This window comes from Pseudomonas sp. 8 R 14 (assembly GCF_900005955.1).
In the GTDB taxonomy this organism is placed as follows: domain Bacteria; phylum Pseudomonadota; class Gammaproteobacteria; order Pseudomonadales; family Pseudomonadaceae; genus Aquipseudomonas; species Aquipseudomonas marginalis.
The window spans coordinates 1-56,022 of the sequence record NZ_CVTH01000061.1; the positions used below are offsets into that span (position 1 = coordinate 1).

Here is a 56,022-nt window from a genome sequence, read left to right on the forward strand (position 1 = left end):
GCGGCCTGGGCCTTGCCGAAGGCGTGGACGTGGGCGGGGTCTTGGGCCAGCCAGGCTTCGAACTCGGCCCGCTGCCCGGGCGCTGGGCACTGCAAGACGATCAGCCAGTCGAGGGCCTGGTCCATAGCCGTGTCTTGCAACACCTCATGAGCCAGCTCATGGGGGCGCAGTTTATTCGGGTCCGTCACGGTGTTCCTCGGGTCTTCGCCACGTTTTATTCATCTTTCCTACAGCTTGGGTCGACAATTTCGTCGGCTGAAGCTTAAGGCCGATCCAGTCTTTCGGCCACACCTACACAAATGGCCATGATCAATTTCAGTTCCTTTTGCACGGTGCTCAAGGACACGTCCAACTGATCGGCGATCTCCTGGTAGCTGCAACCGTGCAGGCGGCTGAGGATGAAAATCTGCTGCTGGCGCGCGCTCAACTGGCCGAGGCTGATGCTCAGGTGCTCAAGCAATTGCTCGGCCTGGGTGGCGTCTTCGGGGGTGCTGATGGGGGCGGCGACGCTTTGCAGGATGTCCAGTGGCACATCTTCCTGCAGGGTGCGCGCCTGAACCCTGCGCGAACGCAGATGATCCAGCGCCAGGTTGCGCGCGGTCTGGTAGACGAAGGGTTCGAGGTGATCGATCGGCCGCTCGCTGAGGGCCCGGGTGACGCGCAGGTAGGTTTCCTGCAACAGGTCCTCGGCGGTGCTGTGGTTATTCACCATCCGCTGCAAGGTGCGTAGCAGAATCACCCGTTGGGTGAGAAAGACTTGGTTGAAGCGAGATTGGCTCACAGTGATACCAGACCGATTTGCAGTTAATGATAATGCTTATCATCAACTCAAATGGCAAGTGGCTATTTCTGTGAGCCTACATGGGGCCAGTGTGGGAGGGGGCTTGCTCCCGATGCAGTGTGTCAGTCGATGCATTCATCACTGATACCCCGTCATCGGGAGCAAGCCCCCTCCCACAAAAGCCATTCCACAAAGGGCGTTATTCGGCGTTACACAAAGCCAGGCAGTTATCCAGCATGCGGTTCGAGAAGCCCCACTCGTTGTCATACCAGGCCAGCACTTTCAGCAACTTGCCGCTGACCTTGGTGTGGTTGGCATCGAAGATCGACGACAGCGGGTTATGGTTGAAGTCACTGGAGACCAGCGGCAGGGTGTTATAGCCGAGGATCTTCGAGTGTTGGCTGGCTTCCTTGAGCAGTGCGTTGACTTCGTCGGCAGTGGCGTCTTTCTTCAACTGCACGGTGAGGTCCACCAGCGACACGTTGATCACCGGTACACGCACGGCCATGCCGGTCAGCTTGCCTGCCAGCTCCGGCAGCACCAGGCCCACCGCTTCGGCGGCGCCGGTCTTGCTTGGGATCATGTTCTGGGTGGCCGAACGCGCGCGGTACGGGTCGGTGTGGTAGACGTCGGTCAGGTTCTGGTCGTTGGTATAGGCATGAATCGTGGTCATCAAGCCGCTTTCGATACCCAATTCGCGGTGCAGCACCTGGGCGACCGGCGCCAGGCAGTTGGTGGTGCACGACGCGTTGGAGATGATCTGGTGGGATTGACGCAGGATGTCGTGGTTCACGCCGTAGACCACGGTCGCGTCCGCGCCTTTGGCCGGGGCGGAGATGATCACCTTGCGTGCACCAGCGGTAATATGGGCGGCAGCCTTGTCACGGTCGGTGAACAGACCGGTGCATTCGAACACCACGTCGACCTTGTGCGCCGCCCACGGCAGGTCGGCCGGGTTGCGAATGGCACTGACGGCAATCCGGTCACCATTGACGGTCAGGCTTTCCTGATCGTGGGCGACCTCTGCATCGAAAGTGCCGTGCACGGTGTCGTATTTGAGCAGGTGGGCATTGATCGAGCTGTCGCCCAAATCATTGATGGCGACGATCTGCAAATCCTGGCGATAGCCTTGGGTATACAGTGCGCGCAGGACATTACGGCCGATACGGCCAAAACCATTGATTGCGATACGAAGAGTCATTGGAAAGTGCCTGTCGTCGATTTGTTGTAAGAATTACAAGATTATTCGCATAAAAATAGAAAACAAGCCTTTTTAGTGGCAATATTTTGTTCAATCTACAACGAGTGACCTGAATCAACTGGTCCGATGATCCAAACGACTCTCTGCCATCCCATGAGCTGCGGGCGTTTGATCAGCATAGACACTCAGGTCGCCACATCCGTTAGCCTGGAGTTCTACACATGCATCCCCGCGTCCTTGAGGTCACCGAACGGCTTATCGCCCGCAGCCGCGCCACTCGTGAGGCTTACCTTGCGCTCATTCGCGGCGCAGCCAGCGACGGTCCGATGCGCGGCAAGCTGCAATGCGCCAACTTCGCCCATGGCGTGGCCGGTTGCGGCACCGAAGATAAAAACAGCCTGCGCATGATGAACGCCGCCAACGTGGCAATTGTTTCGTCATATAACGACATGCTCTCGGCGCACCAGCCGTACGAACATTTCCCGGAACAAATAAAGAAAGCCCTACGCGAAGTCGGCTCGGTCGGCCAGTTCGCCGGCGGCACCCCGGCCATGTGCGACGGCGTGACCCAGGGCGAGCCCGGCATGGAACTGAGCCTGCTCAGCCGTGAAGTCATCGCCATGTCCACGGCGGTAGCGCTGTCCCACAACATGTTCGACGCGGCGCTGATGCTGGGCATCTGCGACAAGATCGTGCCCGGCCTGATGATGGGCGCGCTGCGCTACGGCCATCTGCCGATGATTTTCGTACCGGGCGGGCCGATGCCGTCGGGCATCTCCAACAAGCAGAAGGCCGATGTGCGCCAGCGCTACGCCGAAGGCAAGGCCACTCGCGAAGAGCTGCTGGAATCGGAGATGAAGTCCTACCACAGCCCCGGCACCTGCACCTTCTACGGCACCGCCAACACCAATCAACTGCTGATGGAAGTGATGGGCCTGCATTTGCCGGGTGCCTCGTTCGTCAACCCGTACACGCCGCTGCGTGACGCCCTGACCCGCGAAGCCGCGCACCAGGTCACGCGCTTGACCAAGGCCAACGGCAACTTCACGCCGATCGGCGAGATCGTCGATGAGAAATCCATCGTCAACGCCATCGTTGCGCTCAACGCGACGGGCGGTTCCACCAACCACACCCTGCACATGCCGGCCATCGCCATGTCGGCGGGCATCATCCTCACCTGGGACGACATGGCCGACCTCTCCGAGGTGGTGCCGACCCTGTCCCACGTGTATCCAAACGGCAAGGCCGACATCAACCACTTCCAGGCAGCGGGCGGCATGTCGTTCCTGATCCGCGAGCTGCTTGAAGCCGGCCTGCTTCACGACGACGTCAACACCGTGGCCGGCAAGGGCCTGAGCCGTTATGTCCAGGAACCATTCCTGGTCGACGGCGAGCTGGTCTGGCGCGATGGTCCGATCGAAAGCCTCGACGAAACCATCCTGCGCCCGGTGGCGCGCGCGTTCTCGCCGGAAGGTGGCCTGCGTGTGATGGAAGGCAATCTCGGCCGCGGAGTCATGAAAGTCTCTGCCGTAGCGCCTGAGCATCAGATCGTCGAAGCGCCGGCGGTGGTGTTCCAGGACCAGCAGGACCTGGCTGATGCGTTCAAGGCCGGCCAGCTGGAAAAGGATTTTGTCGCCGTGATGCGCTTCCAGGGCCCGCGCTCCAACGGCATGCCGGAACTGCACAAGATGACGCCGTTCCTCGGCGTGCTGCAGGACCGTGGTTTCAAGGTCGCACTGGTGACAGACGGGCGTATGTCCGGCGCGTCGGGTAAGATCCCCGCCGCGATTCACGTCAACCCCGAAGCCCAGAGCGGCGGGCCACTGGCACGGGTCAAAGATGGCGATATCATTCGCGTGGATGGCGTGAAGGGCACCTTGGAGCTTAAGGTGGACGCCGAAGAATTTGCAGCGCGCACGCCTGCCACGGGCCTGTTGGGCAATAACGTGGGGGCCGGTCGCGAGCTGTTTGCATTTATGCGCTTGGCCGCAAGCTCCGCAGAGCAGGGCGCCAGCGCCTTTACCTGTGCCTTGGAGACGCTTAAGTGAAGCTAGCGCTGGTCGGTGACATCGGGGGTACCAACGCCCGTTTTGCGTTGTGGCGAGATCAGGCACTGCATTCGATCCGGGTGCATGCCACGGCTGATCACCAAAGCCCTGAGGACGCGATCAAGGTCTACCTCAAGGAAGAAGGCCTGCAAATCGGCGACATCGGTGCGGTGTGCCTGTCGGTCGCCGGGCCGGTGAGCGGGGATGAATTTAAATTCACCAACAATCACTGGCGCTTGAGCAAGACTGCGTTTTGCCAGGCCTTGCAGGTGGATGAGCTGCTGCTGGTCAATGACTTCTCGGCCATGGCCCTGGGCATGACGCGTCTTAAACCCGACGAATTCCGCGTGGTCTGCCCTGGCACGCCGGAACCGTTGCGTCCGGCGGTGGTGATCGGTCCGGGCACCGGCCTGGGTGTCGGTACCCTGCTGGACCTCGGTGCAGGTCGTTACGCGGCGTTACCGGGGGAGGGCGGCCACGTCGACCTGCCCCTGAGCAGCCCGCGGGAAACCCAGCTGTGGCAGCATATCTACACCGAGATCGGCCACGTCAGCGCCGAAACCGCCTTGAGCGGTGGCGGTCTGCCGCGGCTGTACCGGGCGATTTGTGCGGTCGATGGCCACACACCGGTGCTCGACACCCCTGAAGCCATCACGGCGGCGGGCCTGGCGGGCGATCCGGTGGCCATGGAAGTGTTGGATCAATTCAGCATCTGGCTGGGCCGGGTAGCCGGCAACAATGTGCTGACCACTGGTGGGCGCGGTGGTGTGTATATCGTGGGTGGGGTGATTCCGCGGTTTGCCGACTTCTTCATCAACAGCGGTTTTGCCAGGAGCTTCAGTGACAAAGGCTGCATGAGCGACTACTTCAAGGGCATCCCGGTGTGGCTGGTGACTGCGCCGTATTCCGGGTTGACCGGGGCTGGCGTCGCATTGGAACAGGCGTTTGCCTGACCCGCACCACCTATAACAACAAGGAGGACCCCGTGAGCGTAATCAGTAAATCGATTCTCCTCGTCGACGACGACCAGGAAATCCGCGAATTGCTGCAGACCTACCTCAGTCGCGCCGGTTTCCAGGTGCGTGGCGTGCCGGATGGCGCGGGGTTCCGCCAGGCGATGAACGAGGCGCCATGCGACTTGGTCATCCTCGATGTGATGCTGCCGGACGAAGACGGTTTCAGCCTCTGCCGCTGGATTCGCCAGCACCCGCGCCAGGCGCAGGTGCCGATCATCATGCTCACCGCCAGTTCCGACGAAGCCGACCGCGTGATCGGCCTGGAACTGGGGGCCGACGACTATATCGGCAAGCCGTTCAGCCCCCGCGAGTTGCAGGCGCGGATCAAGGCCTTGCTGCGCCGCTGCCAGTTCGGCCAGGAGCGCAGCGGCAATGGCGATGTGCTGGTGTTCGACGAATGGCGCCTGGACATGATCAGTCATCGGCTGTTCCACGTGGATGGCGAAGAGGTGATCCTCTCCGGTGCCGACTTTGCCCTGCTCAAGCTGTTTCTCGATCACCCGCAGCAGATTCTCGACCGCGACACCATCGGCAACGCCACCCGTGGCCGCGACCTGATGCCGCTGGACCGGATCGTCGACATGGCTGTCAGCCGCCTGCGTCAACGCCTGCGCGACACCGAAAAACCCCCGAGGCTGATCCGCACCGTGCGCGGCAGCGGTTATCAACTGGCAGCCAGCGTGGTTGCCGGCAATGCCCACTGAGCCGCTGAGCGAACGCCGCCGGCGCTTCCCGGTACCGCGCTCCCTGCTGGGGCGCATGTTGCTGCTGACCTTGCTCGCGGTGCTGTTCGCCCAGGCGCTGTCCAGCGTGATCTGGGTCTCGCAGTTGCGCGCCACCCAGCTCGAAGGCCTGGTCACCAGCGCCCGTAGCCTCGCGCACTCGATGACCGCCAGCGTGAGTTATTTCCGTTCGTTGCCGGTGGCCTATCGGCCGTTGGTCCTTGACCAGTTGCGCAGCATGGGTGGTACCCGTTTTGTCGTGACCCTCAATGATCGGCCACTCGACATGCAAGTGTTGCCGCAAACCCCGCGCAAGCAGGCGGTGCTGGTGGCCGTGGATGAAGTCCTGCGCCAGACCCTGGGCGCCGACGTGCCTATCTCGGTGGAGTTCGTCAGCGCCGAAGACCTGCGCATCTTCAACGCCGGGTTGAAACTGGATGAGTTGCCGCGCTCCTGGGCCCATTACGCGCTGACCCTGGAACCCGTCAACCCGCCGGTATTGGTCACCCAGATCGAACTCGCCCCCGGCGAATGGCTGTACATCGCTTCGCTGTTGCCCGAGCCCTACACCAGCCTGGAAGAACAGGGCCTGCCGTCCCAGCAGGTGTGGTTTATCGTGCTGACCAGCGGCTTTTTGCTGCTGTTCATCGGCCTGCTGGTGCACTGGCAAAGCCGGCCGCTCAAGCGCCTGGCGCGGGCGGCGCGTGACATGTCCCTGGGCGCCGATGTGGAACCGGTAGCCGAAGGCGGCGGCAGTGAAGTGGTGGAAGTGGGTCGCGCGTTCAATGCGATGCGCGAACGCATCAGCCGTTACCTCACGGAGCGCAGCCAATTGTTCAGCGCGATTTCCCACGACCTGCGCACACCGATTACCCGCCTGCGCCTGCGCGTGGAATTGCTCGAAGACGAGAACCTGCAAACCAAGTTCGGCCGTGACCTGGATGAGTTGGAGTTGCTGGTCAAGGGCGCGCTGCAATGTGTAAAAGACACCGATATCCACGAGAACATCCAGCCGGTCGACCTCAACCATGTGCTCGAATGCCTGGTGGAGCCTTATGTGGCGCCCAACGGCAACGGCCGGGTCACCCTGGACGGCGCAGCAGTGGCGGCGTACCCGGGCAAGCCGCTGGCGCTCAAGCGCTGCATCGGCAACCTGATCGACAATGCCTTGAAGTACGGGCAGAACGCCCATTTGCGTATTGAGGACGATGGCGCGGAGTTCATCCTGCACGTCGACGACGAAGGTCCAGGCGTGCCGGAACAGCGTTTGGAACAGGTCTTCGAACCGCATTTTCGCCTGGCCGGCCAGCAGCAGGGTTACGGTTTGGGCTTGGGTATTGCGCGCAATATTGCCCATAGCCATGGCGGTGAAGTGAGTTTGCAGAATTTGCGTGAGGGGGGCTTGCGGGTCACCCTGCAACTGCCCCGGACCCTGGACTGACTTCTCCGTAGCTGCCGAGCGCAAGCGAGGCTGCGTCAGGCGCGCTGCCGGTTCAAGCCCGAGTCGCGACCGACGCAGCCTCGCCGGGGCTCGACAGCTGCTACGGGGTTTTGCGCGGTGCGGGATAAGACGGTATCGACGGAAAGGGGGTCAGACGCTTTGGCGCAGTCGTGCCAAATCCCTCAGCGGCGGTGCCCCAAACAACCGGCTGTACTCCCGGCTGAACTGCGACGGGCTTTCATACCCCACCCGATACCCCGCCGCCGACGCTTCCAGCCCTTCGGCAATCATCAGTCGACGTGCTTCCTGCAAACGCAGCTGCTTCTGGTACTGCAGCGGGCTCATGGCCGTAATCGCCTTGAAACGGTGATGCAGGGTCGAGACGCTGAGGTTCACTTCCTTGGCCAGGTCATCGATGCGCAGCGGTTGTTCGTAGTTGCCATTGAGCCACTTGATCGCCTGGCTGACGCGATGGCTCTGGCTGTTGGCCACGGCAATTTCATACAGGCGATAACCCTGGGGACCTCGCAGCAGGCGGTAGAGGATTTCACGGTTGATCAGCGGCGCCAGCATGGCAATGTCTTTGGGCGTATCCAGCAGGCGCGCCAGGCGCAGCACGGCGTCGAGCAACTGGGGGTCGATGCGGTCCACATACATCCCGCGCGATGTCGGGCGCGTGGGCACGCCCATGGGGCCGGCCTCGGCGATCAAGGCGGTGAGCTGCGCCGGGTCGATATTGATGCGCACTGACAGGTTCGGATCTTCCGGCGTGGCATCGATGATTCGCCCGGCCACCGGCATCGCCACCGAGAACACCAGGTAATTGAGCGGGTCGTAGGCAAAGATTTCGTCGGCCAGGCGCACTTCCTTGCTGCCGTTGGCGAGGATGCACAACGCCGGCTCCACCAGTACCGGCATGAAGTCACGCGGCGTGTTGTGGCGGTTCAGGAACAGTGACGTAATCGCCGTGCCATAGGAGCCGTCTTCCCAGGTATGACGATGCACGATGCTCGCCAGCTCGGCGCGCTGTTTTTCCGTCTCGGCGTCGAGGGGCATGGACTGATGTTCGGGCGACGGCATAAGGCGTCCTCTGCATGCTTTTTTGATGGGCTCAGCTTAGCGGCGGCTTTTCAAACAGTGTTAGGTCGATTCTGCACAATCCTTGCCTGATCCTGCGACGTGTCGTGAATCAGGCAAGTTCTCGGGCTGTCATGTCCCTGAAACAAGGCGTTTGCCTGTGGAATCGAACCGGCGGTCCCTACGTCCTCTCTACGCTTCTCGCAGGATTGTGCAATAAGCCAGCAGGAATTGACTAACCGCGCCCGCACCCGCGCCGTTATCTTTGATCCTGTGGCAACACACCCTCACAGTGCTTGCCGAGCATCACTTCTCAACGGGAGAGTCGAACATGTCCACCCCCATTCCCGCGAGCCATATGGCCTTTATCCGCGCCCGCACCGGGTGCAGCACCGAACTGGGTGCACGCTTGAGCAGTTTGATCGAACCGGGCCGTCAGGCTCAGGGTTGCCTGCAATTTTCGTTGCAGCATTCCCAGGTCGATCCCGATGTCTGGTTGATCTCGGGTTTCTGGAGCAGCGAGCAGGCGATGAGCGCCTACTTCAACTCGCCGGCCCTGATGATCTTCACCGAGCTGTTGAACGACATGGTCGTGCGCAGCATGGACTTCCAGACCTTCACCGATGCCTCTGCCGCCAATGCCTACGGCGAGTACCTGCAACTGGCCGGTTAATGGTTAGAATGGCCCACTTTTCCATTGGCCAGGACCTGCAACATGGCACGTAAACAATTTGCCCACCACGAAGCCGTTTCCGCCGTAGTACCGGGTGAAGGGGGCTACAGCGCCGCCGTCGCCGTCAAGGCACTTGATGGCATGGGCGCCCCGCAGTTTCACAAGATCCTGGATGGACAGACGTTCAAGACCGCCTCCGATGCCGATGATGCAGCCACCGTGCAGCTTGAACGGTTGATCGGTGTGGATGAAGAGGGTCAACTGACCTGGGCGAGCGCCGCCAGCTGAACAACGCCGACCCTCTAATGTGGGAGGGGGCTTGCTCCCGATGAGCATAGGTATCTACACAACTTTTCAGACCCTGACAAATCTCCCTGTGGTGAGCGGGCTTGTCCCGCGTTGGGCTGCGTAGCAGCCCCAAAGCCAGCCTCTACAGAGTGTCTGATACACCGCATTCTTCTTTACTGGGGCTGCTACGCAGCCCAACGCGGGACAAGCCCGCTCACCACAGTGCCCTATCTGCCGGGCGTTCAGCGTTGAGCCAAAGTTGTGTCGATACCCATGGCCATCGGGGTGTAGCCCCCTCCCACTTTTTTGGTGTATTTCAGTCAGGGTTTGCTGGCGCCTGGGCGATACATCTTGAACAACGCCTCCGGGCCCAACTGGAAGTAATCCGCCGGGCCGCCGCCGCGCAGGATCGGTTCGGCGGCGGCAGTGTCGTACACCCCATCCTTGAGCAGCCACTTGGCAATGTGCACCGCGACCACCTCGCCCAGCACCAGCCAGCTGGGCACCAACTGCTGGTCGGCGCGCTGCAGCTGGATGATCTGCGTCACCTTGCACTCGAACGACACCGGGCTCTCGCCCACTCGCGGCACGCCGACGATTTTCGACGCCACCGGTGTCAGGCCGGACAACTCGAACTCATTCACCTCCGGCGAGACGGCCGCGCAGCTCTGGTTCATCTGCTCGGCCAGCGGGCGGGTGGCCAGGTTCCACACAAACTCGCCGGTCTGTTCGATGTTGTTCAGGCTGTCTTTGCGCCCGACGCTGGAAAACCCAATGATCGGCGGAATGTAGTTGAACGCATTGAAGAAACTGTAGGGCGCCAGGTTCAGGCGGCCGTTGCTGTCGTGAGATGAAATCCAGCCAATCGGCCGTGGCCCGACAATGGCATTGAACGGGTCATGTGGCAGGCCATGGCCGTTGGCCGGTTCGTAGAAGTGGATAGCGTCAGACATGGCCGGGTTCCTGCTGCGGGGTTCTGGGAGGCAGCCATAGTGCAATCCATGGCGACGAATTTCCATCGGCCCTATGGAATTTTCATTCAGCGGCCACCTATTTTTCACAGCGGCCCGTTCAGTCTGCGCCCAAGGTCGATACCCCCTATAAGACTGAGCCTCGGAGCCTTCTACCGCATGAATAAACTTCCTCAGATCACCCTGGCGTTCTGGGTCATGAAAATCTGCGCAACCACCCTGGGCGAAACCGCCGGGGACTTGTTGTCGATGACCCTGAACGTCGGTTACGCCATCAGCTCGATGATCCTCATCAGCGTGTTCCTGGTCACTCTGGTGACACAACTCTGGTCGAAAACCTACAACCCGGTGCTGTACTGGATCGTGATCCTGTCCACCAGCACCGCCGGCACCACCATGTCGGACTTCATGGACCGCACCCTGGGCCTGGGCTACGCCACCGGGTCGATGATCCTGATCGTGATCCTGATGATCATCTTTGCGATGTGGCATCTCAGTGGTGACTCGCTGAACGTGAACAAGGTGCAGACTTTCCGAGGCGAGCTGTTCTACTGGATGGCGATCCTGTTCTCCAACACCCTGGGCACTGCGTTGGGCGACTTCCTGGCGGACGATTCGGGGCTCGGCTTTGCCGGTGGCGCCTTGTTGATTGGTTCGACCATCGCCGCGGTGCTGGCGCTCAAGTACTTCACCCAAATCTCGTCGGTGCTGTTGTTCTGGGTGGCGTTTGTACTGACCCGGCCGTTTGGTGCAACCCTGGGCGACTTCCTGACCAAGCCTCATGAAAAGGGCGGGTTGGATTTCGGCACCATTGGATCATCGGCGGTATTGGCGGCGGTGCTGGTGGTGATGATTGCCGGGGCGTCGTATGCACAGCGGCGGCATGGCCGGAGCCCGGTAGCAGAGGTGTCCTGATTCAACAGGTGGGAGCGGGCTTGCCCTAATGCCAGTCAGTTAAGCGTACATCGCCTCCTGTAGGAGCGAGCTTGCTCGCGAAAAACGTCAACGATAACGCGTGCTTCCTGAATGAACGCGGCGCCTGTGAGTTTTTCGCGAGCAAGCTCGCTCCTACAAAAAGCCTTAACTGACTGGCATTAGGGCAAGCCCGCTCCCACATTTGTTACTGCATCCAACCGTTAGTCCGTGGTGATGCGCGAATGCTTGCGTGTGTCCTTCATGGTCACATAGACCACCAGCGACACCGCAATACACGCGGTCACATACCAGTAGTAGCCGGTTTCCATCCCGATGCTCTTGAACCACAGCGCGATGTATTCAGCGGTACCGCCGAAGATCGACACGGTCAGTGCATAGGGCAGGCCTACGCCCAGGGCGCGGATTTCGGTTGGGAACAGTTCAGCCTTGACCACGGCGTTGATCGAGGTGTAGCCGCTGACGATGATCAGCGCGGCCATGATCAGGAAGAACGCGCCCCACCAGGTCTGGATAGTATGCAGGGTGGTGAGGATCGGTACGGTGAACAGGGTGCCGAGGATGCCGAAGGCGATCAGGATCGGCCGACGCCCGACTTTGTCCGACAGCCCACCGACGATCGGTTGCAGGCACATGAACAGGAACAGCGTTGCCGCCGAGATCGTGGTGGAATCGGAAATGCTCATGCCGACGGTGTTCACCAGGTACTTCTGCATGTAGGTGGTGTAGGTGTAGAAGGCCAGGGTGCCGCCCATGGTCAGGCCGACCACGGTCATCAGTTCCTTGGGGTGGCGCATCAAGGTGCGCATGGCGCTTTCCTTGGCTTTTTCCTTCTTGGTGAACGACTCGGTTTCTTCCATGCCGCGACGCAGGTACAGCGCGACCACTGCGCACAGGGCGCCGATGGCGAACGGGATACGCCAGCCCCAGTCGTACAGTTGCTCGGTGGTGAGCACTTGTTGCAACACGATCAGTACTGCTAGGGCGATAAGCTGGCCGGAGATCAGGGTCACGTACTGGAAGCTGGAGAAGAAACCGCGACGTTCCTTGGTGGCCATTTCACTCAGGTAGGTGGCCGAGGTGCCGTATTCGCCACCGACCGACAAGCCTTGCAGCAGGCGGGCGAACACCAGCAGGATCGGTGCGCCGACGCCGATGGTTTCGTAACCGGGGCTCAGGGCGATGATCAACGAGCCGAAGCACATCAGCAGGACCGACGCCATCAGTGCTGCTTTGCGACCCGCACGGTCGGCGTACAGGCCCATCAGCCAGCCACCGATCGGACGCATCAGGAAGCCCACGGCGAAGATCGCGGCGGTGTTGAGCAATTGGGCGGTGGTATCGCCTTTCGGGAAGAAGGCTTTGGCGAAGTACAGCGAGAACGCGGCGTAGACGTACCAGTCGTACCACTCGACCATGTTGCCGACCGATCCGCTGAAGATCGATTTGATGCGGCTGGTGGTGGTGCGTTCTTTGGCCGGCGCGGCCGCCGACCCCAGGGGCAAGGTGTTGGAGTTATCCATTGAAGGATCCTTCATCTAGTTGTTTTTATGGAGCGGCGCGAGCGCAGCCTGGCTGGGGCTATAGCAGGAGCTGTGCCAGGTAGATGAAGGCCCGGTCTAGAAGGGGCTCGGGTTTATTTTGAGCGGAAAGTCGCTGATGCTTTTTAGGGGGATGAGCGGAAATTCGCTCATTCATCTTTCAGGAACATGTCCCTGGCCAACCCATGGCGCTGCATCTTTTCGTTGAAGGTGCGCCGTGGCAGCTGCAACTCCGCCAGCACCGCCTTGATATCACCTTTATGCCGGGTCAATGCGGCCTTCAGGCAATGGGCCTCGAACGCCTCCTGCTGCGCGGCCAGCGATTGCCCGGCTTCGATGCCTTCCGGTTCCGGTTCGCCAAGGCCCAGCACCTGGCGTTCGGCGACGTTGGCCAGTTCGCGCACATTGCCCGGCCAGTCATGGCTGAGCAGGCGCCCCAGTTGCGCGCCGCTCAGCGGTTCCACGCTGCGACCCAGGCGCTCGGCGGCGCTTTGGGCAAAGTGATCGAACAGCAGCGGGATGTCTTCGCGGCGCTCGCGCAGAGGCGGCAGGCGCAGTTGTGCAACGTTCAGCCGATAGGCCAGGTCTTCGCGAAAGCGCCCGGCGCGGGCTTCTTCCAGCAGGTCCGGCTTGGTGGCGGCAATGATGCGTAAATCCACATGAATGCTTTGATTGGAGCCCAGACGTTCCAGCTTCTGATCCTGCAATACCCGTAACAGCTTCACTTGCTGGGCCAGGGGCATGCTTTCGATTTCATCGAGGAACAGCGTACCGCCATGGGCGTACTCCAGTTTGCCGATGCGCTTGCCCTGGGCACCGGTGAAGGCGCCGCTTTCGTGGCCGAACAGTTCGGCCTCGAACAGTTGCTCGGGAATCGCCGCGCAATTGAGCGCCACAAACGGTTTTTTCGCGCGTGGGCCGAAGTCATGCAGGCAGCGGGCGACCAGCTCCTTGCCGCTGCCGGTCTCGCCACGGATCAGCACGTTGACCGGCAAGGTCGCCAGGTCGAGTACCTGCCGGCGCAGGTTCTGCAAGCCCCGGGACACGCCGAGCAGGCTCGACTCCAACTGTGCCCGATGATCGGCCTGTTGGTGCAGGCGGCGGTTTTCCAGGATCAGCCCGCGCTTGTCCAACGCGCGGCGCAGGCTGTTGAGCAAGGCATCGGGGCTGAAGGGTTTTTCCAGGAAGTCGTAGGCGCCGTCGCGCATGGCTTCGACGGCCATCGGTACATCGCCATGCCCGGTCAGCAGGATGACGGGCAGGTCGGCGTCACGGCGTTGCACTTCGGCCAGCAGCTCCAGGCCGCTGAGCCCGGGCATGCGCACGTCGCTCAGGATCACCCCGGGAAAGTCCTTGGGCAGTTGCGCCAGGCAGGCTTCGGCGCGGCTGAACAACTGCACCTCGAACCCCGACAAGCTCAGCCATTGCTCGACGGCCGTACGAATGCTGGCTTCGTCATCGACCACAATCACCGCGTTCAACATAAGTCGGGTGTCTCCAGCGCGATAGGCAAGGTCAGGGTAAATACCGCGCCGTCGCCACGGTTACTGGCGCTCAGGCGTCCGCCCAATTCGTGCACGATAGCGTAGGAAACCGCCAGGCCCAAGCCGAGCCCGTCGCCCACCGGCTTGGTGGTGAAGAACGGGTCGAACACGCTGTTGAGGTGCTCTTCGGCAATCCCGCCGCCGCTGTCGCTGACCGTGAGTTGCCACAGTTGCTGATCGGCGTGCAGGCGGATTTTCAGGCGCTTGCGGGGTTTGTCGGCCATGGCGTCGAGGGCGTTGCGCAGCAGGTTGATCAGCACCTGTTCGAGGCGGATCGCATCGCCGCGTACCCAGGCGGGGCGGGTCAGGTCGAGCACGGTGCCGATGGCTTCATCACGCAGGCGCGCGTCGAGCAGGTGCAGGGACTGGTCGACCACGGTGGCCAGGTCGAGGCGTTCGCGCAGGCCGCTGGGGCTTTTGCGCGCAAAGGTCTTGAGATGGCCTGTGAGGGCGGCCATGCGTGTGAGCATATCGTCCAGCGGGGTCAGGGCCTTGTAGGCGTCGTCCACCCGACCGTGGTCCAGCAGCAACCGCAGGGTCGCCAACTGCATGCGCTGGGCGGTCAGCGGCTGATTGATCTCATGGGCGAGGGCGGCGGACATCTGCCCCAGCGCCGCTAACTTCGCCGATTGCACCAGGCCATCCTGGGCAGTGCGCAGGGCCTGGGTGCGCTCTTCCACAAGCTGTTCGAGTTCTTCGCGGCTGCGCTGGCGCAAACGGGCCAGGCGCCAGCGTTGGCTGAGGAACAGCACCAGGAACACCAGCGCCAGCCAGGAGCCGGCGGCGGCAAGGCCGGCGTTGCGCTGGTCCTCAAAGGCGAACTGGGGTTTGCGCAACAGGTGCAGGGTCCAGCCCTCGGCTTTCAGCGGCAGGGACTCCCAGATGTAATTGGCGTTGCCTTCGGGGCCGTTGACGCGCATCAGGTGGCTGTTTTCGTCGAAGCGTTGCAACGTCTGGGTGTCCAGCGGCTGCAGTTGTTTCTTGTCGTATTGGCGGGTGGCCTTGAGTTCGACCAGGTCGCTGGCCGACAACGGGTGCAGGTTGCGATAACGCCAGCCCGGTTGGTTGGCGATAAACACGATGCCGCGCGCGTCGCTGACCAGCAACAGGTCATCACCCTGGGCCCATTCGCGCTCCAGCTCAGGGAATTCCAGTTTCACCACCATGGCGCCAAGGAACTGCTCGTGTTCATCCAGCACGGCGCTGGAGAGGAAATACCCCGGGATCCCGGTGGTCACGCCGACTGCGTAAAAGCGCCCGGTGCCCTGGCTCTTGGTCTGGCTGAAATACGGCCGAAACCCGTAGTTGTGCCCGACATAACTGCTCGGCAAGTTCCAGTTGCTGGCGGCCACGGCCAGGCCTGTGCGGTCCATCAGTTCCAGGGTGGAGGACTGCGCCGCACCGTTGATGCGTTCGAGCTTGCGGTTGAGCAGGTCCTGGGTGCCGGCGTCCAACGGGCCTTTGAGCGCGTTGATCATCTCCGAGTCCAGCGCCAGCACAGCGGGCAGGGCGCGGTAGCGTTCGATCAGGGTGTGCAGGGAATTGGCGTACAGCGCCAGTTGCTGGTTGGCGCGTGCCGCATCGTCCACCAACGCCTGGCGTTCGGCATGGCGTGTGGCCAAGGCAGCGGCCAGCAACGCACCGGCGATGATCAGCAGGGAATAGCAGGTCAGGCGCAGGGGACGAGGGATCACGATCATACGGTGATGGGCAGGCACGGTAAGGGGAGTGCACCATAGCATGAGCGGCTTGGGTCTTGTGGTGAGGGGCTGTCGTGGCTGAAGGGGAGAGTGGGTTTATTGTGGTGAGCGGGGCAAGCCCGCTCACCACAATAAACCCGCTTGCCATAGGTGAATCAGCAGGCAATAAAAAAGCGACCGGGCCATGGGCCGCAGTCGCCTTTATCCTTGCGGGAAAGTGCTTACTGCACTTCTACCGCCAGGCTTTCACTGATCTTTTTCTGCCAGATGGCCGGACCGGTGATGTGGACGGATTCGCCCTTGCTGTCCACCGCAACGGTGACCGGCATGTCTTTCACGTCGAACTCGTAGATCGCTTCCATACCCAGTTCGGCGAAGGCCACCACACGCGACTTCTTGATGGCCTGCGCCACCAGATAAGCAGCGCCGCCCACGGCCATCAGGTACACGGCCTTGTGGTCCTTGATCGCTTCGATCGCGGTAGGGCCACGCTCGGATTTGCCGATCATGCCCAGCAGGCCGGTTTGCTCGAGGATCTGACGGGTGAACTTGTCCATCCGCGTCGCGGTGGTCGGGCCAGCCGGGCCAACCACTTCTTCGCGCACCGGATCAACCGGGCCGACGTAGTAGATAAAGCGACCCTTGAGGTCCACCGGCAGGTTTTCGCCCTTGTTCAGCATCTCGACCATGCGCTTGTGCGCGGCGTCGCGACCGGTGAGCATCTTGCCGTTGAGCAGCACGGTTTCGCCCGGCTTCCAGCTCTGCACTTCTTCCGGGGTCAGGGTGTCGAGGTTGACGCGACGGGCCGATGGACCGGCTTCCCAGACGATTTCCGGGTAGGCGTCCAGCGGTGGCGCTTCCAGCGACGCCGGGCCCGAACCGTCGAGCACGAAGTGCGCGTGACGGGTGGCGGCGCAGTTGGGGATCATGCACACCGGCAGCGAAGCGGCGTGGGTCGGGTAGTCCATGATCTTCACGTCGAGCACGGTGGTCAGGCCACCCAGGCCCTGGGCGCCGATGCCCAGTTGGTTGACCTTCTCGAACAGCTCCAGGCGCATCTCTTCGATACGGTTCTGCGGGCCGCGCTTTTTCAGCTCGTGGATGTCGATGGATTCCATCAACACTTCCTTGGCCATCACCGCGGCTTTTTCGGCGGTGCCGCCGATGCCGATGCCGAGCATGCCCGGTGGGCACCAGCCGGCGCCCATGGTCGGAACGGTCTTGAGCACCCAGTCGACGATCGAGTCGGACGGGTTGAGCATGGCCATTTTCGACTTGTTCTCGGAACCGCCGCCCTTGGCCGCCACATCCACTTCCACGGTGTTACCCGGGACGATGGAGTAGTGGATCACGGCCGGGGTGTTGTCCTTGGTGTTCTTGCGTGCGCCGGCCGGGTCGGCCAGGATCGATGCGCGCAGGACGTTTTCCGGCAGGTTGTAGGCGCGACGCACGCCTTCGTTGATCATGTCGTCCAGGCCCATGGTGGCGCCATCCCAACGTACGTCCATGCCCACGCGCACGAACACGGTGACGATACCGGTGTCCTGGCAGATCGGGCGATGGCCGGTGGCGCACATGCGCGAGTTGATCAGGATCTGCGCGATGGAGTCACGGGCTGCCGGCGATTCTTCGCGCAGGTAGGCCTCGTGCATCGCCTGGATGAAATCAACGGGGTGGTAGTAGGAAATGAATTGCAGGGCGTCGGCAACGCTCTGAATCAGGTCGTCTTGCTTGATCACGGTCATGAGTCGCGCTCCTCTATAAGGGAACATTCAATAAAGGTGGGCTCAGTGGGGTGCATCGGTCGGCTGAGTCCACCTTTCCAAGGCACGCCAAGTGGTGCAGGCGCGACGCTAAAAAGGCGCGGCAGTATAACCCGGCACGGTGGCCGATACACCCGACTATGGTCAAACTGTCGCAGGCATGATTCCCTGTGCGCACCCCTTGTGATTGAGTCCTTCCATGCCTGAACTGTACGTCGGCGAACGCCATTGGTCGGTAGCCACCGGCAGCAACCTGCTGGATGCCTTGAACCAGGCGGGTGTGGCTGTGCCCTACAGTTGCCGTGCCGGCAGTTGCCATGCGTGCCTGGTGCGGTGCCAGGGCGAGGTCGAGGACCGTCAGCCCGCTGCCTTGAGCCCGGCACAACGCCAGGAGGGCTGGCGCCTGGCGTGCCAGTGCCAGGTGATCGGCGATCTGCAGGTCGAGGCGTTCGACCCGCTGCGGGACGGCCTGCCGGCCCAGGTGGTGGGGGCCGATTGGTTGAATGCCTCGGTGCTGCGCCTGCGGCTGCAACCGGAGCGTGGACTGCGGTATCGCGCCGGGCAGCACCTGGTGTTGTGGGCCGGGCAGGTGGCACGGCCTTATTCCCTGGCCAGCCTGCCTCAGGAGGATGCATTCCTGGAGTTTCATATCGATTGCCGCCAGCCCGGCGCATTCAGCGATGCCGCGCGAGCCTTGTCGGTGGGTGATCGCCTGCGCCTGGGAGAATTGCGTGGCGGCGCGCTGCAATACGATCCCGACTGGCAATCCCGGCCGCTGTGGCTGCTGGCTTCCGGTACCGGCCTGGGGCCGCTGTGGGGTGTGCTGCGCGAGGCGTTGCGCCAGGATCACCAGGGCGCCATCCGTATGATTCACCTGGCCCATGATGCCGACGGTCATTACCTGGCCGGACCCCTGGCCGAACTGGCTGCGCATCATCCGAACCTGACGTTGGAGCTGTGGACTGCGGCCGAGTCGGCCCAGGCATTGGCGCAACTGCGGCTTGTTTCCCGGCAAACCCTGGCCTTACTCTGCGGGCATCCTGTCAGCGTCGAGGCCTTCTCCAAGCGCCTGTTCCTGGCGGGACTGCCGCGCAATCAACTGCTGGCCGATGTGTTCCTGCCCCGTGGTTGAGTGCTGAATTCCACTGCCGTGAGACTCGCCATGACCGACGCCATCCTGCTGCAACGCGAGCGCGGGCTGCTGACTCTGCAGCTCAATCGCCCGGACAAGAAAAACGCCCTGACCCGAGCCATGTACAGCCAATTGGCCGAGGCGTTGGAGCAGGCCGATGCGGACCCGCAGGTCAATGCCGTGCTGATCCAGGGCAGCAGCGAGTGTTTTACGGCCGGTAACGATATAGGCGATTTTCTCGAGCAACCGCCCGGTGACCTCGACAGCCCACCGTTTCACTTTATGAAAAGCCTGCTCAACTGCCGCAAGCCGGTGATCGCAGCCGTAGCGGGTGCGGCGGTGGGGATCGGCACGACCCTGCTGCTGCATTGCGACCTGGTGTACATCAGCCGCGATGCCCGGTTGCGCATGCCGTTCGTCAATTTGGGGTTGTGTCCGGAGTTTGGGTCGAGCCTGATCCTCCCGCGTTTACTGGGGCACGCGAAGGCGGCTGAACTGCTGTTGCTGGGTGAGGGCTTCAGCGGCGAACAAGCGGCCGCGTGGGGGATTGCCACCGAAGCGTTGGGTAGTGGCGAAGCGGCATTGGCCAAGGCGCGGGAAATGGCCGAGCGCTTTGAAACCCTGGCGCCGGGAGCGGTGCAGGTCTGCAAGCAGTTGATGAAGAGCGTGGACCGTGAGCAGTTGCGGCAAGTGATCGAGGAAGAGGGGGCGTTGTTTGTGCAGCGCTTGAAGTCGCCGGAAGCGATTGCGGCGTTGTCGGGGTTTATGGACAGGCGCTAACCCCATGTGGGTGCGACGATTCGACATGCTCCCTGCCACACGGAAAGCAAAAAGCCCCGCCATTCACATGGCAGGGCTTTTGTTTTTCAGCCTGTCACTCAGACCATTGGGTCGCCAACGTGCAGGATCTTCATGCCGTTGGTGCCGCCGATGGTGTGGTAGCTGTCGCCTTTGGTCAGGATGACCCAGTCGCCTTTCTCCACTACGCCGCGCTTGATCAACTCGTCGATGGCCGCCTGGCTGACTTCATGGGGCGGCAACGACGCCGGGTCGAACGGCACGGTGTATACGCCACGGAACATGGCCGCACGGGCCTGGGTTTCGCGGTGCGGGGAGAACGCGTAGATCGGTACCGAAGAACGGATACGCGACATGATCAACGGCGTATAGCCACTTTCGGTCAGGGCAATGATCGCTTTCACGCCCGGGAAGTGGTTGGCGGTGTACATGGCGGCCAGGGCAATGCTCTGGTCGCAGCTTTCGAACACTTTGCCGATGCGGTGGCTGGAGGTCTTGCTGGTCGGGTGCTTTTCGGCACCGACGCAGATACGCGCCATGGCCTGCACGGCTTCCAGTGGGTACGGGCCGGCGGCACTTTCGGCCGAGAGCATCACGGCGTCGGTGTAGTCGAGCACGGCGTTGGCCACGTCGGACACTTCGGCGCGGGTCGGCATCGGGTTCTGGATCATCGACTCCATCATCTGGGTCGCGACGATCACCGCTTTGTTGTGGCGGCGTGCGTGCAGGATGATCTTCTTCTGGATACCGATCAGTTCGGCGTCACCGATTTCCACACCCAGGTCGCCACGGGCAACCATCACCGCGTCGGACGCCTTGATCAGGCCGTCGAGGGTTTCATCATCGGCCACGGCTTCGGCGCGCTCGATCTTCGCCACCAGCCAGGCGGTACCGCCGGCTTCGTCGCGCAGTTTACGGGCGTATTCCATGTCGGCAGCGTCGCGCGGGAAGGATACGGCGAGGTAGTCCACTTCCATTTCAGCGGCGAGCTTGATGTCGGCCTTGTCTTTTTCAGTCAGGGCTGGGGCGGTCAAGCCACCGCCGCGACGGTTGATGCCTTTGTGATCGGACAGCGGACCGCCGATGATCACGGTGCAATTCAGTTCGGTCGGGGTCGCGGTGTCGACGCGCATCACCACGCGACCGTCGTCCAGCAGCAGCTCGTCACCGACGCCGCAATCCTTGACCAGGTCCGGGTAGTCGATACCCACGACGTCCTGGGTGCCTTCGGTCAGCGGGTGGCTGGTGGAGAAGGTGAATTTGTCACCGATCTTCAGCTCGATACGCTTGTTGGCGAATTTGGCGATACGGATTTTCGGGCCTTGCAGGTCACCCAGCAGTGCGACGAAGCGGCCATGTTTGGCGGCCAGGTCACGCACCAGCTTGGCGCGAGCCTTGTGCTCGTCCGGGGTGCCGTGGGAGAAGTTCAGACGGGCAACGTCCAAACCAGCCAGAATCAGCTGTTCGAGGACTTCCGGCGAGTTGCTTGCCGGGCCAAGGGTGGCGACGATTTTGGTACGACGGACGGACATGCACAGACTCCTGAGTTCAAGCGCTGAGGAAGGCTACTATGCTCTTTGGTTGTAGTCATTGTTCGTTTGCACTACTTATCGACGATTCGCTTGTTTTCGCGCCGGTTGAATAGATGAACATCCTTGAAGATTTTTGACGAGGGGTCGATACACTGCACAAGACAGGAGAACCTTCATGCGAATTTTGCTCATTGCTGCCCTTGCCGTCAGTGTTGTCGGCTGCACCCGTTGGTCGATGGACCACCATTTGAACAATGCCTACCGTGCATACAAGGTCGGGGATTGCGAGCGCGTCACCTTGGAGCTATCCCAGGTCGACCGCGAGAGCCGTACACGGCGTTATGTACAGCCGGAAGTTTCGATGTTGCGCGGGCAATGCCTGGAACGCCAGAAACTGTTCGTCGACGCCGTGCAAACCTATCAATTCATCATTAACCAGTACCCGTCGAGCGAGTACGCCTACCGTGCCCGCGCGAGGCTGGATACCTTGCAGCAACTGGGCCATTACCCCGGTGCGAGCGTGGCACAGCCGCGGCCCGCCTCTTTGTAATGGCATTCGTCATTTAATAACTGGCCCGTTGCCAGTCTTGGGCTATTCTTTCAACGTTCGTTTGTACAAGTTTCTATTCGAACGGATGCAGGGCCCGGATTCGGCAGCTGTCGAGTGACAAAATGTTGTCCGTTGTCACACCGAGATCCAGGGAGAGCGAGCAATTGCGCTCGTTCCGAATCACTGGCACGGCCAGAGTCATGGCCACTGGATGGCGATCTCACCATGTTTACCGACCGACGGATCGAGCGGCATCAACTACCGTATTTCCTGCAAGTGTTTAACCGTGTCACCGACAAACCCATAGGTTTTTTGGGTAACGTCTCTGACGACGGGCTGATGTTGGTCAGCCAGTTACCCATGATGGTCGATGTGGACTTCGAGTTGCGCTTGAAGATACCCGGGGCTGACGACACGTTCCATGTCATTGACATCACCGCGACCTGCCTGTGGAGCCATGAAGATATCAACCCGCAGCACTATGATTCCGGGTTCAGCGTGCTTGAAGCCCCCGAGGAATATGGGCAACTGATCAACGTGCTGTTGCAGTACTTCAGTTTTGATTCCTTGGAGGCTTCGGCCTAGAAGCGGCGCGCTGTCGACGCGGCCGGGGTGCTGCTGTCCCTGCCGCAGTCGTGCGCTTTTTTAGAATACTCCGGCTTTCTTCCAACCCAGGTAGCGTGTCACCAGGGCCGCGCCCATTTCTGATGGCAACGTATCCAACGCCGACAGGCCGTGGGCGTTCATGCGGTCATGCAATTCATCCCGAGTATTGAGGTAGTCGACAGTGCCGCTGTAGGCCAGGGCTTCGGGCAAGGTTTGTACGGGGGATTGGCGCAGTCGATCGAGTACTTCCTCACGCATACTCGCCACCAGCACCCGATGTTGACGACTGATGCGCTTGACGGCGGAGAGCAGGGCTTCGTCGTCCTCATCCCGCAGGTTGCTGACAATAATGACCAATGCCCGACGTTTCTGCCGGGCCAGCAGTTGGCTGGCCGCTGCCTGGTAGTCGGCGGTTCGGCGGCTGGTGTCCAGGTCATAGACCGTATTGAGCAACAGATTCAATTGGCTGCTGCCCTTGACCGGTGCCAGGTAGCGTGGCTGGTCAGTGGCAAAGGTGCACAACCCCACCGCATCGCCCTGGCGCAGGGCCACATAACTGAGCAGCAGGCAGGCATTGAGGGCGTGGTCGAAATGGGACAGCTCGTCATCCTGGCTGCGCATGCGTCGGCCGCAATCGAGCATGAACACGATCTGCTGGTCGCGCTCGTCCTGATACTCCCGGGCGATGGGGGTACGTTGCCGAGCGGTCGCTTTCCAATCGATTTGTCGCAGGCTGTCGCCCTCACGAAACTCGCGCAGCTGATGAAACTCCAGTCCCAATCCTCGTCGTTGCCGTTGACGTACCCCCAGTTGGCTCAGCCAGTTATCCACACCCAGCAGTTGTGCCCCGTACAGGCGGGCGAAGTCCGGATAGACGCGGGTGGCATCCTTGGTTTCGATAAAGCGCCGTGCAGACCAGAGCCCCAAGGGACTGGGCAGGTGGATTTCGCAGCGACTGAACGCGAAATGCCCACGCCGCAAGGGGCGCAGACGATAACCCAGCTCACTGCGTTCACCAGGGTGCAGTTCGATGGACTGGGGCAGGTTTTCCACGCCCAGCCCGTCGGGGACGTGATCGAACACCTGCACTGTCAGCGCCTGTGGGTAGTCATGTTCCAGGGACAGGCGGACTTCGCCCCAGCGCCCCAGCGCCAGGCTGCCGGGCATCTGCCGGTGCACGCGTGGTGAGGGTCGGCGGCGCAGTCGCAGTGCGTCGAGCATGGCCAGCAGCAACAGCGCCAGGAGCAAGCCCCATGTTATTGAGTGCAAGGTCTCGGGTACCTTGAACTGCAAGGCGGCCGCAGCGCCCAGCAGGATACTCAAGCCCAGCAGTACGCTGAGCCAGGCTAATAACAGACGGGTCGGTTTCATGGACGGGTCATTGCCGGGGGGCCGGAATCTGGTCCAGCAGCTGCTTGAGCACCTGGTCGACCTCCAGCCCGTCTATATCCAGTTCTGGCGCAAGGCGTACCCGATGACGCAGTACCGCCAGGGCACAGCCCTTGATGTCATCCGGTGTGACGAACTCGCCTGCGCGTAACAAGGCCCGTGCGCGGGCGCCGCGTACCAGGGCGATGGAGGCTCGCGGGCCGGCGCCTATGGCCAGTCCCGGCCAACTGCGGGTTGCTCGCGCCAGGCGCACGGCATAGTCGAGCACGTGTTCATCCAGGGGCAGTTCACTGGCGATCCGTTGCAGCTGCAGCACGTCCTCGGCCTCCAGCACGGTGCGCAACGGTTGCACGTCCAGCATGTCGGCCCGTGATGAGCGTGTCACTTCGCGCACCATATCCAGTTCCTGCTGCGCATCGGGGTAGTCCATGCGTACCTTGAGCATGAAACGGTCCAGTTCGGCTTCCGGCAGGGGGTAGGTGCCTTCCTGTTCGATGGGATTTTGCGTGGCAAGTACCATGAACGGCTGGCCAATGGGCAGCGCCTCGCCTTCGAGGGTGACTTGCCGTTCCTGCATGGCTTCGAGCAGGGCTGCCTGGGTCTTGGCCGGAGCGCGGTTGATTTCGTCGGCCAGCAACAAGTGGGTGAATACGGGCCCCTTGCGCAGCTTGAACTGTTCGGTGTGCAGGTCGTACACCGCGTGGCCGGTGACATCGCTCGGCATCAGGTCCGGGGTGAACTGGATCCGCGCGAATTCGCCGTCAAAGCAACGGGCCAGGGCACGTACCAGCAAGGTCTTGCCCAGCCCGGGGACACCCTCGAGCAATACGTGGCCGCCGGCGATCAGCGCGGTGAGTACATCATCGATTACCTGATCCTGCCCGATCACCGCCTTGCGCAGTTCAATGCGCAGGGCCTGGGCCTGCTGGCTGGCGCGTTGCAGAGAGTCGCCGGGCAGGGTGTTAGCGCTGGGAAATTCGCTCATAGGGCATTCCTGAGGGTTTGCAGGCACGCCACCTGCCGGCTGAAATCGGCACTGGAAAGCCGTTTCGTCGGGAGTGGGCCGAGGGCCTGGCTGATGACGTGGGAGGGTTGGCGCGTCAGGTGGGCAAGTACTCGCCCCTGTTCCGTATTGTCGAGATGTTCAAAGCCAGGATGACGCCGCCGTGCGGCGCGCAGGATGTCGCGCTGCAAGGCCTGCAACAGTGTGCCTTGGCCGCTGCGACGCAGCAGGAAGTCGGCGCTGGCTTTCAGATGCTCCTGCAATTGCCGGCGTGCCTTGGGGGCGGGCGCCTGGATTGGGCCCTGGCGCATACCTGCCTGCCAGAGTGCCAGGGCAATCAGGGCAATGAGCGCCACCAACGCCTGGGGGAAATAACGCAGCAGCAGGGTGAACAGGTCATCTACGTCGCCGTTGAACAACAAGGTTACGGCAGTGCCCTGGGTCAGATGCCACAGCAGCCAGGCATTGTCGTGTTTGCCAATGTCCGGCGTTTTCCACAGCTCGCTGTCGGTGATCACTGTTACGCGGCCTTGCCCGAGGTCGAGTTGCATCAAGTGGCTCGACCGCGCGCTATTGGCTGAAAATTGTGCCAGGTGCTTGGGGTCGATGAGATTGAAGTCGGTGTCGAAACTGAAATAGACCGGGGCTGTGTCGTTGTCGACATACAGTTTGGTCAGGTCCGGTGCTTTATTTTTGCGGGTCGGGGCCGGGGCGGGGGCGTCGGGTTCATCGCTGAGGACTTGGTGGATAGGCAGGCGATCGAGCAGCAGGTCGCCGCTCTTGCCGGTTTCGTCGTCCCACAGGGCCTCGGCGACTACCAGTAGATGGCCGCCGGACCTGGCCCAGTCCAGGAGTTGCCCTGCCTGGCGTGGCGACATGTTGCCGCGTTCGCCCAGCAACAGCAGGCTGTTGCCCTTGGCGGGCAGGCTCGCCAGGCGTTCCAGGCCATTGGCGCGCTCCACGGCCAAGCCTTGCAGGCGCAGAAAGTGTTCGGCTGCCAGGTAAGGATTGGCCTGGGCTTCCGGGGAGGGGCCGCGGTCCACCACTTCTTCATAGGGGATCGCTTTGCTCCATGCGTAAAAACCGCCCGCTCCAAGCAGGCACGCCAACAGCAGCCCCACCCACAGTAATGGCCGGTTCATCGGACGCCTCCCGCACTGAACAGGGCACGCCAATCGTTGCACAATGTCTGCTGGACTGAGACCGGGGGCAGGTGATGGCCATAGGCGAGGTTTTGCCAGTGCCGCGTCAATTCATCACTGAAGGCCAGCAACTGCGGCTGCTGCAATTGGTGAACCCGTTGCAGGATCTGGCCTTCGGTGTCAGCACTTTTAAGGGGCAGGTTGAAGTCATGCAGCAACCTGCTCAGCAGGCCACGATACAAAAGGCCGAGGGCCTCCCGTGGCTGGGTAGACCAGAGTTGCTCGGCGGCGCTGGCGATATCCTCGGGCAGGGTCTCGGCGCCCAGTTCCAGGCCGAACAATTGCGCGGGTGGTGGTTTCGCTGCTTTGGGTGTACGTGCCCCGCGCAGGCTGACAAAGGTGTGCAACCAGTCCCGATAACGCCAGGCCAGCAGGGCCACACCACCGATCAGCAGGCTCCATAACAGCACTTCCAGGCCTTGGGCGACAGGCTTGAACGTGTTGCTGTTGAGGTTGTCCAGCAGCGCTTGCAGCCACGCCGGAAGTTTGCCGTCACTGTGTGCCTTGTTTTTAACGACGGGCTTTTCTTCGCCAAAGCGATAGCGGGTGACGGTTTCCGGATTTTTGAAGGGCGGCTTGTCCAGCAGCGACTTGATGGACTGGCTTGCGCTTTGGGGAGGTAGTGGCTTGGCGTCATCCGCCATGGCGGGCAGGTTGAATGGCAGCAAGGTCAGCCCGATCACCAGCACTAACAGTGGCGCCACACTGCTCAGACGCTGGCGCAGGCGGCGGAATACCAGCTCCAGGTCCCACGCCTCCAGCAGGGTGCGGCGATTGAGATAAAGGCTGAAACCACAGGCAACATAGATGGGCTCCCAAAACACCAGGATCAAGGCGTAGAAGGCGTTGCTCAAGTGTTCCAGCCAGACCCCCTCGGAGCCCGTCGCCAGCGCCAGCCGTTGCCAATCCCAATCCAGTTCAAGCTGTTGCGGAATGAATAGATAGAACAGCGCCATGCAGCCGAACCACAGGCCGATTTCCAGGTGCACCCCAACGGTGGTCAACCAGCGCGCGGCTCCTGCATTGCGCTGCAGCAGCACGCCCAGGCGTTTCTGGCGCGCCTGGCCGTCCAGGCCTTCGAGCTGGCTGACCGGCATTACAAAACTGCGGCTGAGGCTAAGTCGGCGCCAGGTCAGGCTGGCCAGCAGTTGGTGGTTAAGCAGTCTTGGCCATTCGCGCACGGCCTGCTTAAGGCTGGGTGTTTCGCCGAACAGGGCTTTGGAGAGGATATATAAAGGCAAGCGGTCGAACGCCGGTTTGAGCCACCAGAACAGGAACATGGCTGTGGACGGGTATTTCCATAGCAACGCGGTAAGCAGGGCAAAAACCGGCAGGGTCACCAGCGCCCAACTGCTCACCAATAGCAGGCGATGTTCCCGGGCCATTAATACCCCAAGGTCCATGGCCTCCCATGCGGTACGCGGGCGAATCGCCACGCTGGCATTACTCAGGCGCATGGCGAGTCCGTCCGGCAAGGGTCAGGTAAGCCGCCACCAGCAGCCAGAGTGCAGCACCCACCAGGTATTTGATCCAAGGGGCGATCTGGGTGGTGGAAGACCAGTAGGCCTCGATAAATGCTGCGATCAGCAGGAACACCATGACACCGCACAGCAATTGCACACTCTTGCGCGCTGCGAGCCGCAGAGATTCGCCACGGGTCAGTTGCCCCGGGGCGATCAACGCCCAGCCCAGTTGCAAGCCTGCGGCACCGGCGAGTGCTATGGCCGTCAACTCAAAGGCCCCATGGCCGATGACAAATGACCAGAAGGTCTGCCCATAGCCGATTTCGGTCAGGTGCCCGGAAACCGCGCCGATGATCAGCCCGTTGAATATCAGGAAAAACACACTGCCCAGGCCGAACAGCAAGCCGGCGGCAAATGTCTGAAAGGCGATACCGATGTTGTGCATGACGTAGTAGCCAAACATCATCCAGTCTTCGCTCGACGCACGTTCGGCGGCGCGCCCCAGCCGGCTGGCCTCGGGGTCATACATGCCCTGCATCTCTGCCACCTGCTGGGGGCTGACAATGCTGTAGATCAGGTCGGGGAACAGGTAGACCAGCAGGGCAATGCCCAGCAGGCTGCCAAAGAACAGCAGGCTGGCAATCAACACGAAACGCCACTGTTCTCGCACCAGACGCGGAAAATCGGCCAGGACGAAACTCAGCACGTTCGCGGCCAATTGGCTGCGGTGGCGATACAGTTGTTGATGGCCGCGCAATGCCAGTTGTTGCAGGGGATCCACCAGGTAACTGCTGTAGCCGCGCTCCTGGGCGAGGGCCAGGAGCTGGCATAGACGCCGGTATTGATGAGGGAAATCGGCCATATCACTGGCCTTGGCCTTGCCGTGTTCCAACTGCTTCAGTTGTTCGGCAAAAGCTTGCCATTGGTGTTGGTAACGGCTTTCGAAAAGACTCTGCTTCATGTCGGCCCCAGCAGGCCGCGGGCCACACCGTTGAGTTGCTCCACGGCGCGGGCCGGGGACACCTGCAGCGGCGTCGCGAGGATCGAGGCGAGTTCGTGTACCCGTTCAGGGGACAGTTCGCCCTGGCGTTCGGCGAAGCCAAGAATCGCTCGCTGTTCACTCAGGTCCAGGGCAAACGGCAAGCGCAGGGCTGCAGCTTGGGGCACCTGGGGACGTGCCAGAGGCTGTTCGCGGTAGACCACCAAGGTGCCAGCGGCCAGGTCGCCAAGGCGTTTGAAATGAGGATGTTGCAGGCAACTGATTGCGCCGAGAAAGTAGCCGAAAGGCAGCATGTCGACAAACCGCAGGAGGTTGCGGATCAGCGACGCCGACCAGCCTATGGGGGTACCGTCGTCCTGCACGACCCGCAAGCCCATGACCTGTTTGCCCGGTGAGCAGCCCTGGTTGAGTACCTCGAACAGCACCATGTACCACCAACTGACCAGGAACAGCAGAAGCGACCCCAGGCCAACACCTATATTGCCGAGCAACGCCAATGGCACCAGCAGCACGCCCATGATCACTGCACGTGCGCCGAGGTCGAAGGCAAATGCCAGCGCCCGTGGCACCAGGCCGGCTGGGCGCAGCGGCAGGTCGATGCCCTCCGGGGTCTCGATCTGGTAGAGGGTGTCCAATGGGGCTGATGGCATCGCGATCCTTGGCAGTGCAGAGCGGCTGGAGACACGGATGCTAACAGTGTCGGTGATGGAAGCAACTACTCAAGGTTTTGCTGGATGTTTGTACAGTAGAATTGGTGCTGGCCCCGAACACGGCTGAACGCCTAGACTTCGTCGATCTTCAGCACAGGAATAGCCCGTGACCTCCATTTTCTGGTACGACTATGAAACCACCGGCATCAACCCGCGCAGCGATCGCCCACTGCAGGTTGCCGGCATTCGTACGGACCTCGATCTCAACGAGGTCGGTCCGCCGGTCAATCTTTACTGCCAGCCCAGCGACGACATCCTGCCCCATCCCGCCGCCTGTGCCATTACCGGCATCACCCCTGTAACACTGGCGGAAAAAGGCCTGGCCGAGGCCGATTTCATGACCCGTGTACATGCCGAACTGGCGGCCCCGGGGACATGCGGCGCAGGCTACAACACCTTGCGGTTTGACGACGAAATGACGCGCTACAGCCTGTATCGCAATTTTTTCGACCCCTACGCGCGGGAGTGGCAGGGCGGTAACAGCCGCTGGGACCTGATCGACGTGGTTCGCACTGCCTACGCCCTGCGCCCGGAAGGCATCGAGTGGCCCCAGCAGGACGGGCGCGTGACCCTCAAGCTTGAGCGCCTGACCGCCGCCAACGGGATTGACCACGGCCAGGCCCACGATGCGTTATCCGACGTGCGTGCCACCATCGCCCTGGCTCGCCTGGTGCGCGAGAAGCAGCCCAAGCTGTACGACTGGCTGTTTCAACTGCGCAGCAAGCAACGGGTGATGGACCAGGTGCGCTTGCTGCAACCCATGGTGCATATCTCCGGACGTTTTTCTGCCGAGCGTCATTACCTGGGGGTCGTGCTGCCCCTGGCCTGGCACCCGCGCAACCGCAATGCGCTGATTGTCTGCGACCTTGGGCTCGATCCCCAGGGGCTGCTGGACCTGGATGCCGCTGCCTTGCGCCAACGCCTGTACACCCGTCGTGAGGACCTTGCCGAGGGCGAGCTGCCGGTGCCGCTCAAGTTGGTGCATATCAACCGTTGCCCCGTGGTCGCGCCCTTGAACGTACTGCGGGCCGAGGATCGTGAACGCCTGCAATTGGATATGGATATTTGCCAGGCGCGGGCGCTGCGGCTAACTGACGCACAGGCACTTTGGCGCGATAAGTTGGCAGTCATTTACGCCGAGGAAGATTTTGCACCGAGTTCAGACCCGGAACAGCAGCTTTACGAGGGTTTTATCGGGGATCGTGATCGACGCTTATGCGAGCAAGTCCGGGCGGCTGAGCCTGCGCAATTAGCCAGCCAGCAGTGGCCTTTTGATGATCACCGTTTGCCTGAATTATTGTTTCGCTACCGGGCGCGTAACTTCCCCGATACGCTGAACAGCGAGGAGCTACAACGCTGGAAACTTTTCTGTCAGCAACGTTTGGCAAATCCTGAATTCGGCGCGCCGAATACCTTGGAGGCATTTAATCACGCTCGGCAGGAGTTGGCCGTTAGTGCGACGCCGTTTCAGCAGCAGGTGCTGGAGCAATGGCAGAGATATGCTGACTCTTTAGCCGCTCGTGTGAATCGGTAATAGCGGTTTGTAGAAAAGACGGTCAATAAAAAACGCCAGCAAGCTGGCGTTTTTAATGGGTCGCGTATCAAGCGCAGACCGGGTGAGGCTTAGCCCAGCAGGGTAGCCCAGCCTTCAACCACGTCACCGCCCCACTTGGCTTTCCACTCTTTCAGGGTTTTGTGGTTACCGCCTTTGGTTTCAATCACTTCGCCGTTGTGCGGGTTCTTGTATTGCTTGACCTTGCGAGCACGCTTGGTACCGGTAGTTTTCACGGCGCCACGGGGTGCTTTAACTTTCGACTCTGGATCCAGCAGCGCGATGATGTCACGCAGGGATTTGGAGTATTCACCCATGAGGGTGCGCAGTTTGCCTTCGAATTCCAGCTCGGTTTTCAGTTTGTCATCTTGGGACAGGTTCTTCAAACGAGCTTGCAGCTCTTTGATAGCTTCTTCGGTGGCACGGTATTCGTTGATCAGAGACATGTGGACTACCTTATGTAGAACGCTGATTGACAGGGATAGTGGCCCAATAATAGTCAGGCGGTTTCCCCAAGTAAACATTTAAGCGCGTATTCAGGTGAATTACTTTGAATGTTTGTGAAGACGCTATGCAATCGAGTTAATTAGTAGGGGGCTACCCCGAAAATAATCTCCTTGAAATTTGCATAATTGCTGCAGCGTGCGCTGTTCATTGATATAGCGATGGTAAAACCATGCGCTATTAAGGGACGTGGCCAGGGCAACGGATCAGAATAAGGCTCATCGAATACTGCAGTTTTTCTGCACAATCGCTAGAATGGCGGCCTTTGCGAAGTTCTGGAGTTCCCCCCTAATGCGCACTTTTCGGCTGGTGATTGCTTGCCCGGACCGGGTCGGCATCGTTGCCAAAGTCAGTAACTTTCTGGCCTCCCACAACGGCTGGATCACCGAGGCGAGCCATCACTCGGACAACCTCAGCGGTTGGTTCTTCATGCGTCACGAAATCCGTGCCGACACGCTGCCCTTTGGTCTTGAAGCGTTCCGCGAGGCATTTGCGCCCATCGCAGAAGAGTTTTCGATGACCTGGCACATCACCGACACCGAGCAGAAAAAGCGCGTGGTGTTGATGGCCAGCCGCGAATCCCACTGCCTGGCCGACTTGCTGCACCGCTGGCACAGCGACGAGCTGGACTGCGAGATCGCGTGCGTGATCTCCAACCATGACGACCTGCGCAGCATGGTCGAGTGGCATGGCATTCCCTATTACCATGTGCCGGTCAACCCGCAGGACAAGGAGCCGGCATTCGCCGAGGTCTCTCGCCTGGTCAAGCAGCATGAGGCCGACGTGGTTGTGCTGGCTCGCTACATGCAAATCCTGCCGCCTGAGCTGTGCCGCGAATACGCAGGCAAGGTGATCAACATTCACCACAGCTTCCTGCCTTCGTTCGTGGGGGCCAAGCCTTACCACCAGGCTTCCCTGCGTGGCGTGAAGTTGATTGGCGCAACCTGCCATTACGTCACTGAAGAGCTGGATGCCGGTCCGATCATCGAGCAGGACGTGGTGCGTGTCAGCCACAGTGACAGCATTGAGGACATGGTGCGGTTTGGCCGTGATGTCGAGAAGATGGTGCTGGCCCGTGGCCTGCGCTATCACTTGGAAGACCGCGTGCTGGTGCACGGCAACAAGACGGTCGTATTCTGATTCAAGCGTCTTGGTTGAACAAAGAAGGGCCTGGGCGTTAAATCGCTGCAGGCCCTTTTTCATTCCCCGCACTTTTCAGGACCAGGCCATGACCGACCCACTTGATAAAGCCACGTCCAAGGCGCCTGCTACGTTGGGTGAGGGCTGCCTGAGTCGTTACGACCCGGAGGCGCTGGAGCCGGAAGACGGTACGGACTTTCCGGGAGCAGCCGAGCTGTGGGAGCAATTGCACGAGGCCGATGAATTGCCCGTTTCCCCTGGCCGAGGTGCTTGAGCGACCACCTGTTCAGCCAGCCAGGCAGCCTTGGTCAGCGGTGTTCGCCCTGCGTTGAGTAAGCGTTGTACGGTTTCAAGCCAATAGCAGCGAGAGAATGCGTGGCGCATGTCCACCGGGTGCACGCCCAGGCGAATCACCGGGGCGGCGTGCCAGCGCTGTTCGCGACGATCGCTGATGACTCTGGACACCCCTCGGCGCCATGCACTGCGCGCACTCCAGGTCAGGCCCGGGGCGTCGATCGGCGTGAAATCGGGCAGTCGATACAGATGCTGCGGGCTGCTGGTGTAGCTCAGCGGTAGTTGGCGCAGGGCCTCGCGAGTGCCCTGGCTCATTAACCAGGCGGGTGCGACGAAGCCGTGCAACGGCCAGTCATGACGCCGGAATACTTCAATGCCATCCTGAAGACGATCAAGAGCCTGGGCTTGAGACAGTTGATAGAACTCAGCCTCATGGGTGTAGAGGCGGCGCATGAACCAGTCTTTGGGTGTGCGCGGTGCTGGTTGATCATCGCAATGGTAGTAACCGTGCAAGGCAAGTTCATCGCCCTTGATCACGCGGCGATCCAGCAGGCGTTGAAAATCGCCGTGGGCAGTCAAGGCGTCGCGATGATGGAAGTCCGGCACCACCAACCATGTGATTGGTACGGCACCCAGGGCATCGACGGCTTCGACAAAGGGCCGATAGTCGGCCCAGTTGTGCGGCGCCACATCGTGCAGCACCAGTAATACCGAGCGCTCATGCATGGGAAGGCATCGGCTTGTGACTGCCCAGTACCGCGTGGTAGTGGCCGAGCAGGCTGTCGACCACCGTATACCAGGCGTAATGTTGTTCTACATGACGCCGAGCCTGAGCGCCCAGGCGCCTGCTGCCGAGGTTGAACAGCTCGCGCACCGTATCGGCCATCGCCCTTGGATTGTTTGGCGCGCACAGCAGGCCGCAGCGTTCGTCGACTATCTCCGTGAACGCGCCAGCCGCCACCGCGATTACCGGTATGCCGCAAGCCATGGCTTCGAGGATGACCAGGCCAAAGGTTTCCTGGTCGCCGCCATGCAGCAAGGCATCGGCACTGGCCATCAGCCGGGCGACATGCTGTGCCGGGCGAAACCCCTCGATGACGGTGACATTGGCCGGCACGCTGGTCGGCATGCCGGAGCCCACCAGCACCAAGTGATAGCCGTCCCCCAGCCGTTTCATGCAGCGAAGCAGGATCGGCAGGTTTTTTTCCTTGGAACCGCGCCCCGCAAAGATCAGCAGGCGGGTGTCTGCGCCGATCCCCAGCTCGGCGCGCAGGCCTGGGTCGCGGGCGTCAGGGGTAAAGGTTTGCAGGTCGACGCCCAGTGGTTGGACGAACACATTCTTCACGCCGAGCCCCATGAGCTTGTCGGCCATTACCTGGCTGGGCGCCAGTACCCGGTCGAAACTTCCATAGAGTTTGCTGACATAGGCTTCAACGTTCGGGGCAAACCAAGACCCCATGCGGTTGCTCACCAGTAACGGTAAGTCGGAGTGGTAAAAGCCGATCACCGGCACATCCAGCTGGCGCCGGGCATCCAGCGCGGCCCAGGCGGTGAGATAGGGATCACCTACCTCGATCAGATCGGGCTGTAAATCGTGCAGGACATTTCGCCAGGGGGAGAGGCGAAGGGGGAAGCGGTAGCCTTTGCCGAAGGGCAGCGCGGGAGCCGGTACCTTGAAGATGCCATCCTGATTGCTCCATTGCGCGCCGGGAATCAACAGGCTATGGCGAATGCCGGGCTTGAGCCCCAGGCGTCGGTGCTTGGCGTCCAGGTAAGTGCGCACGCCGCCGCTTGTCGGGGCGTAGAACATGGTTATGTCAGCGATATGCACGATGAACATCCCTCCGATCCATTGCTCTCCTAACGTGGACCTGAGCTAAGGATAGATGTTCGGTTGGCGTTCATCGTGAAAACAGTGCAGGAGCCTGACCGGCTCCTGCGGTAGTTCAGATCCGGAAGCTGCCCACCAGCTGTTTCAACCGTGCCGCCTGCTGTTCCAGGTCGGCGCAGGCGCGCAGCGTCGATTGCAGGTTTTCCACGCCTTCCTGATTGAGGGTGTTGATCTCGGTGATGTCCATGTTGATCGACTCCACGACCGAGGTCTGCTCTTCGGTCGCGGTGGCCACCGACTGGTTCATGCCGTCGATCTCGCCAATGCGCTGGGTCACGCTGTTCAAGCGTTCGCCGGCCAGGTTGGCGATTTCCACGCTGTCATGACTGTGGCGCTGGCTGTCGCTCATGGTGCTGACCGAGTCACGGGCACCGATTTGCAGTTCCTCGATCATCTTTTGTACCTGCTGTGCCGACTCCTGGGTGCGATGGGCCAGGTTGCGCACTTCATCGGCGACCACCGCAAACCCGCGCCCGGCTTCCCCGGCGCGTGCGGCTTCAATGGCGGCATTCAGTGCCAGCAGGTTGGTTTGCTGGGAAATACTGGTGATTACCTCAAGAATCTGGCCGATATTCACCGTCTTGCTGTTAAGTGCTTCGATATTGCTGCTTGAGGCACTGATCATTGCAGACAGCTGAGTCATCGCCTTGATATTGCGTTCAACTACCTGTTGACCGTCTTCGGCCAATTGCCGTGCGTCACTGGCCTGGTTGGAGGCTTGTGCGGCGTTACGCGCGATTTCCTGTGCGGCGGCGCCCAGTTCGTTGATCGCGGCGGCAACGCTGTTGGTACGGTTGGCCTGTTCGTCGGAATTGACCATCGACGAGTTGGACGCACTGACAACCCGCAGTGCGACTTCATTCACCTGTTGGGTGGCCGAGGACACTTCGCGGATGGACGTATGAATCCGCTCCACGAAGCGGTTGAATGCAGTGCCCAGGGTGCCGAACTCATCGTGATTCTGGATGGTCAGTCGGCGAGTCAGGTCACCTTCGCCGTCGGCGATGTCTTGCATGGCACGGGTCATGAGGTGCAGCGGTTGCAACAGCACGCGAATCAGCATGCCCAACAAGGCAATGATGATCACCACCGCAATGAGCGTGGCGATCACCGCCGAGGTGCGAAATTCGCTGAGCATGGCGAAGGATTTGTCTTTATCCACCGAAATGCCCAGGTACCAGTTCACCGACGGCAGGCCCTTGATTGGTGTGAAGGTCACGATGTTGTCCTTGCCATTGGCTTGGACTTCACTGAAGTCGCCGCTGATCTTCGGCGTGTTTTTTGGATACATGTCGGCCAGGGTTTTCATCACCAGGCTTTTGTCCGGGTGTACCAGCACCTTGCCGTCGGCGCTGACCAGGAACGCGTAGCCCATGCCGCCGAAGTTCAGCGCGCCGATGTTATCCACCAGGGTTTGCAGGCTCAGGTCGCCGCCCACCACGCCAATGCTCTGGCCGCCTTTAGCGCTGGGGGTGGCGATGGAGATGATCAACTGCCCCGTAGCGGCATCGATATACGGTTCGGTCAGCGTCGAGCCGTTGCTGCTTTGGGCGCCCTTGTACCAAGGCCGAACGCGTGGGTCGAAGCCATCTGGCATCTTCGTGTCGGGGCGGATGGTGAAGGCCCCTTTGCTATCGCCCACGTAGGTAGCCATGAAGGACGACGTCAGGGCTTTCTGTTCCAGCAGGCTGGCAACGGTCGAAGGCTCAGGGTTGATGGCGATGTTTTGCGCCGCGTTTTCCACCAGCGCAATGCGCCCGGTGAGCCAGGTCTGAATGTTGCTGGCGGTGACATCGCCCATTTCATGCAGGTAATTGTTAAGGTCGTCGCGAATGGCATTGCGTTGCAGGTAGTCGTTGTAGAGGGTGAACAGTGCGAAGGCCGCGATGACGATAAGGGAGGCTGCAAGCAGGATTTTATGGCTGAAACGCAGATTTTTATTCATAGCTTGAAGGGTCCGCTAAGGTCTTAATATCCGAAGCGCGTCCTTGTGGAACACGCGGGAGGGTAGCGTCAAAAAAGGTTGATATTTCCGTTGGTCCCTGTAGGAACTATCTGAGCGTTTTTTAGACTTTGTAGGTCTCACATCTGTCTTATCGACCTGGCGACATTAAAGATTAACCATGGGTGACGAAATGCCTGACTCCACGCAACTCCTTATCGGTGCCGGTCTTGACGGCCAGCCCATTGCCCAGGCCATGCGCCTGGCCAACCGTCACGGTTTGATCGCCGGCGCCACGGGCACAGGCAAGACGGTCACGTTGCAACGTCTGGCCGAAGCGTTCAGTGATGCGGGCGTCGCGGTATTTGCCGCAGATATCAAAGGTGACCTCTGTGGCCTGGGTGCCGCCGCCAACCCTCAGGGCAAAGTCGCAGAGCGCATCGCCGGCATGCCGTTCCTTAATTACACGGCCAAGGCGTATCCCGTCACGCTGTGGGATATCCACGGGCAGTCCGGTCATCCATTGCGCACCACCATCAGCGAAATGGGGCCGTTGTTGCTCGGCAGTTTGCTGGAGCTCACGGACAGCCAGCAGTCGGCCCTTTACGCGGCGTTCAAGGTGGCGGATCGCGAAGGCCTGTTGCTGCTGGATCTCAAGGACCTCAAGGCCCTGCTCAACCACCTGCGTTATCACCCGGAGTTGCTCGGCGAGGATGCGGCGCTGATGACCACCGGCTCCAGCCAGGCGCTGTTGCGGCGTCTGGCAGTATTGGAGCAGCAGGGCGCCGAGGCGTTGTTTGGCGAGCCGGCCCTGCAGCTTGAAGACATCTTGCAACCCACCCGCGAGGGACGCGGGCGTATCCATCTGCTGGACGCCAGCCGCCTGGTGCATGAAGCGCCGAAGGTGTACGCGACCTTCCTGTTGTGGTTGTTGGCGGAATTGTTCGAGCAACTGCCCGAGCGCGGCGACGCCGACAAACCGTTGCTCGCGCTGTTTTTCGACGAGGCGCATTTGTTGTTTGCCGACACGCCCAAGGCTTTGCAAGAGCGCTTGGAACAAGTGGTGCGGCTGATCCGTTCCAAGGGCGTGGGGGTGTATTTCGTCACCCAATCGCCGGGCGACCTGCCGGACTCCGTGCTGGCGCAACTGGGTTTGCGCATCCAGCATGGCCTGCGGGCGTTCACCACGAAAGAACAGAAATCCTTGCGAGCGGTTGCAGACGGGTTCCGGCCGAACCCGGCGTTTGATGCGTTATCGGTGTTGACCGAGCTGGGCACGGGTGAGGCATTGGTGGGCACCTTGCAGGAAAAAGGTACGCCGGAAGTCGTCCAACGCGTACTGGTCGCGCCGCCGCAATCGCGAATCGGGCCGCTCAGTTCGGCTGAACGCGCTGCATTGGTGGCCAGTTCGCCCTTGCAGGGGCGCTATGACAAGCCGATTGATCGCGAGTCGGCCTATGAAGTGTTGATGGCGCGCAAGGCGCTTGGACCGACCGAAGAGGCCAGGCAGGCCGACGAGGAGCCCAGTTTCACTGACAAGGCCGGGGCGTTTCTGGGAACCACCGCAGGCAAGGCGCTGAAATCCGCGATGCAGCAGGCCGCCAATCAGATGGGGCGCCAACTGGTGCGTGGTTTGCTGGGGTCTTTGCTGGGCGGCAGTAAGCGCAAGTAGCGGTTCAAGGTTTGGGCTTGCCATGGGCGGCCAGCCGCTCAAGTGCCGCGCGCAAGCCTGGATCGCTGATGCCGTCGGCCGTGGCCTGAATCGTCTCGGCCGCCGTCTCCGACAAGTCCATCGTGTGGCCCGCCGCGCCTTGCTGCACGGTCGGCGGCTGCACCTTGAACTGGATGCGCGTCAAGCTGGCGAACTCATCGAATGCCATCAATTGACGCTGCAGGCGTTTTTGCTGATAGCGCAGGCGGGTCGCCCAGTGACCATCTGTGACAATCAGCAGCAGGTTGCCTTCACGCCAGGACGCCACGTGGCAATGCTCACGGGCGGCCGGTTGAAGTTGGCTTTCGAGCAGGCGTTGCAAATGGCCCAAGCGTTGCGCATGGCCAAAGATGGCTTTCAACGGCTTGGCTTCGCGAAGCAACACGCTGGGCGCGCGGGCTGTAAGAGGGCGAAATGCCATGATTGGACACCTTAAGTAACAGAGCGGCCATCTTAGCAGAAAGCGTCTACGCGGCCCCGGGCAATGCATTGCCGGGGCTTTATCCACAAAATCAATGAGCTCCACGGGTTGAAGTTCGCGCAAAAGCCCTTATTTTAAACAAGCCCTCTCACAGCCCCTTGCCCGCCTCGGGGAACAACGCCACTTTCCTCACCCACGATTCCGGGTAGAATGCGCGTTCGCATGCGGCCGTGAGGGCTGCTCGGGCCACTCACGGTGCGCCCTCCATCCCTATGTGTGGAAGAACCTGCCGATATGTTTGCGCCTTTGTTAAAGAAACTTTTTGGAAGCAAGAATGAGCGCGAAGTCAAACGCATGCTCAAGACGGTGCAGCTGGTCAATGCCTTCGAAGAGCAGATGGTTGCCCTTTCGGACGAGCAATTGCGCGCCAAGACCGAAGAGTTCAAGGCCCGCATAGCCAAAGGTGAAACCCTCGACAAGCTGCTTCCCGAAGCCTTTGCGGTTGCCCGTGAAGCCGGTAAGCGTGTCATGGGCATGCGCCACTTCGACGTCCAGTTGATCGGCGGCATGACCTTGCATGAAGGCATGATTGCCGAAATGCGTACAGGTGAAGGCAAGACCCTGGTAGCAACCCTGGGTGTTTACCTCAACGCACTGTCCGGCAAGGGCGTGCACGTTGTGACGGTGAACGACTACCTGGCTCGCCGGGACGCCAACTGGATGCGCCCGCTGTATGAGTTCCTCGGCCTGACCGTAGGCGTAGTAACGCCGTTCCAGCCGCCGGAAGAGAAGCGCGCCGCCTACGCCGCCGACATCACCTACGGTACCAACAACGAATTCGGTTTCGACTACCTGCGCGACAACATGGCGTTCAGCATGGAAGAAAAATTCCAGCGCGAACTCAACTTTGCCGTGATCGACGAAGTCGACTCCATCCTCATCGACGAAGCCCGTACCCCGCTGATCATCTCCGGCCAGGCCGAAGACAGCTCGCGCCTTTACACCGAGATCAACAAGTTGATCCCGCGCCTTGAGCAGCACATCGAGGAAGTGGAAGGCGTGGTGACCAAAGAAGGTCACTTCACCATCGACGAGAAGACCCGCCAGGTCGAACTCAACGAAGCCGGTCACCAGTTCGTCGAAGACATGCTGACCCAGATCGGCCTGCTGGCCGAAGGCGAGAGCCTGTACTCGGCCCATAACCTGGGCCTGCTGACCCACGTGTATGCCGGCCTGCGTGCCCACAAGCTGTTCCATCGCAACGTCGAATACATCGTGCAGGATGGCCAGGTCGTACTGGTCGACGAACACACCGGCCGTACCATGCCGGGCCGTCGTCTGTCCGAAGGCCTGCACCAGGCCATCGAAGCCAAGGAAATGCTCAACATCCAGGCCGAAAGCCAGACGTTGGCGTCCACCACCTTCCAGAACTACTTCCGCCTGTACAACAAGCTGTCCGGCATGACCGGTACCGCCGACACCGAAGCGTTCGAATTCCACCAGATCTACGGCCTGTCGGTGGTGGTCATCCCGCCGAACAAGCCGCTGGCCCGTAAAGATTTCAACGACCTGGTGTTCCTGACCGCCGAAGAGAAATACGCGGCGATCATCAACGATATCAAGGACGGCATGGCCCAGGGTCGTCCGATCCTGGTAGGTACCGCCACCATCGAGACTTCCGAGCACGTGTCCAACCTGCTCAACAAGGAAGGTATCGAGCACAAGGTCCTCAACGCCAAGTTCCACGAAAAAGAAGCCGAGATCATCGCCCAGGCCGGTCGCCCGGGTGCGCTGACCATCGCCACCAACATGGCCGGTCGTGGTACCGACATCCTGCTGGGCGGCAACTGGGAAGTGGAAGTGGCTTCGCTGGACGATCCGACCCCTGAGCAGATCGCCCAGATCAAGGCTGACTGGCAGAAACGCCACCAGGCCGTGCTGGAATCCGGTGGCTTGCAGGTGATCGCATCCGAGCGCCACGAATCCCGTCGTATCGACAACCAGCTGCGCGGTCGTGCCGGCCGCCAGGGTGACGCCGGTTCCAGCCGTTTCTACCTGTCCCTGGAAGACAGCCTGATGCGCATCTTCGCCTCGGATCGGGTGAAGAACTTCATGAAGGCCCTGGGCATGCAGTCCGGTGAAGCGATCGAGCACCGCATGGTGACCAACGCCATCGAGAAGGCCCAGCGCAAGGTAGAAGGCCGTAACTTCGACATTCGTAAGCAACTGCTCGAGTTCGATGACGTCAACAACGAACAGCGTAAAGTGATCTATCACATGCGTAACACGTTGCTGGCCGCCGACAATATTGGCGAAACCATCGCCGATTTCCGTCAGGACGTGCTCAACGCCACTGTCAGCGCACATATCCCGCCACAATCGCTGCCTGAACAGTGGGATGTCGCCGGTCTGGAAGCTGCGTTGAAGAGCGACTTCGGTGTCGACTTGCCGGTCCAGCAATGGCTCGACGAAGACGACCACCTGTACGAAGAAACCCTGCGCGAGAAGCTCATGACCGAGCTGCTGGCCGCGTACAACGAGAAAGAAGAGCAGGCGAGTGCCGAAGCACTGCGCACCTTCGAGAAGCAAATCGTACTGCGTGTGCTGGACGACCTGTGGAAAGACCACCTGTCGACCATGGACCACCTGCGTCACGGCATCCACCTGCGTGGCTATGCCCAGAAGAACCCGAAGCAGGAGTACAAGCGCGAGTCGTTCACGCTGTTCTCCGAGTTGCTGGATTCGATCAAGCGCGATTCGATTCGCGTGCTGTCCCACGTTCAGGTGCGTCGCGAAGACCCGATCGAGGAAGAAGCGCGCCTGCGCCAGGAGGCCGAGGCACTGGCTGCGCGCATGCAGTTCCAGCACGACGAGGCACCCGGTCTGGAAGCGCCTGAAGTATTGGGTGAAGAGGTCGATGTGGCCCTGGCCCAGACCCCGGTTCGTAACGAGCAGAAGCTGGGCCGCAACGAACTGTGCTGGTGCGGTTCGGGCAAGAAGTACAAACACTGCCACGGCGAAATCAACTAAGATTTTTGCCTGACGCTGCTACACCCCGCGCCGCGACCGGCCCCTGCCGTCGCGGCGTTTTGCCATTAATTTCACCGTCGATCACGACGGCACAGACATCACCTATTTTTAAGGAGCGCATTCATGGCTGTTGGTCTTGGTCCTTTGCCCACATTGCACCCGGTTGCCGGTTTTGAGCTCGGTATCGCTTCGGCCGGCATCAAGCGCCCAGGGCGCAAGGATGTGGTGGTGATGCGCTGTGCCGAAGGCTCGACCGTTGCGGGCGTGTTCACCCTCAACGCCTTCTGCGCCGCGCCGGTGATCCTGGCCAAGCAGCGTGTTGCCGGCTCGATTCGTTACCTGCTGACCAACACCGGCAATGCCAACGCCGGTACCGGCGAGCCGGGGCTGGTCGCCGCTGCGCGCACCTGTGCCAAGCTGGCCCAACTGGCCGGCGTGGACGCCAGCCAAGTGCTGCCATACTCCACCGGCGTCATCGGTGAGCCGTTGCCGGTCGAAAAAATCGAAGGCGCCCTGCAAGCCGCGCTGGACGACCTGTCCGTGGATAACTGGGCGGCAGCCGCCACCGGCATCATGACCACCGACACCCTGCCAAAAGGCGCGAGCCGCCAGTTCGTGCACGACGGTGTAACGGTTACCGTGACCGGTATCAGCAAGGGCGCGGGCATGATTCGCCCGAACATGGCCACCATGCTTGGCTATATCGCCACCGACGCCAAGGTTTCCCGCGATGTGCTGCACAGCCTGATCCTGGACGGCGCCAACAAGTCGTTCAACCGCATCACCATTGATGGCGATACGTCCACCAATGACTGCTGCATGCTGATCGCCACCGGCCAGGCCAACCTGCCGGAAATCACCGAGGCCAGCGGCCCGCTGTTCGCGGCGCTGAAGCAGGCGGTGTTCGAGGTGTGCATGGACGTGGCCCAGGCCATCGTGCGTGACGGTGAAGGCGCGACCAAGTTCGTGACCGTTGAAGTCAACGGCGGCGCCAACCACCAGGAATGCCTGGATGTCGGCTACACCGTGGCCCACTCGCCGCTGATCAAGACCGCGCTGTTCGCCTCCGACCCGAACTGGGGCCGTATTCTGGCTGCCGTCGGCCGTGCCGGCGTGCCGGACCTGGACGTGAGCAAGATCGACGTGTTCCTTGGCGACGTATGCATCGCCAGCCGTGGCGCCCGTGCCGAGACCTACACCGAAGCCCAGGGTTCGGCGGTGATGCAGCAGGAAGAAATCACCATCCGCATCGAGCTCGGTCGCGGTGAGTGCAGCGAAACCATCTGGACCACCGACCTGTCCCACGAGTACGTGAAGATCAATGCGGAATACCGCACCTGATAGAAGAGGATAAGCGCGGTGAAACGAGTGCATGTAGCAGCAGCGGTGATCCGCGGTGTCGACGGCAGGATCCTGCTGGCGCGCCGTGCCGATACCCAGCATCAGGGCGGCCTGTGGGAGTTTCCCGGTGGCAAGGTGGAGGCCGATGAGTCGGTCGCCACGGCCCTGTCCCGTGAGTTGCAGGAAGAGCTGGGTATCCAGGTCACCACGGCGCGACCGCTGATCAAGGTGCAACATGACTACCCGGACAAGCAGGTGTTGCTGGATGTCTGGGAAGTCTCGGCCTTTACCGGCGAGCCCCACGGTGCCGAGGGACAACCGCTGGAATGGGTGGCCCCGCGCGATCTGCCCCACTATGAGTTCCCGGCGGCCAATGCGCCGATCGTGGCGGCTGCGCGCTTGCCGGCCGACTACCTGATCACGCCGGGCGAGCTGGAAACGCCCACGCTCTTGCGCGGGATCCAGAAGGCTATTGCCGGTGGCATCAAGCTGATCCAGCTGCGGGCGCCCAACGGTTACGACCCCAAGTACCGCGACCTTGCGGTAGATGCGGTGGGCCTGTGCGCCGGTAAGGCGCAGTTGATGCTCAAGGGACCGTTTGAATGGCTCGGGGACTTCCCGGCGGCCGGCTGGCATATGACCTCGGCCCAACTGCGCAAATATGCGAGCAAGGGCCGGCCGTTGCCGAAGGATCGCTGGTTGGCGGCGTCATGCCATAACGCGGAAGAACTGGCGTTGGCGGAGTTGATGGACGTGGATTTTGTCACGCTGTCGCCGGTGCAGCCGACCCAGACCCATCCCGATGCGCAGCCGTTGGGCTGGGAGCAGGCGGCAGAGTTGATCCGTGGGTTCAGCAAACCGGTGTTTCTGTTGGGTGGGGTTGAGCCTGCGCAGCGGGAGCAGGCGTGGGAAGCCGGCGCTCAAGGTGTCGCAGGAATTCGGGCGTTCTGGCCTGAGGTTTGATGCTGTTCTGAAGGGCCCTATCGGGAGCAAGCCCCCTCCCACATTCGACCGGGTTCCAACTTTGGAATGTGATCGAAGTGTGGGAGGGGGCTACACCCCGATGAGGCCCTATCAGTCACCGAATCATCATCAGTGTGGCTTCGCCGCCGCCTGCCACAACACTTCTGCAACACCCTGGCGCTTGGCAATCACCCGCGCCGCCACAAACAGCAAATCCGACAGCCGATTGATATACGCCAACCCCACCCCTTCCAACGGCTCGACCGCATTCAAATGCTGACAGCGCCGCTCGGCACTGCGCGCCAGGCTGCGGCACACATGGGCCTGGGCAATCAGCGCTGAACCACCGGGCAAGATGAAATTCTCCAGGGGCCCGAGTTCTTCGTTCCAGCGATCGATCGCCGCTTCCAGCCGATCCACTTCCGCCGCGTTCAATGCCTTGTACTCCGGCATTGCCAACTCCCCACCCAGATCGAACAATCGATGCTGGCAAGGCGTAAGCACCTCGATCACGTTCTGTAAGCCTGGATGCTGCCCGCCGAGGGCTTCGAGATACGCCAGCAGTAACCCCAACTGGCTATTCAGCGTATCGACCTCTCCGATGGCTTCCACCCGGGGATGGTCCTTGGGCACGCGGCGGCCGTCGCCGAGGCCGGTTTCGCCTTTATCGCCGGTGCGGGTGTAAATCTTCGACAGGCGAAAGCCCATGGTCAGTGCTCCAGTTGGGTGAGTTCGTAAGGTGGCAGTTGGCCCGCCAGGGGCAGGCGCAAGGTGAAGCAGGTGCCTTGGCCGAGGGTGGAATGCACCTCCATCTGGCCCTTGTGGTTGTTGGTGATGATGAAGTACGACACCGACAGCCCAAGCCCGGTGCCCTGGCCGATTTCCTTGGTGGTAAAGAACGGCTCGAAGGTGCGTTTACGCACGTTTTCGCTCATGCCGATGCCATTGTCTTCCACCTGGATTTCCGCCCACGGCGGGTTAAGGCGCGTGCGCAGGATGATGCGCCCCGGTTCGCTGTCGTCCTCGCGCAGGTGAATGGCCTGGGCGGCGTTTTTCAGCAGGTTGAGCAGCACCTGTTCCAGTTCGTTGGCCGTGCCGGGCACGGGGCCCAGTTGCGGGTCGAACTGACGGATGATTGCCTGGCCCTTGAAATCGAAGCCAATGGCCAGGTCAAAGTCGTTACCGGCGATTTCTACCGCCTGGTCGATCAGCGCCGGCAGGTCGCAAGGCGCCATCTGCCGGTTGCTGCGGCGGCTGAAGCTGAGCATGTGGGTGACGATTTTCGCCGCCCGTGCCCCCGCCTGCTGGATACCGTCGAGCAGTTGCGGCACTTCGCGGCTTTGCAGGTAGCGGTTAACGGTGTCCAGCTCAACCCCCACCTGTTCGGCGTGTTCCAGGTTCTTGGGCAAGTCGGGGGACAGGCGCCGGCGAATGTTCTGCACGTTATGCAGGATCGCCCCCAGCGGGTTGTTGATCTCGTGGGCCATGCCGGCGGCAAGTCCGCCGACGGAGAGCATTTTTTCCGACTGCACCATCATCTCTTCCAGTGACAGGCGCTGGGTGATGTCGTCGATACGGATCACTACACCGCGCCCGGCACCGCCCATCAGCGGGTAGAAGGTCAGGGCGTAATGCTTGGGTTCGTCGTCCTTGATCCAGGTGACGCGCTCGATGCGTTCCACCGTGTGTTGTTCCACCGTGGCCTTGATCTGCGGCAGGTACGGCTTGAGCGGCTGGAAGGCGAGGTAGATCGGTTGATTCAGCGCTTCATCCAGGCGCGTGCCGGACAGGGCCGTGGCCTCCTGATTCCATTGGGTGACGTAGAGCTGTTCGTCCAGGGCGATCAGTGCCGAAGGCATCGAGTCGATGATGCTGTTCAGGTAGTTCTGGAAACCGGTGAGCTTTTTCTCGATCTTGCTGCGCACCTGGACTTCCAGCTCCAGCTTGCGGTTGGTGTGGCGTGTCTCTTCGGCCAGGCCTTGTGCCTGGTCGTAGGCCGCCTGGGAGTCGTCCCGCGCGCGCTTGAGCTGCTGCTCCCGGGCTTCGATGCGCGACAGCATGGTGTTGAAGGCTTCGGCGAGGCTGCCGATTTCATCGCGGTTGCCCCTGCCGGCACGCAGGGCGTAGTTCTCTTCGCGGGTGACCTGGCGTGACAGCTCTTCGAGTTCATGGATCGGCCGGGTGATCAGGCGTTTGATCTGCCGGGCGATGATCAACCACAGCAGCACACTGAAAATCAGGATGCCCAGGCTCGCCGTCAATGTGCCGGTATAGAAGGCCACCGGCAGCTCACTGCTGGCCACCAGCAGCAGGTGGCCGGACGGTTGGCCGGGACGGGGCAGGGTGATGACCTGGTTACTGCGAAATTCGGTCACGCGCCAGGCTTCGATATGCCGGTAGTTGTCCGGCAGGTGCAGGCGATCGCCGTGTTGCATCTGCGCCAGGCGATTGCCTTCGCCGTCGTACAGGGCGGCGGCGCGCAGAGGCGAATAGCTGGTCAGTTCATTGAGCAGCGCATCGGCCTTGGCCGGGGATTCAAGGGCTTCGGCGGCGAGAGCCGGGTTGGATACCAGCCGGCCGATGGCCTGCAAGGCCTGGGGCGCCATGCTTTCCTGGGAGATCCAGTAGGCGGCGCTGATAAAGGTCAGGTTGGCCACCAGCAGGACGGTGGTCAGCAGCACCAGCAGGGCGGCCAGCAGTTTCTGCCCGACCGGTAGGTTTTCTAGACGCTGGCGCAGCGGCATCAGGGTTTTCCCAGGTGATAGACAGGCGGGCAGGGTAGCGCGTGCCTCAGTCGCGGGGCAATCCGCGTGCAAGTAACTGCTCGACCAGGCGCACTTGCAGTTGTTGCACATGGGGCAGGCTCAATTGGTGACGGGCGGCCGCCTGGCAAGCATAGCCCAACAAGTAGCTGATTTCGGTGCGACGGGCGTTGGCCACGTCCTGGTACATGGAGGAATAATTGGCGGCCGTGGCCTGGATAACCCGTTCCACTTCCTGGTGCAGATCCCGCGCGGCGGCGGGTTGGCCGCAGCATTCCAACAGTTCGCCAAGCTCGGCACACAGGGTCGCGACTTCACATTGATGGCTCTGCAGTTCGCCATTGCGGCACTGGTAAAGCACCGTCAGCGGGTTGATCGCGCAATTGAGCGCCAGTTTGCGCCACAGGCGCGTCAGGATGTCGGTACTCCATTCGTGGGGGATGCCCGCAGCGTGCAGGTCATCCAGCCACAGCGGCGGAGTAGGGTGGCTCGCGTCCCCCAGCCAGGTGTAGCCATGGCCGGCGAACACCACGCGCCAGTCACCGTCGCGAAACGCGCCTTCGGTGCTGGAGGCAAAAATGCAGCGCGCCTGGGGCAGTTGCGCGGCCACCGCGTCTTGGCTGCCGAGGCCGTTCTGCAGCAGGATCAGCTCGGCGTCCGGTGCGAGGCGGTGTTGCAGTTGTGCGACAGCGCCCTGGGCGTCGTAGGCCTTGCACGCTACCAGCAGGCGATGAATCGGCTCGGGGCTGTAGGGCGTTTCAGCGAACACCGGGTAGGTATGGGCGACGCCGTGTTCCACCAGGGTCAAGCCGGGTGAAGCCCGGTAGCTGGCCAGGCGCGTGGCATCGCGCAGGATCAACCTGACGGGTAAGCCGGCACGAGCCAGTCGGGTGGCCCACAGTGTGCCCAGGCTGCCCGCGCCAAGAATATGCCAGGTGGTCGACATCAGTTTCTGCTCCGTAGGGTCGCTCACAGTGAACGGGACGAAAGAACCGCTATAATGCCCCGGCATTTTAGCTCGGGCGCGCTCCATCTCTACTGAGCCCGCCCCTTATATTGGAGAAATCACATGCCTTCGTTCGACGTGGTATCTGAACTGGACAAACACGAAGTCACCAACGCCGTCGAGAACGCCGTCAAGGAGCTGGACCGCCGCTATGACTTGAAAGGCAAGGGCAGCTTCGAATTCAAGGAAAAGGAACTGACCGTCAACCTGACCGCTGAAGCCGATTTCCAGCTGGAAGCGATGATCGAGATCCTCAAGCTGTCGTTGGTCAAGCGCAAGATCGACGCGCAGTGCCTTGAAATCAAGGACGCCTACGCCTCCGGCAAGCTGATGAAGCAGGAAGCCGTACTCAAGGAAGGTATCGACAAGGAGCTGGCAAAGAAGATCGTTGCCCATATCAAGGATGCCAAGCTGAAAGTCCAGGCGGCCATCCAGGGTGAGCAGGTTCGTGTCACCGGCAAGAAGCGTGATGACCTGCAGGATGCCATTGCCGCCCTGCGCGCCAAGACCTTCGACATGCCGCTGCAGTTCAATAACTTCCGCGACTGATGGCACATTGGGGAACCTGCGGGCGTTTTCGGCGTCCCACGCCCCAGAGCCAGCGCCTGCTCTTGAGCCCTACGGGGCTCATTTGCGTTTTCAGGCAGTCAATAAGCCGCACATTCGCCATACAGGAGAAGCTACATGGATTTAAACGCTGAAATGGATCACTTGATCAAGACCTCACAGTCATGGATCCCGATGATCATGGAATACGGCAGCCGGGTGTTGCTGGCGGTGATCACCCTGGCCATTGGCTGGTGGCTGATCAACGTATTGACCCACCGCGTGGGCCGCCTGCTGGCCATGCGTAACGCGGACCTGGCGCTGCAGCACTTCATCACCAGCCTGGCGAACATCGCGCTGAAAGTCATGCTGATTGTCAGTGTGGCCTCGATGATCGGCGTGGCGACCACGTCGTTCGTCGCCGCCATCGGTGCCGCTACCCTGGCCATCGGCCTGGCGTTGCAAGGCAGCCTGGCGAACTTTGCCGGTGGTGTGCTGATTCTGTTGTTCCGCCCGTTCCGCATTGGTGACTGGATCGAGGCCCAGGGCACCTCCGGGACTGTCGATAGCATCCAAATCTTCCACACCGTGCTGCGTACCGGTGACAACAAGACCGTCATCGTGCCCAACGGCATCCTGTCCAACGGCATCATCACCAACACCAACCGTCAGCCGACCCGCAAGGTGGTCTTTGATGTGGGTGTGGACTACGAGGCGGATCTGCAAAAGGCTCGTGAAGTGCTGCTGGAGCTGTCAAAAGATCCGCGTGTACTGACGGATCCTGCTGCGGTGGCCGTGGTGTCGACCTTGGGCGATAGCTCGATCACTGTTTCCCTGCGCTGCTGGACCAATACCCCGGATTATTGGGATGTAGTGTTCATGTTGAATGAACTGGCGCGTGATCGTTTAAAGGCTGCGGGGATTGATATTCCATTTCCGCAGCGCGTTATTCGAGTGATGCAGGAAGCAGCTCCGAAGTAAGTGAAAGAAGCGCGTTTAACTTGGCCGAAAGGTCAGGTTAAACGTGTCACTTGAATCTCGTTAGTTAGCTTGCTAGTTATTTACTGAAATAAAACTGCAATGAAAAAGCCGCTCCCTTGTAAACAGGGGAGCGGCTTTTTTGTTTAAGGCCGGAGCCTTAAGTCATCGTTGTAATTGAACCGGCAATTACAAGATGTTCAGCGGGTATTGCGCGATCAGACGCAGTTCGTCGAGGGAACCCGAGTAAACCTGATCAGATGAGCGATAGGTCGCCTGACGTACGCGCAGGCTCAGGTCTTTGGCTGGACCGCTCTGGATCACGTATTTGGCTTCGATGTCGCGTTCCCACTCTTTACCATTGTTAGTGGTCGAGGTGTTGGCGCCGGTACCTTTCACATAACGAGTCATGAAGCTCAGGCCTGGGATGCCAAAGGTCGCCATGTTCAGGTCATAGCGAGCCTGGTAGGACTTCTCGTCTTCAGCGTTGAAGTCGGAGCGGGCGATGGAGTTGGCCAGGAAAATCGTGCCGCCGCCGTCTACGCCGTAGCCGTACTGGCCGTCGCCGCTGACCTTCTGTGCTGCCAGGGTGAAGGTGTGAGCGCCAATGGTGTACGCGCCTTGCAGGCTGAACGCACGGTTGTCGAGCTTGGTGGTGCTGTCTTTGTCAGCACGGACCAGGCCGGCGCCGTCGCTCTTGGTGTCGTAGATGTTGAAGTCGACAGCCACGGACTGGTCATCGCTGAGCGCGTGGGTCCAGTTGACGTTGGCGTAGATCTTCTTCCAGTAGTCTTCCACTTTCGAGTAGTAGAGGCTGGTGGTGAACTCTGGGGTCCAGGAGTACACGCCGCCCACGAAGTTGGCGTCTCGCAGGCCACGGCTCGAGCCTGGTTCGGAGCTGGCGATACTGTCGCGGTAGGTTTGATCCTGGGCAACGATCGAGGTGAAGTGACCGGCTTCCAGTTTCAGATCTTTGATTTCGTTGCTGGTGATGGAGATGCCTTGCGGCAGTTCCGGCAGCAAACGGCTGTCATCGGAAGCGAACACTGGAGCGGTGGTGTACTGATCACCGATCTTCAGGACCGTATTGGACATACGGAACTTGATGGCTGCGCCGCCTTTGGAGTAGTCATCCTGCGAACGGCCGTCGGAACCCTCTGGGAACAGACCGGTGCCGGCACGGCCTTTGCCGCTGTCCAGCTTGACGCCCAGCAGGCCGATCACGTCGACACCGACACCGATGGTGCCTTGGGTGTAACCCGAGCTAAAGAGGCCGTGGAAGCCAAGGCCTGTTTCTTCGATACGGCTTTGTTCTGCACCGTGGTTACGGCGGTCACGGCTGAAATACAGGGCCCGCGTCAGAATGCTGGCTGTACTGTCCTCGATAAAGCCCTTGGAATCGTCCTGGGCGGACGCCATTGCGAACTGCGAGGTGCCTGCTGAAACAGCCAGGGCGATCATGCTCCACTTCATCACGCGCATCGTGATTTGCTCCTTTGGTTTTAGGAAGAGTACTGCCGTCCCACCTGTATTTTTATCTGGGCGGCTCTTTCTTTTTTGTGTCGGCGCAAAGTTATATCACGCAGACTCTATTGACGATACTTACCCATCTTTCCTTTCAGCTTCTTTACGAGGCTGTCGTAAATTGCTAGTTCCATGTCGCAAATTCACAGTCCGAATGTAACGGGACTGACAACTTCAATGCTGTTTTCAAACGTCTTTCAGAGTTTGTCGTTTTCCTTGGTATGCATTGAAACGCCACTGTTTTTTATCGCGAAACACTCACTTCCCTGCAGGTGCCGTTGTCGACGATAGGGGGGTGAATGCAACAAGCGCGCCCAAACTGGTAACTGAATGTCATTTTTTCGTGAAAAACGTTACGACGGTGTAAAAACCGCATAAGTACGGGCTTTTTACGCCGTTTGGTTTGGGCTTGACGCCCGTGTGTTACCGCTGTTGGGGGGGCAAAAAAAACGTTGCCCGAGGAAAACGTTACCGGTCCACCCCCATGAGTGGGTAGTTGGCGGATCTCTTTGAGGCACAAGTGGGTCATTTTGGTGCATCCCGGTGAGGCCCGAGTTAGCGTAGCTCAATTATTCGCCTGCATCGAAAGGGTGCGGTTTTTTTCTCCGGATGCGCCGGGGCTCTCCCGTATTCGCCGTGAAGCCGCCTGCATTCAAAGGTATGCTGGGCGCCGGAACTTGACCTGCCAAACGGAGTGCCCGTGGTGTTCGCCTTAGACCAACGCCTGCAACAAGACACACTGGTGATCGGGGACTTCCCGTTGTGCCGCCTGCTGCTGTCCAATGACTCGAATTACCCCTGGTTCATCCTGGTGCCACGCATCAACGGTATCAGCGAAGTGTTTCAGCTGGATGTCGCAGATCAACAGATCCTCTGGAAGGAAACTACGTTGCTGGCGCAGTTACTCAACGAAGGCCTGGGCGCCGACAAGATGAATATCGGTGCGCTGGGCAATGTCGTCAGCCAATTGCACGTGCATGTGATCGTACGTAAGCGTGATGACGCCGCGTGGCCTGCGCCGGTTTGGGGCAAGCATCCGGCCCAGCCGTACACTGAAGAACAAGTGGCGGCCATTCGTGTGCGCCTGCACGCGTTGCTGCCTGCCGACTTTATCTTTACCCAGGGTTGAACCATGGACTTGCAAGACCGCGTTACCGATCTGGAGAGCCGCCTGGCCTTTCAGGACGACACCATCGAGACCCTCAATGACATCCTGGTCGTCCAGCAGCGCGCGGTTGAACGCCTGCAGCTGCAGATGACCGCGCTGCTCAAGCGTCAGGAAGAAATGGGCGGCCAGTTCGAGACGTCCGAAGAAGAGGCGCCGCCACCGCACTATTAATCCGAGTGCAATAAAAAACCGCGACCCAGCCAAGGCTGGATCGCGGTTTTTTTGCTGCGACGGCTGGAATCAGCGACGCGGCAGGGCTGCGATCACGTCTTCGGCTTGCAGGCCTTTGTCGCGATTCATCACGGAGAACTCCACGCGCTGGCCTTCCACCAGGACGCGATGACCTTCGCCACGGATAGCCCGGAAGTGGACGAAGATGTCGTCGCCCGAATCGCGGGAAATAAAGCCGAAGCCTTTGGAGGTGTTGAACCACTTGACGGTACCGGTATCCCGATTGGTCATGTCGTAGTTTTGCGACGCGGCCGCCGGGGACGAACGGTAGAAGCTGATGGCCAGGTGAAGAACGATAGCGACCACAGCAATCACCAGGCTGAGCAGGATGGCCGGATGGCCGCCCACTTCAGGCATAGGTGCCAGGAGGGTGAGGGTTTGTACGACAACGGTCAGTACCAGCAGCGCGCTGACCAGGTTTTGCAGTTGATGACGTGTGCCTTTGTTCCAGTAAGGGATTACGGGAGCGAGCGTCAGGTTAAGAAGGCCGAACAAGGCCAGGTACAGAGCGTCGTGTTGTTGCAGGTAGGGCAGGCTTTCAGGCTGCAGGCTCGGGATAAAGGACAGCAGCAACGCTGCAACGCCCGTTAGCAGGTGGACGATTTTCAACATTTTGATTAACTCACGTTAAGACGGATCACAAGGAAGAGCTGACTGGCACGGTTCGCTTCTGAACAATGGGAGGCGTTGGGCACGTGCGCGGGTATCAGCCTATGCCGCTTGCCGTGGAAATTAACGACGGCGACACGCTGCCTATTTAACAGCAAAGGCCGTGCCTACTCAAATCGAGCATTTTCCGCGGTTGAAAGGGGCGTGGCATTTCTGCGTGAAACGCTTGTCCTAGACATGTGCAGGGGTTTCTGGCGGCCTTAAAGAAAATTTCCGACATGCCCAAAGGCTTGTACTGCACGGGCTGACAGGTCGTGCAGGGGCGATTTGCCGCATGTCGCCCGAGGGTGTCGGGCTGCGTCTCTGCGGCGCTCTTGCTAGAGTGGTCGTGCACCTGATCAATGAATGCTTGTCAATTGAAGGGGATAAACATGGCAATCGATATCGGTATCAGTGAAGAAGATCGTAAATCCATCGTCGATGGGCTTTCACGGCTGCTTTCCGATACCTATGTACTGTACCTGAAGACCCACAACTTCCATTGGAACGTCACGGGCCCCATGTTCCGTACGCTGCACCTGATGTTCGAAGAGCAGTACAACGAACTGGCGCTGGCGGTGGACGCCATAGCCGAGCGTATCCGTGCCCTGGGTTTCCCGGCACCGGGCGCCTATTCGATCTACGCCCGCCTTTCCTCCATCAAGGAAGAAGAGGGTGTTCCCAGCGCAGAAGAGATGATCAAGCAACTGGTGGCGGGCCAGGAGGCGGTCACGCGTACCGCACGTGGTATTTTCCCGTTGCTCGACAAGGTCAGCGATGAGCCGACCGCGGACCTGCTGACCCAGCGCATGCAGGTTCACGAGAAAACCGCGTGGATGCTGCGTTCCCTGCTCGAAAGCCAGTAAACGACAGCCACAGTGGCGCCGTTGTGGCGCCACTTGCTTGTTTCCACGCATTTCCTGGCGTTGTCCTACGCCTATCAACGCCCCGTCTTCTGGCTGCCTGCCTCGTCCTGCTGTCTTATAGGGCCACTGTCCAATGGGAGAACCCATGGGCTGTTGTTTGGCAATGGAGTGTCAGGTGTATGTCACGTGGAGTGGATGTGGGAGTGATGGAAACCGGTGGTTTCCACAAGATAAGCGTCGACCCCTTCGCCAAGGGGTTCGATATGGGGCTGGCCAAGCCATTGTCCCGATCGGTAAGGCTCAACGGATTTTCCACTTGTCTTCGGCTTGAGCAGATCTATTGGAATATCCTCACGGAAATAGCCAGGATCAATGCCTGCTCTGTCAGTGCATTGCTGTCCTATGTCGATCGGGAAGTGCACTTGCGGTATGGAGGAGTGAAGAACTTCAGTGGGTTGGTCAGGGTAGTGTGTGTGGTTCATCTGTTAAAGGGCCGTGCTGCCTCGCCAAGCCCTGAGTAATCGGCAGGCCTCGGGGCCGGTCCGCTGTCGAGGTGGGCTTGCCCCGGGCAGAAAGCCGGCTGCGCTGCCTTGATTTACCAGATATAATCCCGCGCTTTGCTGCTGCCGGGGCTTTCTCCCTCTGCTCTTTATCAGGAGCGGGCGCGGCACAGTAACGATCGACCGCCGAGACATCGCCATGCCCATGTATGACTATCAATGTGCTTCCTGTGGACATCAGTTGGAAGCCATCCAGAAGATCAGCGCAGCGCCGCTGGTCGATTGCCCGGCCTGCCAGGCACCCGAGCTCAAGAAGATGTTGTCCATGCCGGGCTTCCGCCTGAGCGGCAGCGGCTGGTACGAGACCGATTTCAAGACCGGTTCGAAGAAGAACCTGGCGGGCGGCGACAAAGCAGACTGAGTTGAACTCCATGCGCAGGCTCCTGCATTATCCGTCCCCTGCTTTAATGTACGGTGACGAGGCAGGCCTCCACCGAATTTCGAATTACGAGAAGTGAAACCACTACCATGATGCGCAGCCACTATTGCGGCCAACTGAACGAGACCCTGGATGGTCAGGAAATCACCCTTTGCGGATGGGTTCACCGTCGCCGCGACCACGGCGGGGTGATCTTCCTCGATATCCGTGATCGTGATGGCCTGGCCCAGGTGGTATTCGATCCGGATCGCGCCGAAAGCTTCGCCGCCGCTGACCGTGTGCGCAGCGAGTACGTCGTGAAGATCACCGGCAAGGTTCGCCTGCGTCCGGCCGGTGCCGTGAACGCGAACATGGCGTCCGGTGCGATCGAAGTGCTGGGCTACGAGCTGGAAGTACTGAACGAATCGGAAACCCCGCCGTTCCCGTTGAACGAATACTCCGACGTCGGCGAAGAAACCCGCCTGCGCTACCGCTTCCTGGATCTGCGTCGTCCGGAAATGGCCGAGAAGCTGCGCCTGCGTTCGCGCATGACCACCAGCATCCGCCGCTTCCTCGACGAGAACGGCTTCCTTGACGTCGAAACGCCTATCCTGACCCGGGCCACCCCGGAAGGCGCGCGTGACTACCTGGTGCCTAGCCGTACCCACGCCGGCAGTTTCTTCGCCTTGCCGCAGTCGCCGCAGCTGTTCAAGCAGCTGCTGATGGTGGCCGGTTTCGACCGTTACTACCAGATCGCCAAGTGCTTCCGCGACGAAGACCTGCGCGCCGACCGCCAGCCGGAATTCACCCAGATCGACATCGAGACCAGCTTCCTCGATGAAAAAGAGATCATGGGCATCACCGAGCAGATGATCCGCAACCTGTTCAAGGAAGTGCTGGACCTGGAGTTCGGCGAATTCCCGCACATGACCTTCGAAGAAGCCATGCGCCGCTACGGTTCGGACAAGCCAGACCTGCGTAACCCGCTGGAACTGGTGGACGTGGCCGACCAGCTCACCGAAGTTGATTTCAAGGTGTTCAGCGGCCCCGCCAACGACCCGAAATGCCGCATCGCCGCCCTGCGCGTGCCTGGCGGCGCGAGCATGCCGCGCAAGCAGATCGACGACTACACCAAGTTCGTCGGCATCTACGGTGCCAAGGGCCTGGCGTATATCAAGGTCAACGAGCGCGCCAAGGGTGTTGAAGGCCTGCAGTCGCCAATCGTGAAGAACATCCCGGAAGCCAACCTCAATGTGATCCTGGATCGCGTGGGCGCGGTCGACGGCGACATCGTGTTCTTCGGCGCCGACAAAGCCAAGATCGTCAGCGAAGCCCTGGGCGCGCTGCGGATCAAGCTGGGCCACGACCTGGACCTGCTGACCTGCAAGTGGGCACCGATGTGGGTCGTCGACTTCCCGATGTTCGAAGAGAACGATGACGGCAGCTTCAGCGCCTTGCACCACCCGTTCACCGCGCCGAAGTGCTCGCCCGAAGAGCTGGAA

51 protein-coding genes and 2 pseudogenes (1 of these 53 only partly in view) are annotated in these 56,022 nt (G+C 60.7%); 26 read left to right on the forward strand and 27 right to left on the reverse strand.

All coding sequences use genetic code 11. The features are described 5' to 3' along the window. From BFQ01_RS31515 to gap, 3 genes are all read right to left on the reverse strand, one after another. Positions 1-188: FecR/PupR family sigma factor regulator (locus tag BFQ01_RS31515; RefSeq protein WP_141691279.1), on the reverse strand; the 188-nt coding region annotated here is incomplete at its 3' end. Positions 189-262: 74 nt separating this feature from the next. Continuing rightward, positions 263-781, reverse strand: a complete 519-nt coding sequence (locus tag BFQ01_RS14940; RefSeq protein ID WP_065925863.1) for an RNA polymerase sigma factor — start codon at positions 779-781, stop codon at positions 263-265. A 199-nt stretch (positions 782-980) separates the two neighbouring features. Continuing rightward, a complete protein-coding gene (gene gap, locus BFQ01_RS14945; protein ID WP_065925864.1) occupies positions 981-1,982 on the reverse strand; it encodes a type I glyceraldehyde-3-phosphate dehydrogenase in 1,002 nt (333 codons plus the stop codon). Between the two features lie 221 nt (positions 1,983-2,203). On the opposite strand from gap, the gene edd reads away from it, so the two are divergent. Genes edd through BFQ01_RS14965 form a run of 4 tightly spaced genes read left to right on the forward strand, consistent with a single transcriptional unit; the run spans position 2,204 to position 7,209 of the window. Then, entirely contained in the window at positions 2,204-4,030 is a 1,827-nt protein-coding gene (edd, locus tag BFQ01_RS14950) for a phosphogluconate dehydratase (RefSeq protein WP_027605498.1), read from the forward strand. Then, positions 4,027-4,983, forward strand: coding sequence for a glucokinase (locus tag BFQ01_RS14955; protein ID WP_065925865.1), 957 nt, complete (start codon positions 4,027-4,029; stop codon positions 4,981-4,983). Before edd ends, BFQ01_RS14955 begins: the two co-directional genes overlap by 4 nt. Before the next feature lie 32 nt (positions 4,984-5,015). After that, a complete protein-coding gene (locus BFQ01_RS14960; protein WP_024077192.1) occupies positions 5,016-5,750 on the forward strand; it encodes a response regulator in 735 nt (244 codons plus the stop codon). Further along, positions 5,740-7,209, forward strand: coding sequence for an ATP-binding protein (locus BFQ01_RS14965; RefSeq protein ID WP_027605500.1), 1,470 nt, complete (start codon positions 5,740-5,742; stop codon positions 7,207-7,209). The genes BFQ01_RS14960 and BFQ01_RS14965 overlap by 11 nt, the downstream gene beginning before the upstream one ends. Positions 7,210-7,359: 150 nt before the next feature. Here BFQ01_RS14965 and BFQ01_RS14970 read toward each other — a convergent pair whose 3' ends face one another. Next, positions 7,360-8,289 carry an AraC family transcriptional regulator gene (locus tag BFQ01_RS14970; protein WP_027605501.1) on the reverse strand — a complete coding sequence of 310 codons (930 nt, stop codon included), beginning with the start codon at positions 8,287-8,289 and terminating at the stop codon, positions 7,360-7,362. 328 nt (positions 8,290-8,617) lie between these two features. Between BFQ01_RS14970 and BFQ01_RS14975 the strand changes: the two genes are divergently transcribed. Continuing rightward, complete coding sequence (locus tag BFQ01_RS14975; RefSeq protein ID WP_065925866.1) at positions 8,618-8,959, forward strand: antibiotic biosynthesis monooxygenase family protein; 342 nt, start codon at positions 8,618-8,620, stop codon at positions 8,957-8,959. Positions 8,960-9,001: 42 nt separating this feature from the next. After that, entirely contained in the window at positions 9,002-9,247 is a 246-nt protein-coding gene (locus BFQ01_RS14980; RefSeq protein ID WP_027605503.1) for a hypothetical protein, read from the forward strand. A gap of 320 nt (positions 9,248-9,567) precedes the next feature. Here the strand turns inward: BFQ01_RS14980 and BFQ01_RS14985 are convergent, their stop codons facing one another. Then, positions 9,568-10,200, reverse strand: a complete 633-nt coding sequence (locus BFQ01_RS14985) for a flavin reductase family protein (RefSeq protein ID WP_065925867.1) — start codon at positions 10,198-10,200, stop codon at positions 9,568-9,570. 177 nt (positions 10,201-10,377) lie between these two features. On the opposite strand from BFQ01_RS14985, the gene BFQ01_RS14990 reads away from it, so the two are divergent. Continuing rightward, positions 10,378-11,133 carry a COG4705 family protein gene (locus tag BFQ01_RS14990; protein WP_065925868.1) on the forward strand — a complete coding sequence of 252 codons (756 nt, stop codon included), beginning with the start codon at positions 10,378-10,380 and terminating at the stop codon, positions 11,131-11,133. A gap of 221 nt (positions 11,134-11,354) precedes the next feature. Here BFQ01_RS14990 and BFQ01_RS14995 read toward each other — a convergent pair whose 3' ends face one another. From BFQ01_RS14995 to BFQ01_RS15010, 4 genes are all read right to left on the reverse strand, one after another. Continuing rightward, positions 11,355-12,674 (reverse strand): MFS transporter, encoded by a 1,320-nt coding sequence (locus BFQ01_RS14995; RefSeq protein ID WP_065925869.1) that lies wholly within the window; start codon positions 12,672-12,674, stop codon positions 11,355-11,357. 167 nt (positions 12,675-12,841) lie between these two features. Beyond that, a complete protein-coding gene (locus BFQ01_RS15000; protein ID WP_065925870.1) occupies positions 12,842-14,176 on the reverse strand; it encodes a sigma-54-dependent transcriptional regulator in 1,335 nt (444 codons plus the stop codon). Then, positions 14,170-15,936: an ATP-binding protein gene (locus tag BFQ01_RS15005; RefSeq protein ID WP_065925871.1), complete on the reverse strand. Its 1,767-nt coding sequence runs from the start codon at positions 15,934-15,936 to the stop codon at positions 14,170-14,172. The genes BFQ01_RS15000 and BFQ01_RS15005 overlap by 7 nt, the downstream gene beginning before the upstream one ends. A 221-nt stretch (positions 15,937-16,157) precedes the next feature. After that, positions 16,158-17,681 carry a fumarate hydratase gene (locus tag BFQ01_RS15010; protein WP_065925872.1) on the reverse strand — a complete coding sequence of 508 codons (1,524 nt, stop codon included), beginning with the start codon at positions 17,679-17,681 and terminating at the stop codon, positions 16,158-16,160. A 217-nt stretch (positions 17,682-17,898) separates the two neighbouring features. On the opposite strand from BFQ01_RS15010, the gene BFQ01_RS15015 reads away from it, so the two are divergent. Beyond that, on the forward strand, positions 17,899-18,831 hold the full coding sequence (locus tag BFQ01_RS15015; protein WP_065925873.1) for an iron-sulfur-binding ferredoxin reductase: 933 nt from the start codon (positions 17,899-17,901) through the stop codon (positions 18,829-18,831). A 30-nt stretch (positions 18,832-18,861) separates the two neighbouring features. Continuing rightward, positions 18,862-19,611 carry an enoyl-CoA hydratase-related protein gene (locus BFQ01_RS15020; protein ID WP_065925874.1) on the forward strand — a complete coding sequence of 250 codons (750 nt, stop codon included), beginning with the start codon at positions 18,862-18,864 and terminating at the stop codon, positions 19,609-19,611. Positions 19,612-19,709: 98 nt separating this feature from the next. Here the strand turns inward: BFQ01_RS15020 and pyk are convergent, their stop codons facing one another. Next, entirely contained in the window at positions 19,710-21,161 is a 1,452-nt protein-coding gene (gene pyk, locus BFQ01_RS15025) for a pyruvate kinase (RefSeq protein WP_027605512.1), read from the reverse strand. A gap of 175 nt (positions 21,162-21,336) precedes the next feature. On the opposite strand from pyk, the gene BFQ01_RS15030 reads away from it, so the two are divergent. Together BFQ01_RS15030 and BFQ01_RS15035 are read left to right on the forward strand one after the other, a co-directional pair. After that, the gene (locus BFQ01_RS15030) at positions 21,337-21,711 is read left to right on the forward strand and encodes a hypothetical protein (protein WP_025854787.1); all 375 of its coding nucleotides are present in this window, start codon (positions 21,337-21,339) and stop codon (positions 21,709-21,711) included. A gap of 225 nt (positions 21,712-21,936) precedes the next feature. Further along, the gene (locus BFQ01_RS15035; protein WP_065925875.1) at positions 21,937-22,296 is read left to right on the forward strand and encodes a PilZ domain-containing protein; all 360 of its coding nucleotides are present in this window, start codon (positions 21,937-21,939) and stop codon (positions 22,294-22,296) included. Between the two features lie 60 nt (positions 22,297-22,356). Here the strand turns inward: BFQ01_RS15035 and BFQ01_RS15040 are convergent, their stop codons facing one another. From BFQ01_RS15040 to BFQ01_RS15065, 6 genes are read right to left on the reverse strand one after another with little or no spacing between them, the layout of a single operon-like run. Next, entirely contained in the window at positions 22,357-23,688 is a 1,332-nt protein-coding gene (locus tag BFQ01_RS15040) for a DUF58 domain-containing protein (RefSeq protein ID WP_065925876.1), read from the reverse strand. A gap of 7 nt (positions 23,689-23,695) precedes the next feature. Further along, on the reverse strand, positions 23,696-24,691 hold the full coding sequence (locus BFQ01_RS15045; protein ID WP_065925877.1) for an AAA family ATPase: 996 nt from the start codon (positions 24,689-24,691) through the stop codon (positions 23,696-23,698). Then, a complete protein-coding gene (locus tag BFQ01_RS15050; protein WP_065925878.1) occupies positions 24,688-25,851 on the reverse strand; it encodes a DUF4350 domain-containing protein in 1,164 nt (387 codons plus the stop codon). Before BFQ01_RS15050 ends, BFQ01_RS15045 begins: the two co-directional genes overlap by 4 nt. Continuing rightward, a complete protein-coding gene (locus BFQ01_RS15055) occupies positions 25,848-27,368 on the reverse strand; it encodes a DUF4129 domain-containing protein (protein WP_065925879.1) in 1,521 nt (506 codons plus the stop codon). Before BFQ01_RS15055 ends, BFQ01_RS15050 begins: the two co-directional genes overlap by 4 nt. Then, complete coding sequence (locus tag BFQ01_RS15060) at positions 27,355-28,335, reverse strand: stage II sporulation protein M (RefSeq protein ID WP_065925880.1); 981 nt, start codon at positions 28,333-28,335, stop codon at positions 27,355-27,357. The genes BFQ01_RS15055 and BFQ01_RS15060 overlap by 14 nt, the downstream gene beginning before the upstream one ends. Next, entirely contained in the window at positions 28,332-29,024 is a 693-nt protein-coding gene (locus BFQ01_RS15065; protein WP_065925881.1) for an RDD family protein, read from the reverse strand. The genes BFQ01_RS15060 and BFQ01_RS15065 overlap by 4 nt, the downstream gene beginning before the upstream one ends. Before the next feature lie 166 nt (positions 29,025-29,190). On the opposite strand from BFQ01_RS15065, the gene sbcB reads away from it, so the two are divergent. Beyond that, positions 29,191-30,618 (forward strand): exodeoxyribonuclease I, encoded by a 1,428-nt coding sequence (gene sbcB, locus BFQ01_RS15070; RefSeq protein ID WP_065925882.1) that lies wholly within the window; start codon positions 29,191-29,193, stop codon positions 30,616-30,618. Between the two features lie 89 nt (positions 30,619-30,707). Here the strand turns inward: sbcB and mvaT are convergent, their stop codons facing one another. Further along, positions 30,708-31,082: a histone-like nucleoid-structuring protein MvaT gene (mvaT, locus tag BFQ01_RS15075; protein WP_003175830.1), complete on the reverse strand. Its 375-nt coding sequence runs from the start codon at positions 31,080-31,082 to the stop codon at positions 30,708-30,710. Between the two features lie 349 nt (positions 31,083-31,431). On the opposite strand from mvaT, the gene purU reads away from it, so the two are divergent. Together purU and BFQ01_RS32905 are read left to right on the forward strand one after the other, a co-directional pair. After that, a complete protein-coding gene (gene purU / locus BFQ01_RS15080; protein WP_015885632.1) occupies positions 31,432-32,280 on the forward strand; it encodes a formyltetrahydrofolate deformylase in 849 nt (282 codons plus the stop codon). 88 nt (positions 32,281-32,368) lie between these two features. Beyond that, entirely contained in the window at positions 32,369-32,554 is a 186-nt protein-coding gene (locus BFQ01_RS32905) for a hypothetical protein (RefSeq protein WP_074847545.1), read from the forward strand. An 8-nt stretch (positions 32,555-32,562) separates the two neighbouring features. Here BFQ01_RS32905 and BFQ01_RS15085 read toward each other — a convergent pair. The 4 genes and pseudogenes from BFQ01_RS15085 to BFQ01_RS33360 form a co-directional block, all read right to left on the reverse strand. After that, positions 32,563-33,300 (reverse strand): annotated as a pseudogene (locus tag BFQ01_RS15085) (DUF2334 domain-containing protein); the annotation flags it as partial. Continuing rightward, positions 33,293-34,414 carry a glycosyltransferase family 4 protein gene (locus BFQ01_RS15090; RefSeq protein ID WP_065925883.1) on the reverse strand — a complete coding sequence of 374 codons (1,122 nt, stop codon included), beginning with the start codon at positions 34,412-34,414 and terminating at the stop codon, positions 33,293-33,295. The gene BFQ01_RS15090 and the pseudogene BFQ01_RS15085, both read right to left, overlap by 8 nt. A 106-nt stretch (positions 34,415-34,520) precedes the next feature. Next, positions 34,521-35,285, reverse strand: coding sequence for a methyl-accepting chemotaxis protein (locus BFQ01_RS33355; protein WP_370671262.1), 765 nt, complete (start codon positions 35,283-35,285; stop codon positions 34,521-34,523). 93 nt (positions 35,286-35,378) lie between these two features. Then, a pseudogene (locus tag BFQ01_RS33360) lies at positions 35,379-36,410 on the reverse strand (cache domain-containing protein); the annotation flags it as partial. Between the two features lie 190 nt (positions 36,411-36,600). Here BFQ01_RS33360 and BFQ01_RS15100 point away from each other — a divergent pair. Continuing rightward, positions 36,601-38,079, forward strand: a complete 1,479-nt coding sequence (locus BFQ01_RS15100) for a helicase HerA-like domain-containing protein (protein WP_065925936.1) — start codon at positions 36,601-36,603, stop codon at positions 38,077-38,079. A 4-nt stretch (positions 38,080-38,083) separates the two neighbouring features. Here the strand turns inward: BFQ01_RS15100 and BFQ01_RS15105 are convergent, their stop codons facing one another. Next, positions 38,084-38,539: a DUF721 domain-containing protein gene (locus tag BFQ01_RS15105; RefSeq protein WP_027605525.1), complete on the reverse strand. Its 456-nt coding sequence runs from the start codon at positions 38,537-38,539 to the stop codon at positions 38,084-38,086. Positions 38,540-38,833: 294 nt separating this feature from the next. On the opposite strand from BFQ01_RS15105, the gene secA reads away from it, so the two are divergent. The 3 genes from secA to BFQ01_RS15120 all read left to right on the forward strand — a co-directional run bounded on the left by secA (position 38,834) and on the right by BFQ01_RS15120 (position 43,873). Next, positions 38,834-41,569, forward strand: a complete 2,736-nt coding sequence (gene secA / locus BFQ01_RS15110) for a preprotein translocase subunit SecA (RefSeq protein ID WP_027605526.1) — start codon at positions 38,834-38,836, stop codon at positions 41,567-41,569. A gap of 123 nt (positions 41,570-41,692) precedes the next feature. Next, positions 41,693-42,910: a bifunctional glutamate N-acetyltransferase/amino-acid acetyltransferase ArgJ gene (gene argJ, locus BFQ01_RS15115; protein WP_065925885.1), complete on the forward strand. Its 1,218-nt coding sequence runs from the start codon at positions 41,693-41,695 to the stop codon at positions 42,908-42,910. Positions 42,911-42,928: 18 nt separating this feature from the next. Continuing rightward, a complete protein-coding gene (locus tag BFQ01_RS15120) occupies positions 42,929-43,873 on the forward strand; it encodes a Nudix family hydrolase (protein ID WP_065925886.1) in 945 nt (314 codons plus the stop codon). 129 nt (positions 43,874-44,002) lie between these two features. On the opposite strand, the gene BFQ01_RS15125 is transcribed toward BFQ01_RS15120, so the two are convergent. Genes BFQ01_RS15125 through BFQ01_RS15135 form a run of 3 tightly spaced genes read right to left on the reverse strand, consistent with a single transcriptional unit; the run spans position 44,003 to position 47,581 of the window. Beyond that, positions 44,003-44,581 carry a cob(I)yrinic acid a,c-diamide adenosyltransferase gene (locus BFQ01_RS15125; RefSeq protein WP_065925887.1) on the reverse strand — a complete coding sequence of 193 codons (579 nt, stop codon included), beginning with the start codon at positions 44,579-44,581 and terminating at the stop codon, positions 44,003-44,005. Positions 44,582-44,583: 2 nt separating this feature from the next. Further along, complete coding sequence (locus BFQ01_RS15130) at positions 44,584-46,617, reverse strand: sensor histidine kinase (protein ID WP_065925888.1); 2,034 nt, start codon at positions 46,615-46,617, stop codon at positions 44,584-44,586. A 46-nt stretch (positions 46,618-46,663) separates the two neighbouring features. Further along, on the reverse strand, positions 46,664-47,581 hold the full coding sequence (locus BFQ01_RS15135) for a putative 2-dehydropantoate 2-reductase (protein ID WP_065925889.1): 918 nt from the start codon (positions 47,579-47,581) through the stop codon (positions 46,664-46,666). A gap of 123 nt (positions 47,582-47,704) precedes the next feature. Between BFQ01_RS15135 and BFQ01_RS15140 the strand changes: the two genes are divergently transcribed. After that, positions 47,705-48,190 (forward strand): YajQ family cyclic di-GMP-binding protein, encoded by a 486-nt coding sequence (locus BFQ01_RS15140; protein WP_053135814.1) that lies wholly within the window; start codon positions 47,705-47,707, stop codon positions 48,188-48,190. A gap of 135 nt (positions 48,191-48,325) precedes the next feature. Then, the gene (locus BFQ01_RS15145) at positions 48,326-49,168 is read left to right on the forward strand and encodes a mechanosensitive ion channel family protein (protein WP_065925890.1); all 843 of its coding nucleotides are present in this window, start codon (positions 48,326-48,328) and stop codon (positions 49,166-49,168) included. A 186-nt stretch (positions 49,169-49,354) separates the two neighbouring features. On the opposite strand, the gene BFQ01_RS15150 is transcribed toward BFQ01_RS15145, so the two are convergent. Beyond that, entirely contained in the window at positions 49,355-50,647 is a 1,293-nt protein-coding gene (locus tag BFQ01_RS15150) for an OprD family porin (RefSeq protein ID WP_027605533.1), read from the reverse strand. Between the two features lie 745 nt (positions 50,648-51,392). On the opposite strand from BFQ01_RS15150, the gene BFQ01_RS15155 reads away from it, so the two are divergent. Both BFQ01_RS15155 and BFQ01_RS15160 read left to right on the forward strand, forming a co-directional pair. Further along, positions 51,393-51,818, forward strand: coding sequence for an HIT domain-containing protein (locus tag BFQ01_RS15155; RefSeq protein WP_065925937.1), 426 nt, complete (start codon positions 51,393-51,395; stop codon positions 51,816-51,818). A 3-nt stretch (positions 51,819-51,821) separates the two neighbouring features. Then, positions 51,822-52,028: a SlyX family protein gene (locus BFQ01_RS15160; RefSeq protein ID WP_065925891.1), complete on the forward strand. Its 207-nt coding sequence runs from the start codon at positions 51,822-51,824 to the stop codon at positions 52,026-52,028. 69 nt (positions 52,029-52,097) lie between these two features. On the opposite strand, the gene BFQ01_RS33200 is transcribed toward BFQ01_RS15160, so the two are convergent. After that, the gene (locus tag BFQ01_RS33200; RefSeq protein WP_005790922.1) at positions 52,098-52,700 is read right to left on the reverse strand and encodes a cold-shock protein; all 603 of its coding nucleotides are present in this window, start codon (positions 52,698-52,700) and stop codon (positions 52,098-52,100) included. Between the two features lie 428 nt (positions 52,701-53,128). On the opposite strand from BFQ01_RS33200, the gene BFQ01_RS15170 reads away from it, so the two are divergent. From BFQ01_RS15170 to aspS, 4 genes are all read left to right on the forward strand, one after another. Further along, a complete protein-coding gene (locus BFQ01_RS15170; protein WP_065925892.1) occupies positions 53,129-53,602 on the forward strand; it encodes a Dps family protein in 474 nt (157 codons plus the stop codon). A 179-nt stretch (positions 53,603-53,781) separates the two neighbouring features. Next, positions 53,782-54,123, forward strand: coding sequence for a ribbon-helix-helix domain-containing protein (locus BFQ01_RS15175; protein WP_065925893.1), 342 nt, complete (start codon positions 53,782-53,784; stop codon positions 54,121-54,123). Between the two features lie 178 nt (positions 54,124-54,301). Then, a complete protein-coding gene (locus BFQ01_RS15180; protein WP_010208103.1) occupies positions 54,302-54,523 on the forward strand; it encodes an FmdB family zinc ribbon protein in 222 nt (73 codons plus the stop codon). Positions 54,524-54,630: 107 nt separating this feature from the next. Continuing rightward, positions 54,631-56,022: the 5' portion of an aspartate--tRNA ligase gene (gene aspS, locus BFQ01_RS15185; RefSeq protein WP_027605538.1), read on the forward strand. The gene runs 384 nt beyond the window's last position; the window shows 1,392 of its 1,776 coding nt (coding positions 1-1,392); its start codon is at positions 54,631-54,633; its stop codon lies off the right edge, out of view.

Excerpts from the sequence above, each read along its gene's own strand:
- BFQ01_RS15005 (WP_065925871.1), bottom strand. The coding sequence starts at position 15,936 with ATGATCGTGATCCCTCGTCCCCTGCGCCTGACCTGCTATTCCCTGCTG.
- BFQ01_RS14975 (WP_065925866.1), top strand. The coding sequence starts at position 8,618 with ATGTCCACCCCCATTCCCGCGAGCCATATGGCCTTTATCCGCGCCCGC.
- BFQ01_RS15135 (WP_065925889.1), bottom strand. The coding sequence starts at position 47,581 with ATGTCGACCACCTGGCATATTCTTGGCGCGGGCAGCCTGGGCACACTG.
- BFQ01_RS14985 (WP_065925867.1), bottom strand. The coding sequence starts at position 10,200 with ATGTCTGACGCTATCCACTTCTACGAACCGGCCAACGGCCATGGCCTG.
- argJ (WP_065925885.1), top strand. The coding sequence starts at position 41,693 with ATGGCTGTTGGTCTTGGTCCTTTGCCCACATTGCACCCGGTTGCCGGT.
- BFQ01_RS15040 (WP_065925876.1), bottom strand. The coding sequence starts at position 23,688 with ATGAAACCGACCCGTCTGTTATTAGCCTGGCTCAGCGTACTGCTGGGC.
- purU (WP_015885632.1), top strand. The coding sequence starts at position 31,432 with ATGCGCACTTTTCGGCTGGTGATTGCTTGCCCGGACCGGGTCGGCATC.
- BFQ01_RS33355 (WP_370671262.1), bottom strand. The coding sequence starts at position 35,285 with ATGGTCAATTCCGACGAACAGGCCAACCGTACCAACAGCGTTGCCGCC.
- BFQ01_RS15000 (WP_065925870.1), bottom strand. The coding sequence starts at position 14,176 with ATGTTGAACGCGGTGATTGTGGTCGATGACGAAGCCAGCATTCGTACG.
- BFQ01_RS14970 (WP_027605501.1), bottom strand. The coding sequence starts at position 8,289 with ATGCCGTCGCCCGAACATCAGTCCATGCCCCTCGACGCCGAGACGGAA.
- BFQ01_RS14995 (WP_065925869.1), bottom strand. The coding sequence starts at position 12,674 with ATGGATAACTCCAACACCTTGCCCCTGGGGTCGGCGGCCGCGCCGGCC.
- BFQ01_RS15150 (WP_027605533.1), bottom strand. The coding sequence starts at position 50,647 with ATGCGCGTGATGAAGTGGAGCATGATCGCCCTGGCTGTTTCAGCAGGC.
- BFQ01_RS15145 (WP_065925890.1), top strand. The coding sequence starts at position 48,326 with ATGGATTTAAACGCTGAAATGGATCACTTGATCAAGACCTCACAGTCA.
- edd (WP_027605498.1), top strand. The coding sequence starts at position 2,204 with ATGCATCCCCGCGTCCTTGAGGTCACCGAACGGCTTATCGCCCGCAGC.
- BFQ01_RS15160 (WP_065925891.1), top strand. The coding sequence starts at position 51,822 with ATGGACTTGCAAGACCGCGTTACCGATCTGGAGAGCCGCCTGGCCTTT.
- gap (WP_065925864.1), bottom strand. The coding sequence starts at position 1,982 with ATGACTCTTCGTATCGCAATCAATGGTTTTGGCCGTATCGGCCGTAAT.
- BFQ01_RS15100 (WP_065925936.1), top strand. The coding sequence starts at position 36,601 with ATGCCTGACTCCACGCAACTCCTTATCGGTGCCGGTCTTGACGGCCAG.
- BFQ01_RS33200 (WP_005790922.1), bottom strand. The coding sequence starts at position 52,700 with ATGTTGAAAATCGTCCACCTGCTAACGGGCGTTGCAGCGTTGCTGCTG.
- BFQ01_RS15175 (WP_065925893.1), top strand. The coding sequence starts at position 53,782 with ATGTCACGTGGAGTGGATGTGGGAGTGATGGAAACCGGTGGTTTCCAC.
- BFQ01_RS15010 (WP_065925872.1), bottom strand. The coding sequence starts at position 17,681 with ATGACCGTGATCAAGCAAGACGACCTGATTCAGAGCGTTGCCGACGCC.
- BFQ01_RS14965 (WP_027605500.1), top strand. The coding sequence starts at position 5,740 with ATGCCCACTGAGCCGCTGAGCGAACGCCGCCGGCGCTTCCCGGTACCG.
- BFQ01_RS15060 (WP_065925880.1), bottom strand. The coding sequence starts at position 28,335 with ATGAAGCAGAGTCTTTTCGAAAGCCGTTACCAACACCAATGGCAAGCT.
- BFQ01_RS15045 (WP_065925877.1), bottom strand. The coding sequence starts at position 24,691 with ATGAGCGAATTTCCCAGCGCTAACACCCTGCCCGGCGACTCTCTGCAA.
- BFQ01_RS14990 (WP_065925868.1), top strand. The coding sequence starts at position 10,378 with ATGAATAAACTTCCTCAGATCACCCTGGCGTTCTGGGTCATGAAAATC.
- BFQ01_RS15055 (WP_065925879.1), bottom strand. The coding sequence starts at position 27,368 with ATGCGCCTGAGTAATGCCAGCGTGGCGATTCGCCCGCGTACCGCATGG.
- BFQ01_RS15065 (WP_065925881.1), bottom strand. The coding sequence starts at position 29,024 with ATGCCATCAGCCCCATTGGACACCCTCTACCAGATCGAGACCCCGGAG.
- BFQ01_RS15140 (WP_053135814.1), top strand. The coding sequence starts at position 47,705 with ATGCCTTCGTTCGACGTGGTATCTGAACTGGACAAACACGAAGTCACC.
- BFQ01_RS15180 (WP_010208103.1), top strand. The coding sequence starts at position 54,302 with ATGCCCATGTATGACTATCAATGTGCTTCCTGTGGACATCAGTTGGAA.
- BFQ01_RS15170 (WP_065925892.1), top strand. The coding sequence starts at position 53,129 with ATGGCAATCGATATCGGTATCAGTGAAGAAGATCGTAAATCCATCGTC.
- BFQ01_RS15090 (WP_065925883.1), bottom strand. The coding sequence starts at position 34,414 with ATGTTCATCGTGCATATCGCTGACATAACCATGTTCTACGCCCCGACA.
- BFQ01_RS15035 (WP_065925875.1), top strand. The coding sequence starts at position 21,937 with ATGTTTACCGACCGACGGATCGAGCGGCATCAACTACCGTATTTCCTG.
- BFQ01_RS15050 (WP_065925878.1), bottom strand. The coding sequence starts at position 25,851 with ATGAACCGGCCATTACTGTGGGTGGGGCTGCTGTTGGCGTGCCTGCTT.
- BFQ01_RS32905 (WP_074847545.1), top strand. The coding sequence starts at position 32,369 with ATGACCGACCCACTTGATAAAGCCACGTCCAAGGCGCCTGCTACGTTG.
- pyk (WP_027605512.1), bottom strand. The coding sequence starts at position 21,161 with ATGTCCGTCCGTCGTACCAAAATCGTCGCCACCCTTGGCCCGGCAAGC.
- BFQ01_RS15125 (WP_065925887.1), bottom strand. The coding sequence starts at position 44,581 with ATGGGCTTTCGCCTGTCGAAGATTTACACCCGCACCGGCGATAAAGGC.
- secA (WP_027605526.1), top strand. The coding sequence starts at position 38,834 with ATGTTTGCGCCTTTGTTAAAGAAACTTTTTGGAAGCAAGAATGAGCGC.
- BFQ01_RS15105 (WP_027605525.1), bottom strand. The coding sequence starts at position 38,539 with ATGGCATTTCGCCCTCTTACAGCCCGCGCGCCCAGCGTGTTGCTTCGC.
- BFQ01_RS14980 (WP_027605503.1), top strand. The coding sequence starts at position 9,002 with ATGGCACGTAAACAATTTGCCCACCACGAAGCCGTTTCCGCCGTAGTA.
- BFQ01_RS15130 (WP_065925888.1), bottom strand. The coding sequence starts at position 46,617 with ATGCCGCTGCGCCAGCGTCTAGAAAACCTACCGGTCGGGCAGAAACTG.
- BFQ01_RS15020 (WP_065925874.1), top strand. The coding sequence starts at position 18,862 with ATGACCGACGCCATCCTGCTGCAACGCGAGCGCGGGCTGCTGACTCTG.
- BFQ01_RS15015 (WP_065925873.1), top strand. The coding sequence starts at position 17,899 with ATGCCTGAACTGTACGTCGGCGAACGCCATTGGTCGGTAGCCACCGGC.
- BFQ01_RS15030 (WP_025854787.1), top strand. The coding sequence starts at position 21,337 with ATGCGAATTTTGCTCATTGCTGCCCTTGCCGTCAGTGTTGTCGGCTGC.
- mvaT (WP_003175830.1), bottom strand. The coding sequence starts at position 31,082 with ATGTCTCTGATCAACGAATACCGTGCCACCGAAGAAGCTATCAAAGAG.